The sequence below is a fragment of the Frankia sp. CcI49 genome, from assembly GCF_001983215.1.
In the GTDB taxonomy this organism is placed as follows: Bacteria; Actinomycetota; Actinomycetes; order Frankiales; family Frankiaceae; genus Parafrankia; species Parafrankia irregularis.
Window position 1 is genome coordinate 288,357 of the sequence record NZ_MOWP01000015.1, and the last position, 57,671, is coordinate 346,027.

Here is a 57,671-nt window from a genome sequence, read left to right on the forward strand (position 1 = left end):
GGACGCTGCGACTGGCCTCAGCCGCAGCGGGTGACGCCGAAGGGGACCTCACCGCCCGTTCACGATCTGGCATGCGGTGCTGTTCCTTCCGCCGCGCACCGCCGCGCGGCGGGCCGGGAAAGGCTCAATGCCAAAGAGTGAGTCCTAGTGCGTAGTTTCTGACCGGAAAGTTGTCATGCCATTTCTCGCTGTTTCCGAAGTACTGGACGATTCCAGTCCGGGACGTCCAGAAGTAGGTGCTGGGCGCGACCCGCACGTCGTTGGCGGGACCGCCTGTGTAGGCCAGGACGTCGTCGCGGCCGTCCCCATTGGCGTCACCCACGCCCGGGTACTCTGATTCGAGCGCGAAATAGTCCTGCCACTTCGTCGAGCCGGCGAATCCACTGCCCGTCGACAGTGCGACGTACACGTCGGCCGCGGAGCTGTGGGTGAAGGAAACTATGTCGTCCCGGCCGTCACCGTTGAAGTCCCCGATCGCGGGATATTCGCTGCCGGCCGCGAAACTGTCCTGCCACAGTGTTGCGGGGTCGAACCCGTAGCCGGTCGACAACGAGACGTACACGTCCGCGGCGATGCCTCGGGTGAAGACGACGAGATCGTCCATGCCGTCGCCGTTGACGTCGCCCACCTCGGGTGCCGCTTTGGTCCCGGTGGGAAATGCGCTGGCCACGGCCTGGACGGAATCGAAACCGGTTGCGGTCGACAGCGCGAACCGGATGGTGCCGGCCTCGGAGCCGGCGGTGACGAAGGCCGCGACATCGGCCAGGCCATCGCCGTTGAAGTCGCCGACCGCCGGTACGGCGGCCGGGTCGTCGACGGTCAGCAGCTGCCCGGCGGGCAGGGAGTCCAGCCAGCCGGGCGCGTCGACGAAACTGGAGCCGGTACTGAGCATGACGCGGACCGCACCAGTGTTGCTCCCCCGCATGGTGATGGTCACGAGGTCATCCCTGCCGTCTCCGTCGGCGTCGGCGACCAGCGTCACATCAGCGCCGTTGTCGCGCACCGCGTCTGCCCAGTGCTCCCGCGCACCGAAGGTCGTCAGCGAGCTCCACTGCGCCGGCAGGACGGTACTCAGCGCGACATCCGCGCCATCGGTCGTACCGCCGAAGGAAATGATGTCGTCGCGGCCGTCGCCATTGAAATCGCCACTGCGATTGGCGATACCAGGGAGATCCGTACTCGCCTCGGCGCTGTCGGCGACGGCCCAGCCGGCCGCCCACAGAACAGCGGCGACCAGCGCGACCCGGCCTGCCTGAAGCCTCATTGCCTTGTTGGACCTTTCGAGTCAGGGAGCTGTTGAAGTCCTGTCGCGCCGAGCTCTCAGGCGATTGGCTGGCTCACGTAGGCGCGGGCGACGTCGATGCCGATGATCTCGGGCCGGCCGGCGGGTTCGGGGCCCAGCGCGCGGGCCAGCGCCGGGCCGAGGGTCGTCGCGAAGAAGTCGTCCGCGTGCGCCTTCGACTCCCACAGGGCGACGACGCGCAGCCGGCCGTCGGGGCCCGCCCCGACATAGCGCGCCCGCAGGCCGGCGGGTTCCACGCCCACCTGGGCAAACACGGCGTCGGCCTGTTCGACGGTGTCGAACGGCGGGACGGCGATGGTGATCCACTGCATTTCTGGTTCCTCCCGGTTTCCTGCGGGTTCCTTTTCGCCTTCTGGCCCGGGGAGAGCCGGCGACGGGAGGAACGTTAGGCGCACGGCGCCGCCGTGACGTCCGCCGAACTACTCACCGGGCATACTCACCGCTGCACGCCGGGTGAGTTGCGGACGACCCAGGCGGCGATCTGACTGCGCGCGCGGAAGCCGAGCTTGGTGAGTATGTGCTGGACGTGGTTCTGCGCGGTGCGCTCGGAGATGACGAGCCGCCCCGCGATCTGCCGGTTGGTCAGGCCCTCGGCGACCAGCTGGGCGACCTGCATTTCCCGCGGGCTCAACGTGGCCTGCGCCGGCCGCGTCACCGCCGGCCCCTGCCCCGCTACCACCGGCCCCTGCCCCGCTACCGCCGGCCCCCGCCCCGGCGTCGCGTCAGCCGGCCCGCCTGCCTGGGGAGGCACGCCGGCGGCGGGCTCGGCGGCATCGTCCAGGCTGGCGACAAGCGCCGCGGTGCGATCGGTGTACGCGGTCATGCCCAGGGCCCGCGCGACGCGGTCGGCGTCGCGGGCGGCGGAGACGGCCAGGTCCCGGTCGCCGGGCGCGCCGCGGGCCAGCAACGCGGTCGCCAGGTGGTAGCGCGCTTCCGCCGCGAAGCCCGGCGCGCCGGCCTGGCCAGCGATCCCGGCCGCGGTGGTCAGGTCGTCGACAGCCTGGTCGAGCCGGCCGAGGGTGAGCGCGCCGCGCCCCAGGGCCAGCTCCACCGGGCCCAGGTAGGAGACCCCGCCGCCGCTGGCGTGCTCGCCACGGAACGCCGCCAGCCGGTCGAGCAGGCCGTCGAGCTCGTCGGGCCGGCGAAGCCCCGCGGTGACGAGACCGGCGACGGTGAGCACGGCGTAGACCTGGCCGGGCAGAACGAAGAACGCCGGCAGCGACCACGAGGAGGGCGGCCCGGCGAGCTCGTACGTCGCCGCGGCCGCCTCCGGCTGCCCGGCGATGAGGAACATGGCCGCCCGGGTGAGCGGGGCCATCGCCCGGAAGCGGGGCGGCGGCTCGAACGTCTGCCGCAGGACGGCCTCCGCCTCGCTGCCCGCCTCGCTGCCGGCCCCGGCGTGGAAGCCGCTGCCGACGCCGGTGCCGGTGCCGGCGCCGAGGTGACAGGCGAGCGCGTAGGTGAGCGCCATGTAGGCGCCGCTGGCCGGTGCGGGTTCGATGGCACGCATCCGGTCGAATCCGCGCCGCCCGGCCGCGAGTGCCTCGGCGTAGCGGCCCCGTGCCTGGGCGACGCACGCGGTGGCCCGGTCACGGTGCCAGGCACTGACCGGTCCGCCGACCTGCTCGACAGCCGCCCGCAGCCCGGCGAGCTCCTCGGCCGCCGCCGGAAGCTGACCGCTCTCGACCAGCGCCTCGATCCGCCACAGTTCGCCCCACATGGCCGTCCGGGCGCTGTTCGTCCGGCGGGAGAGCGCCAGCATCTCGGTGGCGAGAGCAAGCCGTTCCTCCCGGCCGGCCGGCCCTGGGCAGGCTTCCTGCCGGGCGCGCAGCGCGTCGGCGAGCGCCTGGTCGTCGCCACATCCGCGGGCGAGCGTGAGCGCCTCGGCGCTCTGGCTCGCCAACTGGTCCTGCTCACCGGCGTAGAAAGCCAGGTGGGCGCGCTGGGCCAGCAGCCGGGCGCGCAACGCCACCGTCGGGGATGTCGGATCCTCGGCGGCCGTGGCTGTGTCAGCAGTGGCTGTGTCTGCAGCGGTGGTGGTGGGGGTGGCTGTGGCTGTGCTCAGCCGGGCGAGGGCCTCCTCGCAGAGCTGGTGGGCGAGCGCGTTGACGTCCTGCCCCGGCGCCGCCTCGAGCACCAGCGCGGCGTCGGCGAGCAGATCGGGCCGTCCGGCCGTGCGTGCTGCCTCGGCCGCCCGGGCGGCGGCGTCCAGGCAGCCCGCCAGATCACCGGCCAGGTAACTGGCCCGGCCGAGCGCGACCAGGAGGTGGCAACGCTCGGTGTCGGTCGTCGAGCTCTGGCCGAAGGTGAGCGCGGCCCGGTACAGCCGTGCGCCCTCCTCGTGGGCGAGACGGCGCACCGCCTCATCGGCGGCCCGCGCCGTCCAGACGCGGGCCGCCTCGGCCTCGGCCGCGCCGTAGGGCGCGAGCTGCGCCCAGTGCCGCGCGATGTCCGCCAGGTGCTCGGCCGGATCGTCCGCGAACCGGTCCGCGAGGGCGGTGGCAACCGCGCGGTGCAGGCTGGCCGCTTCCGGGCCGGCGAGTGACGCCACGACGGCGTCCCTGGTCAGCACGTGCGCGAACTGGAACTCGCCGGCGCCGAGCCGGTCGAGCAGGCCATGCGCGACCGCCTCGTCGGCCAGCCGAAGGCACTCCTCGACGGGCTCGCCGATCACCGTGGCGACGAGCGCGATCCCGAACCGCCGGCCGGCGACGGCAGCGGCCTGCACCAGCCGGCGGCACCGCGGACCGACCCGGTCGAGCCGGGCTCCGACGGCGTCGAGCACGGTGCGTGGAGGCTGCTCCGGTCGCCAGGTGCCGTCCGCCACCGCCCGCCCGATCTCCCGGACGAACAGCGGGTTCCCGGCGGTGACCTCAAGCACCAGCCGCGCCGTCGCCGTCATCTCAGCCTCAGCCTCGGCGGTGGACTCGCCATCGGACGCGGCGACCTCCGTCCCCGAGGCCGTCATGCGCCGCAGCTGTTCGCCGACCTCCGCCAGGTCGAACCCCCGCAGGTCGAGACGCACGGCGGCCGGTGACCGCAGCAGGTCGGGCAGCACGCGGGCGATCGCGCCGGCCGGTTCGCGGTCGCGGAAGGTGGCGAGGATCAGCAGCTGCGCGTCGGCGACCTGATCGGCAAGATGGCGCAGGACGAGCAGGGAAGGCTCGTCGGCGCGGTGGATGTCGTCGAGGACCACGGTCAGCCCGCCCCGAGCCGCGACGCTGCCGATCGCGTCGGCGACGCCCTCGAACACCCGGAACCTGTCCTGCGGCGACTGCGCCTCGCCGTGCCCGAGCACATCGTCGGGATCGACGCCGAGCGACCGCAGCGCCTGGCGCCACGGCCAGAAGGCGGGGGCGCCCTCCGCCTCGGCGCAGCGACCCCACGCCACGGCGCGTCCGCCGGCCAAGGCCATCCCGGCCAGCTCACGAGCGAGGCGGGTCTTCCCGATTCCCGCCTCGCCCGCGCACAGCACCAGGCGACCGGCGCCACCGTCAGCCGACCTCAGCCATCCGCGCAGCGCCGCGATCTCCCGCCTGCGCCCGACGATCGCGTCGGGCGCAGGCAAGCCGCGGGCTGGCACCTCGCCCGCTTCGGCACGATCATCCACCGGCTCAGTGTGCACGGCGGGCAAGCGTTACGGGCTGACCCGCCACGGATCGTGGCCTACCGTCTGGTCGGAATCCGCTGGACCTCGGCGGGCTGGTTGTCGACAGCCTCGGGCCGGGCCGGCGCGGGTCTCTGGAACGCGCCGTCGGGCTGGCTACCGTGAGGCGAACTGCTCGACGTAGCAGATGCCGGTCACCGGCAGGCCCTTGTAGATCCCGGTGACGGTCGCGCTGCCCTCGTAGCGTGGCCCGGGTACGGTCAGTTCCTGGTTGTTCGTGACGGCCCTGACATTCAGGGCCGCGCTCACGCCTGGGATGGTGACCTTCCAGCGAGTGATGTAGCTGGCCTGGGTCGCTGGGCTGGTCCATTTGCTGGCGGTGTCAGGTGTGATCGTGGCTTCGGCGATGGTGTGCGTTCCGTCAGGGCGCAGGACGGTCGCCCAGGTGGCGGTCTTGCCCTTGTCGATGGTGCTCCACAGGCTGATCTTGTCCCCGTTGGGGAGTATGGGGTTCATCCAGGTCCAGGTCGCGTCGCCGGTGGAGATGTCGGGCCCCGGTCCCCATTGGCGGTCGAACCAGGACTCTCCGCTGATCTTGTCGGTGTGGCCGTTCAGCGTCAGTGTGCCGGTCGTGTCGATGGTCGGGTAGGCGTATTCGTAGTTCGGGTACTGCGGCTCGCCGAACATGGCGAAGTAGCCGGTTCCCATGTTGTAGAGCACTGGTCCGCGGGGCCGGAGGGTGACGCTGATCTGCCCCTCCGGGACCTTGGCGACCAGGTTCATCTGCGTGGAGTCACCGGTCCAGGTGATGTTCGGGGTGTGGATGTCCACGCCCGGCGCGTTGGACAGGCCGGCCTTCGGGCCGAGCGCGACGTTGGAGGCGGTGTACCAGCCGGTGGTCTCGTCCGTGACCGACACGGACGAGGCGGTCAGACCGAACTGGCCGTTCCCGACGGCCAGGTAGTGGGCAAGGAACGCGTACCGGTGGCGGCCCGCGGTCACGTGCGCGGTGAGGTACCAGGACTCGTTGAGGCGGTCGGCGCCGGGCGCCAGGGACGCGGCCGGGTCGACGAGGACCGGGAGAGCGGTCGGGTCTAAACGGGCAGTGGCAGTGCTGCCCGCGGTGGCCGTCGGCAGCGCGGATGAGGGGATCACGAACGAGGCGGCGAGGGCTGATGCGGCGATGGCGATGGTTGCGCTCACAGCGCGTCTCCGGATCACGGCGTCCTCCTGAACTTGGATTTGGATCCAGATCCAAGTCTGGTCCGATTCGTCCTGAGGTGCCTACCAAGGAGTAGGAATTCCACATGAGCCGGGGACGCAAAGGGGAGCAGACAGAGGCCGCCCTGAAGGACGCGGCTCGCCGGGTGCTGGAGCGCAAGGGGTACTTCAACACGACGATCACCGACATCACGGCCGAGGCCGGCAGGTCCCACGGCTCCTTCCACCACTACTTCGCCAGCAAGGACGAACTGCTCATCGCGCTCACCGCCGAGCACGCGGTGAACCTCTGTGGCCAGATCGACCCCGAGGAGCATGCCCAGGGTCTCCACACCTGGGTGGGCATGCGCGCGCACGTGCGGGAGTTCTGGCGGGCGTTCCGGGACCATCAGGCCGTGAGTGTGGCCATCTTCCAGGCCGCGATGATCTCCGACGACTTCGCGCGACGCTGGCGTGACGTCAACGCGCACAACATCGAAGTGCTCGCCGACCACCTCCGCGTATCGCAGGCGGCCGGGCACCTGCCGCACCTCGACCCCCGCCTCGCCGCCGCCGCGCTGGCCGCGATGTGGAGCCAGTTCTGCCTGCTGTGGAACAACCCCGCGCTGCGGCCCGTCGGAGTGTCACAGGACCCGGAGCTGGCCATCGACACCCTGGCAAGGCTCGCGCTGTCCGGCATCAGCGGTCAGCAGCCATCTGCCGAACCGTGAGCTGGACGGTGTCAACGCAGCGTGACGTCGCGGTCGGCGAAGACGAGGAGAACCAGAGCGATCAGGATGGTCGTGCCGACGACGAGGCTGACCACGGTCGGGCCAAGGGCGTACGCACTGGTGGTGAACGCGCCTTCGTCGATCTCACGGTTGACCCGGCGGTAGCGGGCGGTCGCATACCAGAGGCCGGCGCCGCCGACCCCGGCCAGGATCGCGCCCGCGGCCAGCGACGGGGCGGTCGTGACGTCGCCGAACGCGGCGAAGGCGAGACCCAGCGCCATCACGTTGACGGACGTCCGCAGCCAGGCCAGGAACGTCCGTTCGTTGGCAAGGTGGTCACGCGCGTTGGAGCCGGGCGCCGGGCGGTCTGGGGACTGGTCACGGCCACCGGGCGGGTGTGGGGGTGGCTCGTGGCCGGGCCGCTTCCGCAAGGGCGGATCGTCGGTCACCGTCGCGTTTCCTCGCTTCCGCCTTCCCGGTCGACGGCTGGCCAGTCCTGAGCAGGTCAACCATCACCCTGGGATACTTATAGTTGTTGATCGAATTCATAGAGTAGTCATCGGTCTGGTGGGTGCAAGTCCGGAGGAGCGAAATGTCCGGCCATGGGTGACGCGGCGGAGGCTCTCCTGCCGCTGGCGGTCGGAGCGGCGATCAGCCCGCTGCCGATCGTCGCGATGATCCTGCTGCTGGGCGCGCCGCGGGCACGGGCCAGTGGGCCGGCCTTCGCCGCGGGCTGGCTGGTCGGCCTGTGCGCCGTCGCCGCACTCGCCCTGGCCGTCGCGGACGGCCGCGACTACAGCGCTCACAGCGGTCCCACGACAACAGTGCGGGTGATCAAGGGCTGTCTCGGGGCGCTGTTCCTGTGGCGCGCGGCCCAGCTGTGGCGGCGTCGCCCGGACGGGCGGCACCCGGCGCCCCAGCCGACCTGGATGGCGACGATCCAGAGCTTCGGCCCGCGGCGGTCGGCGAGGCTCGGCGCGCTGGTGGCGGCTGCCAACCCGAAGAACCTGTCGTTGACCGTGACCGCCGCGGCCGTGGTCGCCCAGAGCGGGGTGTCCGGGCTGACCCAGGCCGGCGCGCTCGCGGTCTATGCGCTGCTCGGCACGGTGGGCATCCTGACACCGCTGGTCGCCTACCTCGCGCTGGGCGAACGGGCGAGGGCGCCGCTCGACGAGTGGCGGCGGTGGATGGTGGCGCACAACGGGCCGGTCATGATGGTGCTGTTCCTCCTGCTCGGCGCCCTGCTGCTCGGAAAGGCGATCGGCGGTGGCCGCTGACCGGCGGGGAGCTGCCCGTGACCGGCGGGGAGCTGCCCGCCATCGGCCGCAGCTGGCGATCTCCCTGCGCGGCTATGAGCTCCGCTCCGCTGGTGGCGTGCCGTGGCACCTGGGCCGGCAATTCATGACAAGAGCGACAAAAGGCCCGCAGAATCGCCTGATAATCCGCAAGAAGTGAGGGTTTTGGTTGTTGGGGCAGCCGAAATCCTCCTTCCTTGCTTGCCGGCAATGCCAACGACAGGTGTCGGATCAGGGGCGGATCAGGGTTCGACGATGTTGAAACCGGGGTCGCCGGGGTCGAGGACGCCGAGCAGCTGCCGCAGGGTCCGCTCGTCGCCGTCGAGTGAGAGCCCGGCGCCGCGGGCGGCGTCGAGGCGGCCCGCGGCCACCGCCGCCATCGCCGCCCGGGGCAGGGTGATCGTGAGTGAGACGTCGCCTGCCCCGCCGCGCACCGCGGTGAGGACGCCGTTGGTCAGCGTCGTGCGGAAGGACGACCCGTCCGGCCCGTCGTCGGGGAACACCCAGCGGATCGCCAGGTCGAGATGCCACGCCTCGGGCCCGTTCACCTGCACCGACAGCGCGTCGAGGAACATCTCCGGTGGCAGCTGGGCGAGCAGGTCGGGGGCGCTGGTCACGGTCGGTGTGCCGAAGTTGCCGTCCCGCAGCTCCTGCGCCCCGGAAAGGTAGCAGTTGCGCCACGTGCCGTTCTCACAGTCGAACCCGAGCTGTTCGAGCACGTCCGCGAGCAGGGCCCGGCCTTCCTCGTGGTCGGGCTCGGCGAACACGACATGGTCGAGCACCTGCGCGGCCCACCGAAGGTCGCCCTCGTCGCCGCAACGGCGCGCCTTGTCGACCACGGCGTCGGCGCCGCCCATGAACTCGACGTAGCGGCGTGCCGCCTCCGCCGGGGGATGCTGCCACAACCGGGCCGGATTCCCGTCGTACCAGCCCATGTAGCGCTGGTAGACCGCCTTGACGTTGTGGCTCACCGAGCCGTAATAGCCGTGTGCATGCCAGGCACGCCGCAGGGCTGGCGGCAGCTCGACCATCTCGGCGATCTCCGCCCCGGTCCAGCCCTTGTTGATGAGCCGGACGGTCTGGTCGTGCTGGTAGGCGTACAGGTCACGCTGCAGCCGAAGGAACTCGACGACGTTGTCCGCGCCCCAGGTCGGCCAGTGGTGCGACGCGAAGACGACGTCCACGCCCGAAGCGCCGCCGGCGCTGTCAGCGCCGGCGGTGAACATCTCGATGGCCTCGGTCAGGTAACGGGCCCAGGAACGCGGGTCGCGCACCAGCGCCCCGCGCAGCGTCAGCACGTTGTGCAGGGTGTGGGTGGCGTTCTCGGCGATGCACAGCGCCCGCCGTGCGGGGAGCAGGAAGTGCATCTCCGCCGGTGCCTCGGAGTTCGGCGCCAGCTGGAACACCATCCGCACCCCGTCGACGGTCAGCTCCTGGCCCGTCCGGGTGATGTCGACGGTGGGCGGGATGAGGCTCACCGTCCCGGTCGAGGTCGTCTGCCCCAGCCCGGCCCCGACCCCGCCCCGGGGCCCGCGGGGCAGCGCCGCGCCGTACATGTAGCCGGCCCGGCGGGCCATCGCCGTGCCCGCGTAGACGTTCTCCGCGATCGCGTGCTCCAGGAACCCCTGCGGCGCGATCACCGGCACCCGGCCGGCGTCGACGTCCGCCTCGTCGACGACGCCCTTCACCCCGCCGAAGTGGTCGGCGTGGCTGTGCGTGTAGATCACACCGGTGACCGGCCGGTCGCCGCGCTGCGACCGGTAGAGCTTCATCGCCGCCCGCGCGGTCTCCACCGACAACAGCGGATCGATGACGACGACGCCCGCGTCGCCCTCCACGAACGAGACGTTCGAGAGGTCCAGGCCCCGCACCTGGTAGATACCGGGCACGACCTCGAACAGCCCCTGGCGGGTGACCAGCGACGACTGTCGCCACAGGCTCCGGTGCACCGAGTCGGCCCCGTCACCACGCAGGAAGGACGCATAGGAGTCGTTGTCCCAGACCACCGCGCCGTGGTCGTCCTTGACGACTCCGGGGTCCAGTGTCGCGATCAGCCCCCGCTCCGCGTCGGCGAAGTCCTGCCGGTCCTCGAAGGGAAGACCCGGATCACCCATGCCGCACCTCCCAGGTCGTGCGCGCCCTGATCCTCGGTGGCGGCGCCGGGGCCGGCAACTCGACCGCCCCGGCGCCGTGGCGCTCCGGTGACCCTGGTGACCGGTGTCAGGGGCTGGTGAGGATGACGAGCTGCCGGGTGGCGCGGGTCATCGCGACATAGCGGTCGACCGCCCCCTCGATGCCGTCGCCGAACGCCGCCGGGTCGACGAGGACGACCAGGTCGAACTCGAGCCCCTTCGACAGCTCCGGTGGCAGCGACCGCACCCGTGACGTCGCCGCGAACGTGGGATCGCCGATGACGCAGGCGGTCCCTTCGGCGTGCGCGGCGAGCCACGTGTCGAGGATCGAACCCAGCTCGGACGTCGGCCCGTACACGACGGGGAGGCCGCTGCTGCGGATCGAGGTCGGCACGTTGGCGTCCGGCAGCGCCGCGCGGATGACCGGCTCGGCCGCGGCCATGACCTCCTCGGGGGTGCGGTAGTTGACGGTCAGCGACGCCAGCGTGATCCGGTCGAAGCCGGCCCGCCCGATGCGCTCCTGCCACGACTCGGTGAAGCCGTGCCGGGCCTGGGCGCGGTCCCCGACGACGGTGAAGCTGCGGGACGGGCAGCGTGCCAGCAGCATCTGCCACTGCGCGTCGGTCAGCTCCTGGGCCTCGTCCACGATGATGTGCGCGAACGGGCCGGCGAGCAGGTCCGGGTCGGCGGTCGGCAGCGCGGCGGAGTCGACGAGGGTGTCCCGGAGGTCCTGCCCGCGCAGCATCGTCATCGCACCCTCACCGTCGTCGTCGGCCGCGAGCAGGTTGTCGATGACCCTGGTCATGCGTTCCTGTTCGGCCGCGGTCGCGGCGGACTGCCGGCGCCGGCGGCGGGCTTCGGCCGGGTCACCGAGGCGGCGGCGGGCCGCGTCGAGGAACGGCAGGTCGGCGACGGTCCAGGCGCCCGTCCGCGGGCGCTGGAGCCGGCGGACCTCGTCCAGGCTCAGCCACGGTGCGCATCTGCGCAGGTAGGCGGGTACCGACCACAGGTCCGCGACCAGGTCGGCCGCCTCAAGCAGCGGCCAGGCGTTGTTCAGGGCCGTGAGCAGCTCCCGGTTGCGCAGCAGCGACCGGCGGACCAGCCCGGCGGTGGCCTCGCCGCGGTCGCCGCCGTCGGCGTCCATGCCGGCGGCGTCGATGTGCTTGTCCAGCAGGATCGTGAGCAGCTCCGCCAGGACCCGGTCACGTGCCTCGTTGTGCGGGGTGCCGGGCTCCGGCGCGTCGAAGGCCTCGGCCCAGTCGTCGGGGCCGAGCCACAGCTCCGACCAGCCGGTCGTGATCGTCATGCCCTTGGTGGGGGGCTCCTCGTAGAACCGGACGGCCGCCTCGATCGCCCCCACCAGGTCCGCCGACGACTTCAGCCGGGCCACCTCCGGGTCGGCCTCGGCCACCGCCGCCGCGCCTTCGGTGACCAGGTCGCGCACGGTGCAGGTCTGCACGCCCTCCTCGCCGAGGCTCGGCAGGACGTCCGCGACGTAGGCCAGGTACGGCTGGTGCGGGCCGACCACCAGCACACCACCCCGGCGGGCACCGACCCGGGCGTCGGAGTAGAGCAGATAGGCGGTGCGGTGCAGCGCGACGACGGTCTTGCCGGTGCCCGGGCCGCCGTCGACGACCAGCGCGCCGTCGGACCCGGCCCGGATGATGGCGTCCTGGTCGGCCTGGATGGTGCCGAGCACGTCACGCATGCGGGACGTCCGGCTGCTGCCGAGGCTGGCGATGAACGCGGACTGGTCGTCGAGCGCCGCGTGCCCGTCGAAGACGTCGTCGGTGAAGATCTCGTCCCAGTAGTCGCTGATCCGGCCGCGGGTCCAGCGGTAGCGGCGGCGGCTGGTCAGGCCCATCGGGTTCGCATGGGTCGCGCCGAAGAACGGCTCGGCCGCGGGGGAGCGCCAGTCGAGCAGCAGCCGGCGCCCCGCGTCGTCGGTGAGGCCGAGCCGCCCGACGTACAGGGGTTCGGGCTCGTCCGGGTGGACCATGCGGCCGAGGCACAGGTCCAGACCGAAGCGGCGCAGGGCGCGCAGGCGGGTGCTCAGCCGGTAGATCTCGATGTCCCGATCCATCGCAGCCTGGCCGAGACCACCGGGAGCCAGCCGCTCGGCGTCGAGCCGGCGGACCAGGTCGGCGATCGACTGCTCCAGGTTCGCCGCGACGGCGGCCAGATGCCGCTCGTCGTCGGCGATCAGCTCCGGCGCGGCCTTGCCGGCGAGATGGTCGGGAAGACCGAACGCGCTCGTCGTCACCGGATTCACGCGAGCGGCTCCGAACCGAGGTGGATGCCCACCCCGCGTGGCTCGTTCGTCGACAGCGACACGTGCATATCGCGACCCTCGTTTCCGCAGTTCCGGCTTCGGTCCGCGATTCTGCGGTACAACCTGGGTCTTGCGGCAAGCCCCCCGGCATGCTATAGCTTAAAAATGGCAGCAGGATGCTGCGCCGGCCCGAATCTCCGCCGGCCCGGATCTCCGCCGCCCCAACGCATCTGCTCGGCATTGCTGCCGCCCCGTCGACCCACGTTCGCTGGCCGGGTGTGCCCGCTGGCCGCTACGGAGCGCCGCGGCGGCCGGCGCGGGCGGCGAACGAGTCCAGTGCGCTGAGGACCTCGGAGGCCTGCCACATGCGGTTGCGGGTGAAGCCGGTGAACTCGGTGATGATCCCGGCCTCGGCCAGCGGCGCGATCACCCGCTGGGCGTTCTGCCGGGTGACACCCAGCTCGGCCGCCACCGCCTGGGCGTCGACGACGGGCTGGCGCAGAAGCAGGTCCGCGAGCTGCCACGCCCGGGCGTCGCGCCGGATCCTCAGCCGGTTCTCCCAGCCGGCGCGGATCGCCCGCAGCTCGCTCGCCAGCTGGCGCCCGTTCGTGATCGCGGTGACCGACGCCGTCGCGAACCTTTCGACGATCGGGGCCACGTCGCCGTCACGGTAGGCGTCGAGGGCGTCGAAGTAGGCCGCGGTGTCGGTGAGCAGGCCGGCCGAGACCGGCACCGTGACGTTGCGGGTCAGGCCATGGCGACGCAGCATCGCGTGGACGAGCGCGCGGCCGGTTCGGCCGTTCCCGTCGGGGAACGGGTGGATCGTCTCGAACTGGGCGTGCGCGACGGCCGCCTGGCTCAGGACCGGAACATCGGCCCTGTTCGCGAAGCGCAGGAGATCCGCCATCAGGGCCGGGACGTGGCAGTGGTGCGGGGGAATGAACGACGCCCCATGGGGCCCGTAGGAGTCGCCGCCGATCCAGACCTGCTCCTCGCGCCACCGGCCGCCGATGCCCGGCGCGTGGCCCGCCATCAGCGCGGCGTGCATCGCGAGGACGGCGGATTCGTCCAGGCGGTCGGCGAGGTCGAGGGCCGCCCGCATCGCGGCGACGTTGCCGACGATCTCGGCCGCGTTGCGTTTCTCGGTGCTGCCGAGCTCGGCGAGGGCGATCGCCTTGGCTCCCGAGGTGAGGTTCTCGATCCTGGAGGATGAGGCGGACTCGGAGCGGAGCAGCACGGAGGCGAATGGCGCGACCTCCGCGCCGAGTTCCGCGTCGAAGCGGGCGATCTCGGCCGAGGCGTCGTCCGCCAGCGACGCCACGTGGACGGGTGGCGACGGAGCCCGGTCGGCGATCATCGGCACGACGGCGGCCCGATACGGACCCTGATGGCGTGCGCGCATCCGGGTGGAGACCAGATCATCCGGGATCTTCGAGGCCCAGTCGTGCTCCTCCCAGCCCAGGGCCGGCCAGCCGGTGCCCGCGCCCGCGCGCGTGCCGGCCTGGGCATCTCCGGCCCGCTGGCCGCCCGATAGACCTGAAACCATGGTCGAATCTTAGCTTCAGTAATGCTGTAACTGAAACTATGGGGCGGGTGCGGGCTCGGATCCGTCGGTGGCATGCGGCCAGGCGGTGCCCGCCTTCGGACGTCCTTCCGGCTCAGCCAGAGGTGAAGCGGGTGGTGGCCGTCGACGCTCGCGCAGTTGTGATCATGAAATTAGCACATGGTTGACCATGGAAATAGCACGTAGATCATCGGTGATTTAGCGCCCGGTGGCCCGGTGGCCCGGTGGCCCGGTGAGCTGGTGGGCTGGCGGTTCGGCTTGGCGAGTCGCAAGAATGAAGGATTTTTGTCGTTCCAACGACCGAAATCCGTCACTCTTGCGGGTTACCAGGCGGACCTACGCCCCTTTCACGGTAAATCGTGGTGCTGCGCGGCGATGCGGCATCTCGATGGGTGGCCGTGGCTCTTCGAACCGCGGCCTTGGGCCGCCGCCGGAGGCCGGTGCCCGGCTCAGCTGGTGGCGGCGTGGGTGGTGCCGATCAGAGCGAGTGCCCCGGTGCCGCTGTCGTGGACGTCGACCTCGCCGATGCCGCCGTGCACGGCGGCACGGGCGACAGCAGGCCCGACCCGCACCGGCCGCAGGTAGCGGACGTGCATGTGCGCCAGCGGCCGGTTGTCGGGGTCGGCGGAGCGCGCGGCCTCCTCGACGGTCGCCGTGAGCAGGCCGCCCTGGATCGCCTTCGTGCCGTTGACCACGTAGGGGGCCACGGGCATCACGGCCTCGCCCGGCGCAGTGCGCTCACAGCCGACCCGCCGCGCGAACGGCTCGTCCAGCGGTGCCTGCCCGGCCTGGTACCTGGCCAGCGCCTTCGCGATGCTGGGCATCGTCTTCGTCGGGTCGGGTGCCGCCATGAACGTGCCGTGGCCGAAACCGACCCGTGCCCCCGCCGCCGTGGTGATGTCCATCCGGGCGACGACAACCGACGACCCGGCGCGGGCGATGCGCGCAGCGGTGCGCAGTGAGGTGGCGCCGTCGATCCCGGCGAACAGGTGGACGTCCAGTTCGAGGGTGACCACCAGCCGCGGTTCGAGGGCCTGGATGGCGAGCATGCCGAGCTGGGTGTCGACCCAGGTGGCCGCGATCGAGATCATCGGCCGGCGGCTGCCGGACGCCCACATCGTCGGAAGCACCTCGACGGTGCCGGGCAGCTCGCCCTCCACGATCTGGCCCAGGCCGAGCCCGACCTCGGCGAAGGCCGGAAGTCGTCTGCGTGTCTCCTGTGGACTGGTCACGCGTCCGAATATGGCACGGGTGGCCAGTTCCGTGTCGCTCGCGGTGACCGTCATCGCCAGCCGGGGTGCGGGGAGCGCAGCACGGCGCGCAGCCCGGGGGAGAGGTACCGGACTAATTCATCGGCGGGCATGCTCGCGATGGGTTCGAGCCGGAGGACGTAGCGGCTGAAAATGATGCCGGCCACCTGCGCGCTGAACGCGGCTGCCCGTTGGGGGGCATCGGCGCCGCCCAGGTACTCGGCCACCCGACCGATGATCTCGCGCTCCAGTACCTCCCGGAACAGCCGGGCGAACTCTGGCTCCTGCATCAGCGCCACCGCCATGACCTCCAGCTGGCCGCCGAGGTCGGGCTCGTCCCAGGTGGTGAGGATCGTGCGCAGCACCCGCTCCGGCATGGTGGCCCGGTCACCCCGCAGTGCGCTGGACAGCAGTTCGGGCGGGTTGGCGACCAGGCCGAGCGCCGCACCGAACAGGCCCTTCTTGGAGTCGAAGAAGTAGCTGATCAGGGCGACGTCCACGCCGGCCTCGGCGGCGATCGAACGCAGTGAGACCGAGCGATATCCCTGGTCGAGGAAACGGCGGCGGGCGACCTCGAGGATCGCGGCGCGGGTGTCCGGGCTGCCGGGCCGTCGGCCGCGGCTGCCCGCGACGGGTTTATTCATCACCGTTGAAATCATGGGACGCGGTACCGCAGGTTGGCAACGTCAGAATCTCCCCACCGGAGGTCACGATGACCATCCCCACGGCGGCCCAGGAGCCGCCGACCGGCCCGCAGAACGGCCCCGTCGGCCCCGTCGGTACCAGCGGCGCAACCGGCGCAACCGGCACCGTCGGCACCGGCGTTCGCAGCGGCGCCGCCGGAGCCACCAGCCACGCCGCCGGAGCCACCAGCCGCGCCACCCTCCCAGTGATCATGCTCGCGCTCGCCACCGTCGTCGCCGCCGTCGCGTCGCTGAACGTGGCGCTCCCGTCGATCGCGCGCGACACCCATGCCACCCAGACCCAGCTGTCCTGGATCATCGATGCCTACGCCCTGCCATTCGCTGCTCTGCTGCTGCTCGGCGGGGCCGTCGGCGACCGGTACGGACGCCGCCGAGCCCTGATCGCCGGCCTCGCGATCTTCGGCGCCGGCTCGGTGGCGGCGCTGGCGGTGAGCACTCCCGGCTGGCTGATCGCCCTGCGCGCGGTGCTCGGCGCCGGCGCCGCCCTGGTGATGCCGGCGACCCTGTCGACCATCACCGCGACCTTCCCCGCGGACCAGCGTCCGCGCGCCGTCGGAGCCTGGACGGGCGTCGCCGGGGCGAGCGCCCTGCTGGGAGTGCTCACCTCCGGCCTGCTCCTCGAGTTCTGGTCGTGGCGTTCCGTCTTCGGGCTGAACGTCGCGCTCGCCGTGGTCGCCCTGGCCGCGACGCTGCGGGTGATCCCCGAGTCGGCCGACCCGTCCGCCCCGCGGCTGGATCTGTTCGGCGCGCTGCTGACCGTGGTCGGCCTCGGCGTCACGGTCTACTCGGTGATCGAGGCGCCGACCGAGGGATGGACCAGCCCCCGGACGCTCGGCGGCATCGCGGGTGGGCTCGCGGTGCTGGCCGGGTTCGTGGCCTGGGAGCTTCGGGCCCGCACTCCGCTTCTCGACCCGCGCCTGTTCGGTCATCGCGCCTTCGCCGCCGGGACGCTGTCGATCACCGTGCAGTTCTTCGGCTTCTTCGGTTTCATCTTCCTGGTCCTGCAGTATCTGCAGCTCGTCCGGGGCGACAGCGCGCTGCGCGCGGCCCTGAGCCTGCTGCCGATGTCCCTGGCGATCATGTCCGGTGCCCGCGGGATGGCGCCCCGGCTGGTTCCCCGGGTGGGCGCGCGCCCGGTGATCATTCTCGGGCTCGTCCTGGTCACCACCGGTCTGCTGGTGATCTCGCGGCTGGACGGCACGAGCGCCTACTGGTCGCTGCTCGCCGGCCTGCTGCCGCTCGGCGCCGGTATGGGCCTGGCCATGACCCCCGCGACGACCGCGATCACCGAGGCGCTGCCGGCCGCGAAGCAGGGCGTCGGCTCGGCGGTGAACGATTTGGCCCGTGAGCTGGGCGGCGCGCTCGGCATCGCCGTGCTCGGCAGCGTCATGCAGTCGACCTACCGGGACCAGCTGCAGCCGGCCGGTCTGCCGGATCAGGTCGTCGAACAGGCCCGCTCCTCGCTGGCGGTCGCCTCCCGGCTGGCACCCGAGGTGGCGCGCCAGGCGCAGAGCGCGTTCGTCGACGGCATGCAGCTCGCGCTGACCTGCGCGGCCGTTGCGGCCGCTGTCGCCGCCCTCGCCGTGGCGGCCCTGCTGCGCCGCGACGGGGCCGTGGCCGCCATCCCGCACCCGGCGTCTTCTGTCCCAGCCTCGGCGTCACCGAAGTCCCCGGAGGCCGAGTCGTTCGCAATGAAGAGTTGAGCATTTCTGGTAGTTGGCGGGCATGGCACCGCACCCGGCCGGGCACCGCACCCGGCCGGGCAGACCGACCTCGGTCTCAGGCGACGGGCGACTCGAACACGATCAGCTCCGTGCCGGCGATCTCCTCGCCGTCGTCCGGCGCGGTGAACAGGCGCAGCGTGTTACCCGTCCGCTCCAGGGCGACGGGGTTGCGGGTGACGACATGGCCGGCCGAGGAGAACCTCGAGAACGGGACCTCGTGCAGGATCGCGTTGTCCGACAGGTCGCGCAGCGCGATCCCGCCCAGCTCGTAGCTGCCGCCGGTGGCGGTCGCGAGGCCGGTGACCCCGCCGCAGATCTGCTTGCCGGCCCCGGCGTAGTCGCAGTCCTGGTAGTCGAGCATGTGGTCCTCGTTCGCCTGCCGGGTCAGCTGGCGGCCGTTCGCCGACCAGGCGTACAGGGTGCGCGAGCCCCAGCTGACGCCGTGCACGATGCCGGTCTCCCGGTCCCGGACGACCCCGCCGACGTGGTCGTTCACCCGGAACGCCTCGGCGACCCGGTACGTCCGCGGGTCGAGGCGGTAGACGATCGCCTTGCTGTTCGGCCGGTACTCGGCGACCGGGACCCACACCGACGTCCCGTCGAAGTCGATGCCGCCGGGGTGGTAGACCGTGCCCTCGCCGAGGGTCACGTCCTTGAGCAGGGTGCCCTGCCGGTCCAGGACGAGTACATGCCCGACGCCCCGACCCGGCGTCCGGTCGTAGCCGTCGACGGGCGCCGGGTAGCGCACCGGAGCCTCCAGGATCTCGACGGTCGACAGGAAGATCTTGTCGCCGACGAGCGCCAGGCCCTGCGGATGGTAGGTCGGGAAGCGCAGCGAGATCTTCTGCACCTGCGTCCAGGACGTCGACCGCGTGGTGGCGGCGAACGCGACCGTGGCCGGATCGTCGCGCCGCGGCTGCTTCGCCGTCGCCGACGACGTGCTCACCACGGCACCGGCGACGGCCACCGAGGCGATCGTCGCGGCGGCACGGACGAGCCAGGAACGTTTCATGCGGATCCTCCCAGACAGGTGCACAGCCGGTTCGCGTCACCGAGCCTGCACACCTGGCCTGGCCGGACGGTTACCAGTCGGTGGCGGACGGACGTCCGGAAGAGGGAGTGTCCGCGGGCCGTAGGGGGGTGGCGGGAACGTTCGGCGGGGCGGCGAACATCGCGGCGATGTCCGCGGCGTACTTGGCCGCTATCTGGGCGCGGCGCAGCTTCGCGGTCGGCGTGAGCTCGTCGGAGTCCGGCAGCCATTCGGCCGCCAGCACGCGGAATCGGCGGACCTTCTCCGGCCGGACCAGGGTTTCGTTCGCCGCGCCGATCTGCCGGGCCAGCTCTGCGAGCAGGTCCGGATGCGCGGCCAGGTCGGCCAGGTCGGCCAGCTCGACCGGCGTGGCCGGCCGAACCGGCTCGGCCGGGTCGTGGCCCACGACGCCCTGCCCGGTGGCCCAGCGCTCGGTGGCCCACTGCTCGGTGGCCTGCGCGTCCAGGATGACCAGCGCCCCCGGGCCCGGCTGGCCGTCGCCGACGACGCAGACCTGCCCGACGAGCGGCTGCGCGGCGAGCGCCATCTCGACGGCGACCGGTGAGACGTTCTCCCCGCCGGCCGTGATGAGAAGCTCCTTCTTGCGCCCCCGCAGGACGACGTAGCCATCGTCGAGGGAGGCGAGGTCGCCGGTGCGGACCCAGCCATCCCGATCGACCGTGGCGCTGGTCAGCGCGGGGTCGTCGAGGTAGCCACGGAACGCTGCCCCGGAGCGGAACAGCAGCTCACCGTCGTCGTCGAGGCGTACTTCGACACCCGGCATGGGCCGGCCGACGGTGCCGGGCCGGTACGCGAACGGGTCGACGGTGAGCATGCCGGTCGACTCGGACAGGCCATAGCCTTCGAACATCGGCACGCCCAGGCCGATCCAGCTGGCCAGCAGCGACGGGTTCGCCGGCGCGGCGCCGATCGCGCCCGTCCAGAGGTCACCGAGGCCGAGGCGGGCACGCAGCTCCCGGGCGGCCGGTCGCAGTCGGGCATGCTCGCCGGCCAGCTCGCCGGGGATCGCCTCGCCCGCGAACCCGAGCAGCGCGACCCGCTGGCCGAGCTCCAGCGCGCGCCGGTACCGGTCCGCCAGCGCCGGGTCCCCGAGGGAGCCGACCCAGGCCCGCAGCTCGCCCAGGAACCGCTCCCACAGGTAGGGCGGGGCGAAGAACAGCTGTGGCGGCCGGTCCGGGAGCACCGAGGCGACGTCGGCCGGGTTGGGGCAGACGACATCCTCCAGCCCGGCGTAGACGTGGCAGTACTGGGCGTAGAAGCGGGTGGCGATGTGGGCGAGCGGCAGGTAGCTGATCCAGCGGGCACCGGTCAGGTCTCGGTCGAGCCGGCGGCGGTAGCTCTCGCACTGCCACAGCACCGCCCGCTGGTCGAGCAGTACGCCTTTGGGGAGCCCGGTCGTGCCGGAGGTGTAGATGACGGTGGCGAGATCCTCGGGCCGGGCCAGCGCCGCCCGCCCGGCGAGGTTCACCGGCTCGGCTTCGAGTAGGTCCGTCCAGCTCAGCACGCCATCGGGCAGCACACCGTCACGCGGCATACCGTCACGCGGCACGCTGTCACGCAGCACGCCACCGGGTGGCGGGCCTTCGGTCGGCGTGCCGCTGGCCGGCGTGCCGCCGCCCAGGTCACCGGCCGGGTCGCCGGTGCCGGGGCGCAGCACGATGACGTGCCGCAGCCCCGGTAACGCATGGCGGACGGCCAGGACCCTGTCGAGGAGCACACGATCCGCCACGACGACGACGCTCGCGCCCGCGTGCGCGACGAGGTGGCGGATCCGCTCGGGCGGCGACGAGTTGTAGATCGAGATCGGGCATCCGCCGAGCAGGAGCACGGCCGAGTCCAGCACGTGGAACTCGGGGCCCGGGTGGGTCAGGAGCACCGCCCGGTCACCGCGGCGGAACCCGAGCCGTTCCAGCGCTCCCGCGATCCGGGCGACCTGCGCGCCGTACTCCCGCCACGACCAGGCGCGCCAGGTGTCCCCGTCCCGCCAGTGCACGCTGGCCTCGTCGGGCCGAGTCCGGCACTGCCGCGCGAGTAGTCCGGGCACGGTGAGCCCGGCGACCGCGGCCTGGATGTCCGCCGCCTCGGCCGCCGTCTGAGCCCCTGTCTCCGCTGACCCGGCTGCCATCGTCGACCTGTCCGACCTGTCCTCCGCCGCCGACCTGTTCAACGTCGTGGCTACGAGTCCGCCGGGAAGACCCGGGGGCCGGGGCGGAAGGTGATCGGCACCGACAGCGGTGCCCGGTTGAAGGTCGAGTGGTAGTGGACGTCCGCGCCTGGCTGCAGCCGGATGTCATGCAGCCGGCGGACGATCTCCTCGTACGCGATGCGCAGGTTCATCCGGGCGAGGTTGGAGCCGGCGCAGCGGTGCGGCCCGGCGCCGAACGCGATGTGCCGGTTCTGTTCCCGGGTGACGTCGAACTCGTCGGGGTTGGTGAACTCGCCCTCGTCCCGGTTGGCGGACGCCCAGTAGATGAGCACCTGCTCACCTGCCTTGATCTGCCTGCCGCCGAGCTCGGTGTCGTTCCTGGCGGTACGGCCGATGCAGATGAAGGACCCGTCGAGGCGCAGGAGCTCCTCCATCGCCTTGGGGATCAGCTCCGGCTGCTCGCGCAGCAGGGCCGGGATCTCCGGGTGCGCGCAGAAGCGCAGCAGCGAGGCGCCGAGCACGCCCGCGGTCGTCTCCAGGCCGCCGAGAATGAGCAGGTGGATGGTGCCGATCGCCTCCTCGAGGGTGATCGGCCGGCCCTCGATCTCCGCGTTCATCACCGCGTCCACGACGTCGTCGCGCGGGCCGGACCGCCGCCGTTCCTCGAGGAAGTCCTTGATCCAGAGGGCCAGCTTTCCGTGCGACTCGCGGGATTCCGGCAGGTGCGGTGACGAGGCGAGCGTCGCCAGCCGGTTGACCTCCTCGAGGTCCTCGGCGGGTGCGTGCAGGGCCAGGTCGAAGAAGGCCATGCCGGGCAGCGGCCGGGCGAAGGCCTCCATGAACTCGCATTCACCGGCCTCGATGAATCCGTCGATGAGGCGGTTCACGAGATCGCGGGTCGCTGATTCCCAGGCGGCGACGGTCGCCGGGCGGAAGTGAATGTTGATCAGTTTCTTGAAGGTGCGCTGCAGCGGCGGGTCGATCGTGACCGGGAGGACCTTTCGCTGCTCACCCTGACGTGGCACCGTGATGCCCAGCTCGGAGCTGAAGGTCTGCCAGTCCTGGGCGACCTTCAGAACGTCCTCGTAGGCGCTCGCGACCCAGAATCCTCCGTGCTGATCGCTGTGGGCGACCGGGCACTTTGAGCGAGCCAGCGCTAACGCGGGATGCAGGTCGCGGGCGAGCTCGGGGGAGAGGTGATCGAAATGCTGTTCGACCCACTCCGCGTCAATGGCCCCCGTGGTGGGGGTCGTCGTATCGGTCATTTCCTTGGCTCCTGTGCGCCCGATTGGTCGGTTCGCTCAGGATAACAATAAGTTAGTGTTCGTTTATCTTTTGGTGCCCTGAGCTGGGCAGATCTGTGCTGGGGGTGCCGGGTGGGCGGCCGGGTCACTGCTCGTTCCAGGTGTCCCAGCCGCCCAATCCGTCGACGAGTCGTCAGATCCGGTAGAGCTTGGCGGCGTTTCCGCCCATGACCTTCTCCTGCGTCTCCGGGCGCAGGGTCAGAATCTTCTCGCTGACCAGACCGATGGGGTCCGGGTGCAGGCAGGTCGGGTGCGGGAAGTCCGTCTCGAACATGATGGTGTCCTCGCCGACCTGGTCGATGAGGTGCTGCAGGTCGCCGCGGCCGGTCTCGAACCAGAACGTGGCGTACCAGTTGTCGCGGAAGTACTCCGAGGGCAGCTTGTTCAGCTTCTCCGCGTGCTTGGGAGCGTTCTCCGCAAGCTCGTAGTCCATCGCCTCGAGCATGAACGGGATCCAGCCGATGCCGCTCTCGACGGAGACCATCTTCAGGTCGGGGTGCCGGTCGAACATGCCGGAGTAGGCGCTGTTGAGCAGCACCCGGGAGTTGTTCTGGAACAGCGAGGCGCCGCCGATGGCGGGTTTCACGTAGTTGTCCTGGCTGGGCCAGTAGGTGGTGCCGAAGTACGACAGCGAGGTCTGGCTGGCGCCGATGTGGAAGTGCACCGGCAGCTTCAGCCCGGCGCAGACCTCCCAGAACGGGTCCCAGTCGGGGTGGCCGAGATCGGGGGAGCCGGAGTCCTGCGGGTCGGCGGTCATGTTGACCCCGCGGTAGCCCAGCGCGGCGCAGCGCTCGGCCTCGCGGACGCAGGCCGCGATGTCCCATGCCGGCATGATCGGCATGGGGAGCAGCCGGTTGCCGGACTCGGCCTGCACCTCGGCCATCGCGTCGTTGTACAGCTCGACGCACAGCCGGAGAAGTACCTCGTCCTTGACCGAGTTGCGCAGGTTCTGGCCGCCGATGCCGATGGCGTTCGGGTAGAGGACCTGGGCCTGGATGCCGAGCTCGTCCATCAGGGCCAGGCGCGTCTTCGGGTCCCAAGCAGCCGGGTGGACGTCCTTGATGCCCCACGAGCCGCCCTGCGAGTCGCGGAACGCGTGCTTCTTCCCGTCGTGGTCGACGGTGCCGCCCGAGCCTGCCTTGCCGAAGGTCTTGCCCTCGATGACCCACATGTCCATGCCGTCGATCTTCTCGACGTGGGGGACCCGGTCCTCGTACCCCTTCGGCGCGCGCTCGGTGAACAGGTCGTGGCGTTCGGTCATGTGGGCGTCGGCGTCCACCACGCGTAGACCAGCCAGTCCCGCCATTCAGGGCCTCCTTGGGTCGGTGCGGCCGTTGCCGCGCTCACGCGAACATGAGTGTACGTTCACTCTGTACCGCTGGCAATCTACAATTTTGGATACTTAATTGACGTTTGCTACCCGTGGTGGTCACGATGGTCAGGTGGTTGTCCCAGCCGCGCTGCGGCGCACCAGAACAAGCGCCGCGGTCGTCGAGTACGTGCAGCGGGAGATCTTCGCGGGCAGTCTGCGGCACGGCGACCGGATCGACGTCGAACGGATCGGCACGGCGCTCGGGGTGAGCCCCACCCCGGTCCGCGAGGCACTCGTGCTGCTCGAGCGGGACGGGCTGATCGCCACCCGGATGCACCGGGTGGCGATCGTGGCGCACTTCGACGCCGGCACGCTGCGCGCGGACTTCCACGTCCTGGGCGTGCTGAGCGGGGTCGCGGCGGCGCGGGTCGCGAAGGACCGCGACCCGCGGGTGCTCGCCCGGCTCCAGGACCTCCTCCAGGCGCTGGCTGACAGTGCATCTGTCGACAGTGCGTCCGCTGGCGGTACGTCTGCCGACGGTGCGTCTGCCGACGGTGCGTCAGCCGACGGACGGGCCGACGCAGCGGTGACCGGCACCCGTACGAAGGATCTCGTCGCCGAGATCGTCCAGCTGCAGCATGATGCGGGTGCGACCCCACGCCTGCTCGCCGAGCTACAGGGCGTAGGCGGCTTCCTCGCCTGGGCCGCGCGGGAGAGCGACCGGCGCACACCCGAGGACGTCGTCGAGGCTCAGCGGCGCGTCGTCGACGCCATCGTCGCCGGTCACTCTCAGGCGGCGGCGCGGGCCCGCCTCGCCGACGCCCGCGCGGCGGCCGAGGAGGTCATCGGCGAGCTGATCCGCCGTGGCGTGCTGCGCGCGGACGGGACGAACGCCGCTGGCTGAGACCGGGCCACCCGCCGCACGGCCGCCCACCGGGGACCTTGTACCGCCGCGCAGCGTCAACAAATCCCATTAAGAGGGGCAAAAGGGGCGCAGAGTCACCTGGCAATCCGCAAGAAGTGAGGATTTTGGTCGTCGCGACGACCAAAATCCTCACTTCTTGTTCGGTAGCAACGCCAGCCGAGGTGGCGGGGCCCGGATTCGCCCAGCTACCAGATGCGGACCCGCTCGTCCGGGTCGAGCCACAGGCCGTCGCCGGGGGCGGTGCCGAAGACCTCGTGGAACTCGTCGAGGTTGCGCACGATGTTGGCCCGCAGCTCCGGCGGGCTGTGCGGGTCGGTGGCGAGGTACTGGCGCTCGAGCTCGAGGCGGCGCTTGGTGCGCCACACATAGGCCCAGTTCATGAACAGCCGCCGCCGGTCGTCCCGGGACGCCTCGCCGCCGGTGGCGATGATGTACGCGGTGTGCGCGATGGTCAGGCCACCGAGGTCACCGATGTTCTCACCCACGGTGAGCGCACCGTTCACCTTCTCCCCGGGGAGGTTGCGCGGCTCGAGCGCGTTGTACTGCTCGACCAGCGTCTTGGACTTCACCTCGAAGGCGGCCTTGTCGGCCGGGGTCCACCAGTCGTTGAGGTTGCCGGCGCCGTCGTACTGCGCCCCCTGGTCGTCGAAGCCGTGGCCGACCTCGTGCCCGATGACCGCGCCGATGCCGCCGTAGTTCTCGGCCGGGTGGGCGTCCGGGCTGAAGAACGGCTTCTGCAGGATGCCGGCCGGGAAGCAGATCTCGTTGGTGCCCGGGTTGTAGTAGGCGTTGACCGTCTGCGGGAGCATGAACCACTCGTCCCGGTCGACCGGCGAGCCGATCTTGGCGAGCTCCCGGTCCGTCTCGAACGCGGCGGCGGCCTGCGCGTTGCCGACCAGGTCGTCCCGGCGCACCTGCAGGGCCGAGTAGTCCCGGAACCGGTCGGGGTAGCCGATCTTCGGCCGGAACGTCTCGAGCTTCTCGTAGGCGCGCCGCTTGGTCTCCTCGGTCATCCAGTCCAGCCGGGAGATCGACTCACGGTAGGCCGCGAGCAGGTTCGCGACGAGGTTGTCCATCTGGGCCTTGGCCTGCGGCGGGAAATGGCGGGCGACGTACTCCCGGCCGACGGCCTCACCGATCGCCGTCTCGACGAACGACACCCCGCGCTTCCAACGCGCCCGCGGCTCGGGCGCGCCGCTGAGAGTGCGGCCGTAGAAGTCGAAGTTCGTCTGGACGAACGGCTCGGAAAGATACGGTGCGGCCGCGCGCAGCACCCGGCTCGCCAGCCACTCGCGCCAGACCTCGACCGGAGTGTCGCTCAGCACGATCGACAGGTGCTCGAAGAACGACGGCTGCCGCACGCACGCCTCGGCGAGTGTGGCGTGCGGGCCGGTCAGCTGACCGCCCAGCGCGGTGACGTAGGCGTCCCAGTCGAAGGTGGGGCACAGCGCCGCCAGCTCGGCGGTGGTCATGAGGTTGTACGTCTTCTGGACGTCGCGGGTCTCGGCCCGCTCCCAGTGGCCCTTCGCGAGCAGGGTCTCCAGGGCGAGGATCCGCTGCGCGGCCTCCTCGTGGTCGGGCAGCTGCGCGAGCTCGAACATGCGGGCCAGGTAGGCGGCGTACTTCTCGCGGATCTCGGCGAACCGGTCGTCGCGGTAGTACGACTCGTCGGGCAGGCCGAGGCCGCCCTGCCGCAGATGGAACAGGTAACGGTCCGAGTTGCGGTCGTCGGTGTCGACATAGGAGCCGAACAGCCCGTTGCCGCCGATCCGCTCGAAGCCGCCGAGGAAGGCGGCGAGGCCCTGGACGTCACGCAGCGCCCCGGCGGCGTCCAGCAGCGGACGTACCGGGTCGAGGCCGAGCGCCTGGACCGCGTCGAAGTCCAGGAAGGAGTTGTAGAGGTCGGCGATCTTCCGCGTCTCCTCGCCCTGGGCGGCGGGGTCCTGGGCGGCGAGGTCGGCGATGATGTCGCGGACCTGCTGTTCGGCGGCGTCGGCGAGCTGTACGAACGGGCCCCAGCTCGAACGGTCCGAAGGGATCTCCGCCTCGACGAGCCATCTGCCGTTCACATGGCCGAAGAGGTCGTCCTGCGGTCGGACGTCGAGGTCCATGCCCTCAAGGGCGTCGTCGAGGATGCTCACAACAACGAAGTCTGGCGCCCAACCCGGGTTCAGGGAAGGAGCCCACGGCGAATCCGTTCTGGGTGAACATCGGTCCGCCGGTCCGCCGACGGCGCTGATCAGTGACCCTGATCAGGGGCTGATCGCGCTGCCACACAGATCCGGCTCGACCACCAGGAACCCGTTGCCGGCCGCGTTGGCCTGCACGAAGGAGTAGCACGTGGTCGGCCGGAGCGCGTCGGTGCGGAAGCTGATCGGGCTGATCAGGCCGCCGGCGTCGTAGCTGTTCACCGCGCGCAGCCGCCCGATGAAGCCCTGGCGGTTCGGGCAGGCCCCGGCCAGGCGCAGGCCCTCCAGGTAGATGTCGGTGGCGATGTAGGCGAGTACCGAGGCGTCGTTCTCGGGATGGGTGACCTGCGGTGCGTACCGCGTCATCGCGTCGAGGTAGGCCTCGGTCGCCGGGCCGCCGAGCTCCAACGGCCGGTAAACCAGCGGCATGGTGATTCCCGCCGCCTGCGCCCCGAAGTTCTGCAGCAGCTCCCGGCCGTAGCCGTTGGTCGAAAGAACCACCTTCGGCGCGCGACCGGCCTGCCGCAGCAGGTTGAGGACGCCGATGAGATTCTCCGGGGAAATGAGGCTGATAATCGTGTCGGCCTTTGCCGAGACGACTCTTTTGGCAACCGCGGTCGGCGTGTCCACACCCGAGGTGAAGTTGACGATGTCGACCACGCGTACGCCGGCGGCCTTCATACTGGCCTCGTATTTCTGCCCGGTCTCGGTCATGCCCGCCGACAGTGCGGGCTGCAGGATCACCGCACGGGTACCGCCCTGGGAACTCACAAAGCGTCCCTGTGTGTCGACGGCCGCGCCGGTCACATAGGTGAAGGCGAACATGTTCGGCATCGTCGACCAGACCGGCTCGTTGGCCAGCCCGGTCACGGGAACTCCCTGGCCGGCCAGGTAGGCCGCGCTCGCCGAGGCCGCCACCGACAGCTCGACCAGCCCGAAGACCTGCTGGCGCTCGACGAGCTCGCGGGCACCGAGATCGTTTCCGGTTGCCGAGCCCTTGTCGTCGCGCCACTGGTAGACGACCTTGCGGCCGTTCACGCCCCCGGCCGCGTTCACCGCGCCGAGGCGGGCCTCGACCCCGGCCAGCGAGTTCGTGAAGCCTTCCGCGGCCGGCCCCGAGTCCGGGACCAGTACGCCGAGGCTGATCTGGTCGTCGGTCACACCGGGCGCGGTGCAGCCGACGGCCGCGCTTGCCTCGGGCGACGTGCATCCGGCGAGCAGGCTCGCCGTGCCGAGGATGACCGCGGAGAGTGCAGCGCACAGCGTCCGACGGCGGGAGAGCATCAGGCCCCCTGGCTGGTGGTCTCGAAAGAAAAGTGGGATCGGGTCGTGTCGCCGTACGTCAGGCGCGCCGTAAACCTGGCATCCCGATCACCTGTGAGCTCTCCCCCTGGAGTGGAGTTCGCGGCTGTGATCCATCCACCGAACTCCGCAGGCTGAACACTTTCGCGGCAACAATACCAAGATCGACTACCCCGGTGAGCGCGGGTTGCCGTCGTTGGGAAATGTGTTCTCGCCATGGTTTCGAGCTGTCGATTTCGTCGACGGAAATTTTCCTTCGATTCACCGTCGAGYCACCTGGCGGAGCTACCCCCGGGCCGCCCGGCGGTGGGGGTGCGCTATCCGCCGGGCCGCGGTATCTCACCGTGGGGCCTCGGGGGCCCGTTACCCGCGGGTGGCTGACTCCAAACCGCCGAGCCGACGGAGATGAGTGATCATCGCCGGCTTCGGTGGTGATGTCAATGTCGCTGTCCCGACATTGTCGCTGCCGGGTCGGCGGGGCCGCGGTTCAATGCCGGTTCCAATGGCGGGCTGGCAGCTCGGACGAATGTTCCGGAGCGCGATTCGTTTCACGTCGACCCGGCCATGTGCCGGCTTCGCCCGCGGTCCTTGGAGTCGGATCTCCTTCGGGGTGGTCAGCGGCGCCCGAAATGTGCGATCATGTGGCAAAGTGTGGAGACGGGGGCGAGCTCTGCGTGCGTAATTACCGATTTCTGGCGGCGAATGAGCAGGCAATTGTCCGGATTAGACTGCACTGGGTGGTTCTAGCTCGGGTGGTACTCGAGACGGTCGCGGTCCTCGTGGGCGTCGTGGCACTCAACATCTACGCGGCGGCCCATGGCCGGGGCGGCGGCATCCTGATCACGCTGTTGTGGTGGGGTGCGCTCGCCGCGGTCCTGCGGTTGCTGTGGCGCATGCTCACCTGGTACTGCACGATCCTGCTTGTCACGAACTCGCGGTTTGTCAAGGTGTCCGGGATCATTTCCCTCAAGGTGCAGAGCATTCCGATGTCGAAGATCACGGACCTCTCCTACACCCTCGATCCCAACGGCCGGGTGCTCGGCTATGGCACGTTCGCCCTGGAGACCGAGGGCGACCACAAGAGCGAGCTGGAGAAGCTTGAGTACGTGCCCCAGCCCGACCAGTTCTACCTGCTGTTCTGCAACAGCATTTTCGGGGGCGCACCGGAGCCCACCACCGGCGACTAGCCGCGGTCGATCAGCCGCGGCAGGCGTCGGCGGCGGGCTCCGGAGGGTTATTCGGAGCGCGGGCTATTCGGAGCGCAGGGCCGTCGCGGTCCTGCTTCCCGCCGCCCACCCGGCGGGTGCCAGTGCTCCCGCGACGGCGATGACGAGGCCGCCGGCGAGCAGGCCCAGCTGTTCCGGCAGGCGCAGGACGTCGAGATAGCGGGCCGGGACGCTGGTGCCGCCGGTGGCACCCATCCTGGGCACGACGAAGTGGTGCAGGGCGATCCCGGTGGGTACGCCGACGAACCCGGCCAGCAGCCCGATGCCGGCGACCGAGGTCACGATCACCACCATGGTCTGGCGCGGCGTCATGCCCAGCGCCTTGAGGATGCCGAAGTCCCGCACCCGGCGTCGGACGTCCAGCACGACCGTGTCGAGGACGCCGAGCACCGCCACGGCGGCGATCATCAGGGTCAGCATCGTGATCAGGGATTTCATGATGATGATCGTGCTGCCGGGCGCGGGTTCGTTCGTCTGGCCCATCGCGCCGGCGGCCTCGAGGTCCGGCCGCAGCCGCGCCAGGTACTGCACGGCGTCCGTGCCGGGCCTGAGATCGACGTCGAACCTGCTCGGGGCCAGGCCGAGCCCGAGGCTCGGGAGCGAGCCCATGTCGGTCCTCAGATCGATGGTGTCGGCATGAAGGTCGAAGAACTCGCCGACGATCCGCAGCGTGACCGTGCGCCCGCCGCCGTCGAGGGTGACCGTTCCTCCGACCTCGGTGTTCGCCGCGCGCAGGAACCGGGTGTCGACGACGGCCTCGCCGGGTCCGCCGAACCACCTGCCGGAGATCATCGGAAGGCTCGCCCAGGAGGCGTCGCCGTCGTAGGCGGTGACCTGAAGCGGGCCGGCGATCGCCGGCGCGGACAGTTCGGTCTCGGCGGTTCCGTAGAAGCGCTCCGTGCCCGGCGCGGCGGAGATCGCCGCTGCCGCCGCCCGTGGGTCCGGCTCCTGCGCCGGACCGCCGCCGTTGACCGGGCCGCCGCCGACCGGGCTGCCGCCGCCCGCCCCGCCGGCCGGGCCCGCCTGGTTCCCCGGCTTCCCGCGGGTCTCGACGGCCGCGACGCCGTCACCCGCGGCCAGCATGCCCCCCATGTCGATCAGGACGTCGCCGCGGCCATCCGCGCCGTTGTCCTCGGTGAGCCTGGTGAGCGTGGCGCCGAGGCCGACGGCGAACGTCGCTCCGACCACACCGAGGCACACCGCGGCCGCGAGCACCGCCGAGCGGGCGGGGTGCGCGAACGGGGCCGCGAGTCCGAGGGCGATCGGGCGGGGCAGCGGAAGCCGGCCGGTCAACCGCTGCGCCAGCTGGCCGCGGCCGGCACGCGGCGCCCGGCCGACCGCGATCGCGTCCATCGCGCGCAGCCGGCCCGCCCGCGCCGAGGCGAGCAGCGCGGCGAGGCCGACGAGGAGGAGGACCCAGCCGGCGACGGCGATGTCGACCCAGGGCGCAATGGTCTGCGCCCCCACCTGGTAGGCCGAAGCCTGCTGGTGGAGGATCGGGACCGCCGCGAGGTTGCCCAGCAGCAGTCCGAGTCCCGTGCCGACCGCGCTCGGTACCAGAGCCTGGCCGACGTAGGCCCGCACGACCTGGACGGGCGTGAAGCCGAGTGCCTTGAGCACTCCGATCCGCCAGGTCGAGGCGCCCACCGCCCCGCTGACCACGATGCCGATGATCAGTGCGGACATCGCGAGCGCCAGCAGCCCGAAGGCGGCGACGAACGGGACGTAGACCGTGGTGTCCGCAAGCGCGCTCCTGCGGACGGGCAGATAGGACTGCGAGCCGGTCATCGTGCCGGCCGGCAGCGCCGCGCTGATCGCGTCCCGCCCGGCCTGGACCTCGGCTTCGGTGGCGGCCGCGGTGAGCCGGTAGAGCATCTGGTATCCCGCCGACTCCGGTGCCTGCGCCAGGGCCGTGAGCTGATCCGGCGTGACCCAGCCGGACGCGCTGTGCGTCATGGATCGGCCCCGGCCGACAACCGTGAGATCCGGAGCGCCCGGCAGATCGGCGAACGTGAGCTTCAGTCCGGTCAACGGCGGCAGCGAGGCCCCGGCGTCGAGCACGATCTCACCCGGCCCGGTCGGCCAACGGCCGTCGACCAGGATCACCTTGTCGACCTGGCCGGTCGCGTCCGCCGCCGAGCGGCCGACCAACGTCAGCAGCGGCAGCTGTCCGTCCGGAATGTTCAGGCTGCCGCCGTCGGGCAGGGTGACCGCGGTGGGGCGGGTGGACAGCGTGCGGAACGGCCCGGCCGCGGCCGCGACGCCTGGAAGAGAACGGGTCGCGGCCAGCGTGTCGGTATGGACGGCACCGGCGTCGAACCGCGCGGTCAGGTGCGCCCCGGCCTGCCGGGCGAACGCGCGGTCGAAGGGCGCCCGGGAAGCGACGAGCAGGCCTGCCGCGAGGACTGACGCGCTCACGGCGGTGACCACGGTCAGCACCATCACCGCGGTCTGCACCCGCCGGCGCGCCACCCCGGAGCGCACCACCCGCCCGACGGCCGCCATCAGGCGCCCACCGCGGCGTCGCGCACTGCGGTGTCGCGCACTGCGGTGTCGCGCACTGCGGTGTCGCGTACCGTGGCACCGCCCACCGCGGCGTCGCGCACGATCGCGCCGTCCACCAGCTCGATGACACGGGTCGCGGTCGCCTCGGCGAGCCGGACGTCGTGCGTGACGAGCACGACGGTCAGCCCTTCCCGGTTGAGCTCGGCGAGCAGCGCCGTCACCTCCTCGCCCGCGGCGGTGTCGAGCGCCCCGGTCGGCTCGTCCGCGAGCAGCAGCGCCGGGCGGTTGACCAGCGCGCGGGCGACCGCGACCCGCTGCCGCTGCCCACCGGACAACCGGCCGGGGTAGGCCGCCGCGTACCGGTCGATGCGCAGGTGGCGGAGCAGGCCCACGGCACGATCCCGGGCCTGCGCGCGGGGCACCCCGGCGAGCTGGGCCGGCAGCAGGACGTTGTCCAGCACGGTGAGGTCGTCGAGCAGGTTGAAGAACTGGAAGACCATGCCGACGCGGCCACGGCGGAACTTCGCCGACGCCGTCTCACTCATCTGGTCGACCCGGCGTCCGTCCACTGTGACGGCGCCCGAACTCGGCCGGTCGAGCCCGGCGATCAGGTTGAGCAGGGTTGACTTGCCGCTGCCCGACGGGCCGAGGACGGCGAGCGCCTCGCCGGGGCTCACCCGCAGCGACAGGCTGGCGAGCGCGGGCGCTCCGGAGTCGTACTTCTTGGTCACCTCCCGCAGCTCGATCACCGGTGGTGCTCCTGCGGCGGGCTCCTCGGTGAGGGGCTCGGTGCTGGTCACGGACGGGGTTCCTCCTCGGTTACAGAGCCGGCGCATCGGGCCGCGGGGCGGCCGGTGGCGCCCGCAGTCGCGTCAACGTGGTCGGGTCAACGCGGACGGTAGGCCCGGAGCGCGACTCGGCACGTCGCCCGCGGGGGCGAGGTCTGCTACCGCTTCCGACTGATCGACCGGCAGGTCATCCTGGGGATGTACGCCGTCGATGTAGCCGGCTGACCGCTGAGGTTGATGTGCCGGCTGTTCCGCCTTGCGACACTGGTCCGGTGACGCGCCCCAGCCTCGGTGACCGCTGGCGGCGGCTCAGGCCCCGCGTCGACGGCCCGGCCGGCGGGCTGTCGGCCTGGGCCTGGGCGGCCGACGTGATCCTGGCAGTGGTGCTCGCGGCGGCGACGATGATCGCGACCTGGCAGTCGTCCGGTGATTTCAGCGTCCGGGTGCCCGTGTCGACCGGCGCCGGCGAGCACTCGCAGGCGCAGGGCCAGCGGAACCCGGTGGAACCGTCTGACCCGGTCGAACAACCAGAACAGCGCGGACAACCAGAACAGCGCGGACAGCCGGAACGGCCAGAACAGCCGGAACGTCCGGACCCACCGGACCCACCGGACCCACCGGACCCGCTGGTCCGGCAGGGCTGGCCGGGGATCGCGCCGGTGGGGCCGTTCGAGTACGCCCAGCAGGTACCCGGGCGTGCCCCGGTCTGGCAGCTCGTCCTCGCCGGGCTGAGCGCGTTGCCGCTGCTCGCCCGCAGGTGGCGTCCACTCGCCGCCTACGCGGCGGTGCTCGTCCCGGCGCTGCTGGTCCACGTGCGTGCCACCGGCGACGACACGACCGTGTTCACCTTCATCTCGGTCCTCATCGCGGCCTACAGCGCGGCGATGTACAGCCCGCACCGACGAGCCGCGGTCGCGTGCGTCCTGGTCGGCGCGGCGGTGGTCGCCGTGCGCCACGAGCACAACGTGCCGGAGATCTCCTCCGCCTACCTGCCGTTCCTGCTGCTGATCCCGATCGGGCTGGCGGCTAACGCCATCCACGGGCAGACGCAGCGGATCCGGCGCCTCGAGGCCGAGCAGGCCACGGCGAGCCGGCGCGCGGTCGACCAGGAGCGGGCCCGGATCGCCCGGGAGCTGCACGACGTGGTCACGCACAACGTCAGCGTGATGGTCATCCAGGCCGGGGCCGCCCGCAAGGTGCTCGACCTCGCCCCCGACCGGGCTCGCGAGGCGCTGCTCTCGGTGGAGGCGGGTGGGCGGGCCGCGATGTCGGAGCTGCGGCACGTGATGGGCCTGCTGACGATGACGATGCCGCTGGCGGAGACGACGGCGGAGACGACCGCGGCGGCGGCGATGGCGGAACCGGCGGATCGGGCCGAGGCCGGGCTGGAGCCGCAGCCGGGTCTCGGCCAGCTCGGCGGGCTCGTCGCCCGGGTCGGTGACGCCGGCGTCGCGGTCGAGGTGCGCACCGAAGGGACGCCGTCGGCGCTGTCCACCGGGGCGGACCTGACGGCCTACCGGGTGGTGCAGGAGGCCATGACGAACACCATGAAGCATGCCGCCGGGGCACGCATCCAGGTTCGCCTCGGGTACGAGCCCGACCGGCTCCGGATCGACGTCACCGACTCGGGTGGCACGCCCACCGCGGCGGCGTCCGCCGGCAGCGGTGCGGGGCTGATCGGCCTGCGGGAGCGGCTCGCCGTGTACGGCGGCACGCTGGAGGCCGGGGAGCGGCCCACCGGTGGGTACCGTGTCACCGCCGTCATCCCGGTGCCCGCGCCGTGACACCCTCGTCAGGTATGAGGTCGGTGTTTGTCAGGACGGAAGCGGCACCGTGACCGGCGCGGCAGAGGCAGCGGCAGGGGTAGGGGTAGCGGCAGCCGCAGAGGCAGCGTCGCCGCCGCTGCGGGTGGTGATCGTCGACGATCAGGCGCTGGTGCGCGCCGGTTTCGGGATGATCCTGGCCGCCGACGGAATCGAGGTCGTCGCCGAGGCTGCCAACGGCGTCCAGGCGGTGGAGGCGGTGCGACGGACCTGCCCGGACGTCGTGCTCATGGACATCCGCATGCCCGAGATGGACGGGCTGGAGGCCACCCGGCGCATCCTCGGCGGTGCCGCGGCGACCGGCGCGCCTCGGGTGATCATCCTGACGACGTTCGACCTCGACCGGTACGTCTACGCGGCGCTGGCCGCCGGCGCCAGCGGATTCCTGCTCAAGGACGTCAGCCCGGAGCAGCTTGTCGGGGCGGTGCGACTGGTCCGGCTCGGGGACGCGCTGCTGGCGCCGGCGATCACCCGGCGCCTCGTCGAACGGTTCGCCCGCGCCGACCGCGGCACCGCCCTGCACCGTGACCTCTCCACCCTGACCCCGCGGGAGCTCGAGGTGCTCCAGCTGCTGGCATCCGGTCTGAGCAACGCGGAGCTCGCGGCGCGACTGAGCCTGAGCGAGGCGACGGTGAAGACCCACGTCGCGCGGATCATGGCCAAGCTCGGGCTTCGGGACCGCGCGCAGGCGGTTGTCGTCGCCTACGAGACCGGGCTGGTCACGCCGGGCGCCGGAGTCGGTGGCGAGCTGGGCTGAGCCGCGGCGCGTTGCGATCAGCGGGCCGCGGCGATCCGGCTGCGCGGGCCGCGGCGAGCTGGGATGAGCGGGCCGCGGTGGGTACGGCGTAGCCTCCAACCGTGGCCCTGATCCTTTCGTTTCGGCTGGTAGCCGTGCAGGCGTTGCCCACTCTGGTGCCGGCGGGCGGGTGGCGGTGACCGCGCAGCGGCCCGAGTTCGCGGACCTGCTGTCGCTGGAGACCATCGATCGCGACATCTTCCGTGGCTCATGCCATGACGGCGCACCGATGCGCGCCTTCGGCGGGCAGGTCGCGGCGCAGGCCCAGATCGCCGCGGGCCGGACGGTGGAGCCCGACCGGTGGATGCACTCCCTGCACGGCTATTTCCTGCGGCCGGGGCGCACCGATGCGCCGATCCTGTACCTCGTCGAACGCATCCGGGACGGCCGGTCGTTCTCCACCCGCCGCGTGAGCGCGGTCCAGAACGGCGAGACCATCTTCTCGATGTCGGCGTCGTTCCAACGGCCGCGTGACACCGCCGAGGAGCACCAGCTGAAGGCACCGGACGTCCCGTTGCCGGAGACGCTGCGCCGCTGGTGGGGGCCGATCGACGAGGCCCCCGAGTACCGGCCGTTCCTGCTGATCGACGTCCGTTCGATCCCGAGCGGCGCCGAGGGCGCCGCGCACCGGCCGGCGTTCGATCCCGCGCTCACGGCTGCCGACGGGATGCCGCGCCAGAACGTCTGGGTACGGGTCGACCAGCCGCTGCCGGACGACCCGCTGCTGCATGCCTGCGCGCTGACCTACCTGTCCGACCTGACCCTGGCGAGCACCGCGAGCCTGCCCTACGGCGCCGGGCCGGGCCGCCTCGACGTGGTCTCCCTCGACCACGCGATGTGGTTCCACCGGCCCTTCCGCGCCGACGACTGGCTGCTGTTCGCGCAGGACAGCCCCAGTGTCGGCGGCGCGCGCGGGCTTTCCCGGGGCACCTTCTTCACCCGGGACGGCCAGCTCGTCGCCTCCGCCATCCAGGAAGCCGGCCTGCTCCGACGCTGACCGGGCGGCCGCTGGCCGGGCTGTCGCTGACCGTGCGGCCGGCGTCGGGTGGCCGCCGATCGGGCGGTGGCGGCGGCGCGAGGCCCGATCAGCTCACGGAGCAGGCGCGGCGGCCTGCTCTGGCGCGGCGGCCTGGTCCTGGTGGATCCACCACTGCAGCGCCGCCGCGGTGCGCAGAACGTCGGGGTGGCCGGCGCCGAGGAGCCGGCAGCGGTCGGCCCAGACGTTCTCGCCGATCGTGCGGGCCTCCTGGTAGCGGCCGAGCCGGCCCAGGTAGACGGCGAGGTTGAAGGCCGCGGCGAGGGTGTCGGCGTGGTCGGGGCCGAGCGTGCCGCGCCGCAGCCTGAGGGTTTCCTCGCCGAGATCGCGGGCGTGCTCGTGCTCGTCGAGGGCGCTCAGCACGACCGCGAGGTTGAAGGCCGTGGTGAGGGTCCCGGCATCGGCGGGGCCGAGGATGGCGCGGCGCCGGGCGAAGGTGTCCAGGTAGAGGTCGCGGGCACCGCGATGGTCGCCGAGCGCGGCGAGGTCGGCGGCGAGGTTGTGGGCCGTGGCGAGGGTGTCGCGATGGTCGGGTCCGAGGACGCGCAGGCGCCGGGCGAGCGTGTCCTCGTCGAGGGTGCGGGCGGCCTCGTGGTCGCCGACGTCGCTCAGCTCGCTGGCGTCGCTGTGCGCCGCGGCGAGGACTTCCGGATGGTCGTCGTGCCGGGTCCGCTGCTGGCTGGTGCGGGTGCCGCCGGGCTGGCTGGTGCGGGTGCCCCCGGGTTGGCTGGTGCGGGGGCCGCGGGGCTCGGGGTGCCGTCGCGGCCCGCCGTGCGTGACGATGGTCCGCTGGCCGGCGGTGTCCGTGGCCGTTCCGCCGGGGACGCCGGATCCGGCGGTGGCCCGGACGGCGTCGTCGAGGTGCAGCGGGTGCCCGACACGGGTGAGCCAGCCCGGGCCGAAGGCCTCGGCTCCGGCCCGGGCGAGGGCCAGGGAGAACTCGGCGGCGCTGGCGTAGCGGTCGGCCGGGGACCTCGCCAGCGTCCGCATGATCACCGTGGCGACGGGGGCGGGCACGTCGTCCAGCGGCGGTGGGGGGTCCTTGCGCTTCTGATAGCGCAGCAGGCCCCACTCCTTTGACCCGTCGTAGGGGGCGCGGCCCGCGAGCGCCTGGTAGAGCACGGTGGCCAGCGCGTACAGGTCGGTCGCCGGGCTCAGTCGGTCGCCGTTGAACTGCTCGGGCGCCATGTACGCCGGGGTGCCGGCGAGCCCGCTGGCCGCGGCGCCCGATCCGTCGAAGAGCTTCGCGATCCCGAAGTCGCCGACCTTCGGCGTTCCGTCCGCGGCGAACAGGATGTTGTCGGGCTTGATGTCGCGGTGCAGCAGGCCCTGGGCCTGGCCGCCCGGCCGGTGGATGTAGGCCAGCGCCGCGGCCACCGCGAGGCCGACCGCGCAGACCTGCGTCGGCCCGAAGCCGACCTGTCGCTGGGTCAGCGTGCCGCCGGGCAGCAGCTCCATCACCACGAGGCACAGGTCGTCGGTCCGCCTCGCGTCGTGGACCCGCACCACATGAGGATGGTCGAGCTGACCGAGCAGCTTGGCCTCGTCGGTGGTGTTGCCGCGCAGGGTCTTGGCCGGCAGCACCTTGACCGCCACCGGCCGGTCCATCTCGCGGTGCTGCGCGGCCAGCACGGCCCCGAACGTTCCCGAGCCGAGATGCTCACCGAGGACGTAGTCCGGCAGCGCTCGGGCGACCTGCTCCCGGTCGTAGATCACCGCACACCACCGTGACCGCGCCGCCGCCCGGCCCGCCGCGCTGCCCACCGGCCCGTCGGCCACATGATCGTTCCTCCGTCGTCACACTGGCGATCCGCGATCTCCAGCCAGGGATATGCCAGACGTACCACGGGTCCCGGAGGGGAACACCGCCGACTGCGCGGATCACCGAAATCTTCGCAGGCTCTCCTGGCCGTTGTCAGGACGGCATCCAGCGGACAGATGTCTGCGAACACGGCCTATTTCGGTGGCGGTGCGGACCAGACGCATCGCGGAGAATATATTCCCGGATTGTGGCCAGTTCTGTGCAGCGCGTGGCACTCGCCGGGGCGGCGGCCAGCCCTGTGGTCTCCCGGTGGAGCCGAGCCGACACACCGATCCGGCTCCGCGGAACCGCCCTTTTCGTCGTCGGCTGGCTGCTCGTCGCCGGGACCGCGATGATCTTCGCGGCGTCCGTGCGCGGCGACGCGCTGGCCGACGCCAGGAACCGGGCCGGTGAGGTCGTCATCGAGGCCCAGCTCGTCCGCAGCAAGGTGTCGAGCGCCGACGCGGCCGCGGCCGCGTCGGTGTTCGCGCACGTGGCGCAGACGGACCCCGTTCACGACACGCCAGAGGAGAAACGGGCCGCGTACGGCACCGCGGCCGACCGTTCCACGACCAACGGTGACATCACGGCGGCCGCGGCTGGAGTGGTTGAGATGCGGCAGCTCGGTGTCGAGGGCTGCCCCACCGGCGGCCCGTCGGTCAGGGGGGAGTGCGCCGACACCCTGCTGAAAACGCTGGGCGAGCTGATCCCACAGTACGTAGGCCTGGTGAACACCGCCCAGGCCTACGTACGGACGGGAAGCTCGACCGCGGAGGCGTATCTCCGCAGGGCCTCCGACCTGGCTCGGCAGGAGATCATCCCGCGGGTCGACAGCCTGATCGGGATCGCGGGGAACGAGGTCGACGCGGACTTCCGCACCGCGACCGACGGCCGTGTCGACCTGCTTCTCGTCGTGTTGGTCGCCGGCGGCGGGACGGTGCTGCTTGGGCTGCAGGTCTATTACTCCCGACGCAGCCGCCGGGTTTTCGAGATCCGGCTGGTAGCCGCGACCGGGTGTGTGCTGGCGGCGGCCAGCCTGTTCGGTGCCAGTGCTCTGCTCCAGGAATCCAGGGCGAGCAGCAGTGTGAACGAAGGGTACGTCCCGATGACGACACTGTCGCAGGCACGGGTCTTCGCCTCGCAGGCCCGCGCCGACGAGAATCTGGCGGTGCTGTCGCTGGGCGTCAACGATGATTCCGAAGACGACTGGGACAACTCGCTCGCCGACCTCAGCGAGGCCATGACCGTCGAGGAGTTGCCGGCGGAGACCGTCAGCCAGATCAGGAGCAACATCGCGCGCTGGCAGCGGAATCATGATGAGGTCACCAGAGCTCTCTCCGGAACCGGCACGGAGTTCCTGAGAGCGGCGCGGCTGACCGTCGGCGAGGGCGCGACGGCCTTCGCGGATCTCGACAACAGTTTCGAGACCGCGGTCAGCGCCAGCACCGGGAGATTCCAGGCGCATATGGCTGCCGCCAAATCGCCGGTGCCGACGGCCCTGGGCTGGGCCGCCGGCTGCATGCTGTTCCTCGCGGCGATCCTCGTCCACATGGGGATGCGGCACCGCCTGCAGACCTACCGGTTCCAGCGGTGAACACCACTGGCGCTCCGACCCCTGCCCCGGCTCCACCCCGGGGCCGATGGGCACGTGGTGGCGGTCGCTCCCGCCGTCGGTGGGTGTCCGCGCTGGTGGTCGTCGTGGCCGCCGCCGTGCTCGGTGCCTGCGGGACGACCGGTGCGAGATTCCCGGCGGCGATTGAGCCACGGCCCGCCGCCACCACCACCAGGACAGCCGATATCACGGTTACGGGCACGGGCACGGGCACGGGCAGCGGCGGATCCGGCGCGGCGAAACCCTGCGCGGACGGGCACCCCGTTCGCTGGAGCCCGGCTCCGCCGGCGTCGATGCCCTCGCCCGGAGCCTTCCGCCCCGGCTCGATCATGGACGATATCTGGCGAAAGGGCGACCTGACCGTCGCGATCGTCACCGACGCTCCGCCCGCGGGCTCGATGAACTGGACGGAGCCCACGCTGGAGGGCTTCGACGTCGACATCGCCGGCGCCATTGCCACCGCCCTGTTCGGTAGCGGGGGAAAAAGCAAGATCCGGTTCCGCGCGGTGACGACGAAGGACCGTGCCGGGCTCCTGGCGGACCCGAACTCAGGCGTGGATATCGTCGTCGCGACCTACACGATCACCTGCGAACGGAAGGAAAAGGAGAACATCCTGTTCTCCGGGGTGTACTTCGAGTCGCGCTTCGCCCTGCTGGTTCCCGCGAAGGCTGGCTTCACGACGCTTCGCGACTTCGCGGGCTACACGGTCTGCTCGACCGAGGGCGCGACCTCTGTGCAGAAGCTCGAGGACGCGGCCCGCAGTGCGTTGGCCCCGGGCGACCCGCCGCTGACAATCACCCTGCGCCCCCGCGCCGCCGACTGCCTCGTCGCGGTGCAGCAGGGCGAGGCGGACGGGGTCGCGACCGACGACATCATCCTCGCCGGAATGAAGGCACGGGACCAGTATGTGGATCTGCCCCCCGGCGGCGTCACCGCCGCGGGCGACGACCTGGCCGAGCCTTACGGCGTCGCGCTGCATCGCAGCCATCTCGATGACCGGAACGCGAACAAGTTGCGCGATGAGGAGTTCGTCCGGTTCGTCAACGGCGTCCTGCGGGACATGATGACCAGCGGGGCGTGGACGGCGAGCTACCAGACCTGGTTGAAGCCCACGGAAGAGATCGTCACCCCGCTGGCCCAGAACCCCGCCTGGCCGGAGGGGTGACCTTCCCGCCTGTGCGTGGCCGTCAGTCGACGGGTGTTCAGCCGATGGGTACGGTCCAGCGCGAACGCAGCTCGTTGATGTTGAGGTTGTGCGCGCTCACGTCCTCGCGGATCCGCACCCTGCCGGCGGCGGCGTCGATGACGGTGAGCAGCCCACGTTCCAGCTGCTCGATCCTCTTCTGCTCGCCCGCCTCGTACGCGAGCTGGACCGCGCGGCCGAGGTGCTCGGCGGCCAGCGCCAGGTCGTGCTCGCTGTACGCGGCGACTCCGCGGCGAACGGCCTCGCCGTACCCCACCAGCCCCGCGTACCTGGCAACCTCCCGGTTCACCACCGAGTAGCTGGCGGCGTCCTCGGTCCACAGCGCGAAGATCTCGCCACTGGTGTCCGTGGCCGTGTTCGTGGCCGTGGCGCTCGTACCGCCGGACCTCGGCCCGACGTGGACGATCGTGACGCATCCGGCCAGGCTTGCGTCGCCGCCGCCGTCGTCATCGCCCGGGTCCTGCAGGCCGCCGATGCCGATCTGGTAGTCCCGCTGCTCGTTGCCCCAGTCGCCGATGGGGAAGTCGAACGTCTGGGGGTCGTCGGGATCCGGCACCCCGGTCAGGGCCTGGATGGTCGGTGCGACCTGCTTGACGTACCGGATGTGGGCGCCGAGGGGAACCCAGACCTGCAGCCGTACCGCGCTGGCCGCCCGGTCCGCCGCCGCCGTGACCAGGTCGCGGAAGTCGCGCTGCAGGTCGCCGCCGGTGGGCGTGTCCAGGGACGTGCCCTGGAGCCGATCGGAGATCAACAGCAGGTCCTCGGCCTTCCAGTCGACTCCGATGCCCCGGCAGTCGCAGCGGAAATGACCTTCGCTGTGGCTGACCGTCGCCTCGAGCTCCTCCCGGGGGGACTCGTTGTAGCCGTCGGTGAGCAGGACCGCCTGCCGGATCGTCGCTTCCGGGTGCTGGTCGAACACCTCCCGGGCCCGGGTCAGCCAGGTGTCCATCGCCGTCCCGCCCTGGGACCTGAGCCGGCGGATGGCCGACCTCGCCGCCTCGCGGGTCTCCGGGTCGGCCCTGGCCAGGCCGGTGGGCGGGAAGACGGCCTCGGCCTGGTGATTGCCCGCGATGACGGCGAAGAGGGTGCCGGCGGGGAGGGCCTCGACCGCCGCCCGGGCCGCCGCCTTCGCGGCGATCTGCCGGTCGGGCACGGCTCCCATGGAGCTCGAGACGTCGATGATCAGCACGATGGCCCGCTGCCCTGGGATGGCCGCGGCCCCGTCCGTGCGGGCCCGCACGGTCACGATGGCGTCGATCTCGGTCTCACCCGACGGCAGGAACTGGTTCTGGGCGACGGCGACCTCGAAGGTGATCAAGTTGGTCCTTCCTTGCGTGCAGGTCTGCGCACCGCGCAGGTCTCAGTACCAGGTCCAGCGGCGGATCCGGTTCGCCTCGTCGACGAGCCGAACCCGGGTGCGGCGGTCCTCGGTGTGGCTGGCCAGCTCCAGCAGCGTCTTCTCCACCGCCAGGCGCAGACTGTCCGGATCACAGGGGTGGCCGAGAACGGTGCCCGTCGCCGGGAGGGCGCCCGCGGCCAGCAGGGCACTCGCGACTCGGAAGATCCTCAGCCGCAGGCCGAGCCGCCGGGGCGCGGTCATCTCCCGCTCGCCGTTGCGGAGCAGCCGGCAGGCCCGGTCCAGGCGTTCCTCCGCCAGCTCCATCGACCGGTCGCGTGGGGTCGAGGTGTCCAGCTCGGCGGTGAGCGAGGTGACGAGTGACTCGACCATGCGGGCGCGGGCCTCGGGATGGAAACGCGACGTCTCCGGCACCCGGGCGTACGCGGCGATCCGGTCGGTGGGCTTCGACCGGCAGCGGGCCAGCCCGAAGGCGGCACCGATCGCCGACCGATCCGCGACGGAGACGACGTCGTAGTACTCGGCCGCGCGGTCGTGGTCGCCGGCACGTTCGTAGGTGACGGCCAGCGCCAGCCGGGGCGCGAGCTCCCCGGGAACAGCGGAGAAGACCCGGTCGAACGGTTCCGCGGCGTCCGCGGGCTTCCCCTCGGCGAGGGCCACCAGACCTCGGTACCAGTCCACCCGCCAGCCGGCCGGCCGCGACGGGTCGTTCAGGCCGCCCCGGGCGCCACCGTCCCGGGCGACCTCCTCGAGCAGGTCGCGGGCCTTGCCCGGCCGACCGGCGTCGAGCTCGAAACGCACCCGCCGCAGCTGTACCTCCGCCGTCATCGGCGTGAGCTCCGCCAGCATCCGGGCGATGGTGGACGGATCACCGTCGGCCGGGATCGCGGCGAGCGCCGCGGCGGCCGGGTCATCCGGATCGACCTGCGGGCTGGGGAGGATGGCGTCCGGTGGGGGGTCGTCATCCTCGCCGGTCAGGTAGGGCATCGGGGTGAACCGGCGGCTCAGCGGCGGCGGCAGGGCGCGATCGATCTTCCGCCGGGAGCCCTGCCTGGCGAGGATCTCGTGGGTGACGCCGAGCACCTCGTGCTCCAGCTCGGCGATGTCGGTGAACCGGGCGGCCGGATCCTGCTCGGTGGCTCGCAGCAGCAGCCGGTGCAGCGACTCGTGGTCGCGGAACACCTGGTGCTCGTCGCGGGCCGGGAGGCTGTGCCGATGCTCGCCGGTCAGGCCCCAGCCCGTGCCGAGGAGAAGAACGGCGAGGGTCCGCCCGACGGCGTAGATGTCCGAGGCGACCGACGGGTACGCCCGCGGCGCGGAACCGGTGCCGCCCGAGGCGTGTGCGTCGTCGATCTCGGGTGCGCGGAAGCCCGGCGTGCTCAGATAGGGCGAGACCAGGTCGTCGGCCCGGCGTGCTCCGCCCAGGTCGATCAGCGTGATGGCGTCCGACCTGACCATGACGTTCTCGGGTTTCAGGTCGCAGTAGACCAGGCCGCGTTCATGCAGGTAGCGCAGCGCGGGTAACAGCTGCTGCACGTGACGTGTCGCGTCGGCCGGGTCCAGCCGGCCGTTCTGGTCCCGTCGCATTTTCTCCAGGGAATCGCCGCGGACGTAGTCCATCACGATGTATTCCGCGCCGTTGTGCGTGACGAAATCGCGGATACGGACGATGTCGGGGTGCTCCACGGCGGTGAGGAACACGCGCTCGCGTTCCGCGGCTATTCGCGCCTGGGTGTCCCCGGTGTCGAGCAGGCCCTTGAGGACCACCCAGATACCGGACCGCTCGTCCTTCGCCGCGTAGATCCAGCCCTGGCCGCCGCGGGCCATCCGGCCGAGGATCCGATAACGGCCCTCCACGAGGTCGTCGGTGCGCAGCGCCAGTGTCGTCGGAGCCGGGGAAAGGGGATGCCCGCAGCCGGGGCAGCGGCCGTCGGCGACCGCGGCGGCGCCGAGACTGTGGCCGCATCCCTCGCATCGCCAGTCATCCGGCGGAACCCGTTCGTCCGAGATGACCGGCGGTGGGCCGGAGGCCGAGTCGTTCGCCACCGACGGCGGCCGGGTCCGGTCGATCGGGGCTTCCCACCGATCGTGGGGCGGTGGCCGGTCGCCTCTGGTTTCGCGCTGCCGCTCCGGCGGGTGCCCGCAGACGGTGCAACGCCCACGCGGCCCGATGATCCCCTTGCCGTTGCAGCGCGGCCGGACGCAGGCGACGCCGGATGGCTCGTTGCTCATGGCCGAGGTCCCCCGGACATCGCCAACCCCCGAAATCGTTTCGACCTGGTGCGGAGAGTCATAGCAGAGGAGGTCCTTCCTGAACCACCCAGGGCGYGGCGGCTCGCGCGGTGTCAGGCGCGGGTGGGGCGTTCGCTGCCCTCCGGGCTCGGCGGGGCCGGCGGATCCCAGCTGTGGCGGACGGTCACCCTGGTCCAGGAACCGAGGAAGAACTGGTCACCGTCGCGCAGCCAGACGGACTCCTCCCGGCCCAGCCTCGGGTGGCCGGGCTGCAGCCGGATGCCGTTGAGAGAGCCGAGGTCATGCAGCAGGTACCGCCCGTCGTACTGGAGGTCGAGCTGTGCGTGGGACGCCGACATGCCCGGGTCCGGCGGGGGCTTCACGAGATCGACCCCCTGGGTGCGAAAACGCGATGACGGGCGCGAGCCCAGCACGACGACCGCGGCCCGCAGCGGCGCGATGTGGATCGGTGGCGGGGGAGTGGGAAAGACCGGATCCTGCCTGAGCGAGTCGTAGTACCCGCGATCGGCCTCGATGTGCAGCTCCCAGCGCCTTCTGCGGAAAGGAACCAGCCGGGGCGGCTGCGGCGGGCGCGGGGGCCGGGGCGGGTTGCCGGTGGCGAACTCGAACCGGCAGCCGAGGCAGAACGGCTCCTCCTGCTGGCGCGTGGTGCCGCAGACCGGGCAGCGCGGATGGCGCAGTGTCGCGGGCGCGTCGGGCATCAGCGCGCCCCGGGACCGGCGGGCGCATCCGGTGCGTCCGGGCCGTGCCGGTTCACGGCCGCGACGTACTCCGCGACCAGCCGGGCAGCCGGGCCCAGGTCGACCGGTGGCCGACCCAGTGCCTCCTGCGCCGCGGCATGCAGCCGGAACAGCTCCGGTTCCTCGGCGACGCCGAGCTGGCCCGCCTTGACCTGGAAGCCCTCCAGGCGGTGGCGCAGCTCGCTCATGAGCGCGGTCGACTCCCGGATGACCCTGTCGTTGGTGTCGACCATGGTCTGCACGATCTCGCGAGTGCTCTCGGCCCGCAGCCGCCAGGCGGCGATGCCGGCGGCGACGTCCCTCTCGTCGCGGCCGGCCTCTCGCGCGGCCCGCAGGTCATCCAGCCAGGGCCGCAGGCCGGACGGGCCGTCGAGGCACTCGGTGTCGGCGAGCTCGACCAGACCGGGTGCGGCGACGAACTGGCCCTCGGCCTGTGCCGCGAGCGCGGAACCGCTGCGCGCGAGATACTCGATGTCGGCCATTGTCCTGGTGAGCGCGCCCAGGTCGTCAGCGCCCAGGTCGTCGGCGGGCAGCTCGTCGCCGGTGCGTCCATGGAACATCGACAATCCCCCCGTCTCCGCCCGCGATTGCTTTGTGTGGAAAGCCGTTTTCGGTATCACGGCGTACCCCGCGCTGACGTCCGGATCATACTTTGGGTGAACTGCCCCCGGGCGCGCCTCCTGTGGAGCGATGTGGGCGCACCGTGTACATAGTGGTGCGTCGGCGGCGGTTATCGCGGCATCTTGGGTGGCTGGTGTGCTGTGTGCTGCGGGTGGCGAGACGATCGGGAACGGAACTGGAACCGGCACGGACACGACGGCGAGACGATCGGCGACGGACGGAGTCATCATGCGTATCGGTATCACCCTCACGGATTCCCGCGGACCGGGCGCGCTCACGCGGCTGCGCGACGAGCTCGCCGACGCGGCGGCGAACGGTATGCAGTCCGCGTGGTTGTCGAACATCTTCGGGCTGGACGCACTGACCGCCCTGGCGGTCGCCGGCAGCCAGGTACCCGGCATCGAGGTCGGCACGGCGGTCGTGCCGACGTTCCCGCGCCATCCGGTGGCGCTCGCGCAGCAGACGCTGACCACGGCACTCGCGGTGGGCGGGCGACTCACCCTGGGCATCGGGCTGTCGCACCGGATCGTCATCGAGGACATGCTCGGCTACAGCTTCGACCGCCCGCTGCGGCACCTCTCCGACTATCTGGACGCGCTGCTGCCGCTGCTCGACGGCGAGCCGGTCGACGTCAGGCGCGAGACGGTACGGGCCGTCGCCGGCCTCACCACGCCCCGGGTGGGCCGGGTACCGGTGCTGGTCGCGGCACTCGGGCCGAAGATGCTGCGGCTGGCCGGCGCCCGGGTCGACGGCACCGTGCTGTGGATGACCGGCGTGTCCACGGTGCGTGACCACATCGTGCCGACGCTGCAGACGGCCGCGTCCGAGGCCGGGCGGCCACCGGCCCGGGTCGTGGCGATGCTGCCGGTGGCTGTCACCGACGACACCGAAGCCGCGCGGGAGCGGGCCGCCCGTGAGTTCAAGGTGTACGGAACGCTGCCGTCCTACCGGGCCATGCTCGACCGTGAGGGGGTCACCGGCCCGGCGGACATCGCGCTGATCGGTGACGAGAAGTCGGTGCGCGCCCGGATCGAGGAGTTCGGCGATGCCGGCGTCACCGACTTCGTCGCCGCCGCGTTCTCCGGCCCGGACGCCGCCCGCACCCGTGCCCTGTTGGGCGAGCTGGCCAGCTCCCAGTCCTGACCAGCTCCGAGTCCTGACCAGCTCCGAGTTCTGACCACCGAGCCGAAACGGCTCAGTGCAGGATGACGGTCTTCCCGTCGCTGAGGATGATGCGGTTCTCGGTGTGCCAGCGCACGGCGCGGGCCAGCGCCCGGGTCTCCGCCTCGCGGCCACGGGCGGCGAGCTGGTCCGGGTCGAGGGTGTGGTCGACCCGGATGAGCTCCTGCTCGATGATCGGGCCCTCGTCGAGGTCCTCGGTCACGTAGTGGGCGGTCGCGCCGATGAACTTCACCCCGCGGGCGTAGGCCTGGTGGTAGGGCTTCGCGCCCTTGAAGCTCGGCAGCATCGAATGGTGGATGTTGATCGCCCGGCCGGCGAGGTGCCCGCACAGGCGCGGGGAGAGGATCTGCATGTAGCGGGCCAGCACGACCAGGTCGACCTGCTCGGCGCGGACGAGGTCGAGCAGGTCGGCCTCCGCCTCGGCCCTGGTGGCGGGCGTGACCGGGAGGTGCCGGAACGGGGCGTCGAAATGGCGGGCGATGCCGCCGAGATCGGGGTGGTTGGACACGACCGCGACGACGTCGAGGTTCAGCTCGCCGATCGACGTCCGGAACAGCAGGTCGTTGAGGCAGTGCGCGAACCTGCTGACCATGATGACCGTGCGGGTGCGATGCGCGGTGTCGGCCAGCCGCCAGGTCATCCCGAACCGGGCGCCCAGCGGTGCGATCCGTGCCCGCAGCTCGTCGAGGTCGAGCCGGGAACCGTCGATGTGGGCGAACTCGACCCGCAGGTAGAAGGTGCGGGTGGCGGCGCTGCCGAACTGGTGGCTCGCCACGATCGTGCACTTCTCGTGCAGCAGCAGCTCGGCGACGGCGTGCACGATGCCCGGCGTGTCCGGGCAGGACAGCAGCAGCACCCCGTGCTGGGCGCCGGCGGGCGCGGTCACGAGGCCCCCGGATCCGGCGCCGGCCGTGGCTGCCGTGGCTCCAGCCGGACGACCAGGGATTTCGAGGTGGGGGTGTTGCTGCGCCGCGCGGTGCTGTCCAGGGGGACCAGGACGTTGGTCTCGGGGAAGTAGGCGGCGACGCAGCCGCGGGCGGTGGGGTAGGCGACGAGGCGGAAGTCCTCGGCGCGGCGTTCGACGCCGTCCGCCCAGACACTGACGATGTCCACCCGGCCTCCGTCGGACAGCCCGGCGGCGGTGAGGTCGTCGGCGTGGACGAAGACGACCCGCCGGCCCTGGCGAACCCCGCGGTAGCGGTCGTCGAGCCCGTAGATGGTGGTGTTGTACTGGTCGTGCGAGCGGATCGTCTGCAGCAGCAGGTGACCGGGCGGTGGGCGCAGCACCTCCAGCGCGTTCACCGTCAGCACCGCACGCCCGGACGGCGTCGGGAAACGCCGGCCGTCCCGCGGCGGGTGGGGCAGCCGGAACCCGCCGGGCTCGGCCACCCGCCGCTCGTAGTCGGCGAACCCGGGGATCACGGYCGCGATGTGGCCACGGATGCGTCGGTAGTCGGCGGCCAGGCCGGCCCAGTCCACCGGCGTGGTGGGCCCGAGGGTGGCGGCGGCGAGCCCACAGACGATCGCGACCTCGGAACGCAGCGCCGGCCCGGCCGGCATGAGCGTGCCGCGGGAGGCGTGCACCTCGCCCATGGAGTCCTCGACCGTGACGAACTGCGGGCCGGCCGGTTGGACGTCCAGCTCGGTGCGGCCGAGCGTGGGCAGGATGAGGGCCTGCTCGCCGGTGACCACATGGGACCGGTTGAGCTTGGTGGAGATCTGCACGGTGAGCCGGCAGCCGCGCAGCGCCGCCTCGCTGACGGCGGTGTCGGGCGCGGCGGCCACGAAGTTGCCGCCCATCCCGACGAAGACCCCGACCCGGCCGTCGCGCATCGCGCGGATCGTGTCGACGACGTCGTAGCCGTGCCGGCGGGGCGGGGTGAACGCGAACTCGGTGCCCAGCGCGTCGAGGAAGGCGTCCGGCATCTTCTCCCAGATGCCCATGGTGCGGTCGCCCTGCACGTTGCTGTGCCCGCGCACCGGGCACACCCCGGCGCCGGGCCGGCCGATGTTGCCGCGCAGCAGCAGGAAGTTGACGACCTCGCGGATGGTGGCGACCGAGTTCGCGTGCTGGGTCAGGCCCATCGCCCAGCACACGACGATCCTGTCGGCGGCCAGCACCCGGCGGGTCAGCTCGTCGATCTCGGCGTCGGTCAGACCCGTGGCCGCCCGCACCTCGTCGTCGGACAGGGTGCGCAGGTGCGCCGCGAAGGCCTCGAAACCGGTGGTGTGCTCGCGGAGGAAGTCGTGGTCGAGCACGGTGCCCGGGTTCGCGTCCTCCGCGTCCAGCAGGCGGCGGGACACCGCCTGGAACAGGGCCAGGTCGCCGTTCAGCCGGATCTGCAGGAACTGGTCGGCGAGGGTGGTGCCCCGGCCGAGGACGCCGGTGGGCCGCTGCGGGTTGCGGAAGCGCAGCAGCGACGGCTCCGGCAGCGGGTTCACCGCGACGATGCTGCCGCCGTTCCGTTTGACCTTCTCCAGCGAGGTCAGCATCCGCGGATGGTTCGTCCCGGGGTTCTGCCCGACGACGAGCACCAGGTCGGCGCTTTCCAGGTCGTCGAGGGTGACGCTGCCCTTCCCGATCCCGATCGTCTCGACGAGGGCGGCCCCGGACGACTCGTGGCACATGTTCGAGCAGTCCGGCAGGTTGTTCGTCCCGAACGCGCGGACGAACAGCTGGTAGGCGAACGCGGCCTCGTTGCTGGTCCGACCGGAGGTGTAGAAGGCGGCCTCGTCCGGGCTCGTCAGCCCGGTCAGCTCGGCGGCGATGATCCCGAACGCCTCGTCCCAGCCGATCGGCTGGTAGTGGTCGCTACCGGCCGGCCGGAACATCGGCTCGGTCAGCCGGCCCTGCTGGCCCAGCCAGTAACCCGACCGGCCGGCGAGATCCGCCAGCGAGTGGGTGGCGAAGAACTCCGGCGTCAGCCGCCGCAGCGTCGCCTCCTCGGCCACCGCCTTCGCGCCGTTCTCGCAGAACTCGGCCAGGTGGCGGTGCTCGTGGTCCGGGTCCGGCCAGGCGCAGCCCGGGCAGTCGAAGCCGGACGTCTGGTTGAGCAGCCGCAGCGTGGTCACCGTCCGCCGGACGCCCATCTGGCTCCAGGCCTGCCCCAGCGCGTGGGAGACCGCGGGCAGCCCCGCGGCCGAGGCCGCCGGGCCACGTACGGACAGCTGCTCGTCGCCCGGATCCGCACTCACCGGTCCGCGTGCCACGGTGGCCCACCTCCACAAGGTCTTCGGAGCGGGACCGAACCCGGCCCGGCTGATACCCGTCGCTTGGCGAGCCGTGACATCGTACGAGACCCGCGCGCGCGGACCCGGGTGCCGCGAGGCGCACCGAACGTATTCATTGCTGACCGGTTCCGGTCCGCGCTGGCCCTTGCGCGAGGCGCGGTGCCCAGATCTGGACACTGCGGGTTGGATGAAATGCGCGCTCTGTGGGTGGGTGSGTGCCCTGCGACGTGACGTGGTGCGGCGTGGTGCGGCGCGGCGCGGCGTGGTGCGGCGTGGTGCGGTGCGGTGCGGTGCGGCGTGGTGTGGCGTGGTGCGGTGCGGCCGTCGGACGGTGGCGTTGCTACTGGGCGATGGCGGTGCCGGAGGGGCCGGCCTGGCCGGTCATGTTGCCCTTGATCGGGACGACCCGGTACTCGATCCTCAGCCCGGCCGGCAGGGTGCCGGTCGTCCACGTGTTCGTCCCGGGCTTCGCGGCCAGCGCGTACGGCAGCCGGTAGAACGTCTGCTCACCGTAGGAGAGCACCCGCTGCTCGACGAGGTAGGCGGTCGCGCCGGGCGTCGCCGCCCAGGTCAGCGTGTGCTGGCCGGGTTTCCCGACGGCGGTGACCGCGCGGCCGGTGCCGGGCCACGGCACGGTGCCGTACAACGGGCCGAACGTCGTGCCGATCCCGAGCTGTGCCAGGGCGTTCGCGACCGCGCTGGCGATCACGAAGTCGCCGGTCGGGTTCGGATGCGACCCGTCCCAGGTGTGCTGGTAGGGGTTCCAGGCGGCGTAGTCCCGCGCGACGACCACCTTGGACGTCGAGGTCTGCCAGTTGCCGACCTGCTGGTCGAGCAGGGTGTTGTAGGCGGTGGCCTGGGCCTGCAGGTCGCGCCCGCCGACGTAGTCGGAGCGGTCGAGGACCTGGGCGACGACGACGTCGATGTCGGGGTTGACCCGGCGCGCGTTGTTGATCAGTGCCAGCATGTCGTCGGCGGCCTGCTGCGGGGTCGAGAAGTAGGTGAGGTCGTTCGCGCCGAGTGCCACGATGAGCACGTCGGCGGGGGTCGCGCGCAGCAGGCCCTCGACGGCGTCGCGCTCGGTCCGGGTGGCGTCGCCCCAGACGGCGTGGTGGTCGCGGTCGAACCAGGCGTCGACGTAGTCGTTCGAGCCGGCCGTGTTGGCGGTGTTGTCCCAGACGTCGATACGGTCCCCGACGAAGTTGACGGCGCCGGGCGCGCTGAGGTTCAGGTGCTGGGCGAGCCGGTAACGCCAGGTGTAGTCCCCGGCGGTCTGGTGGGTGATCGAGTCACCCAGGATCATCACCCGGGTCTGCGCGGCGGCCACGGCCGCCGGGCTGGTCACAACCGTTCCGGCCAGCGTCACGGTGCCGGTGAGCACGATCGTCGTGCCGGCCACCCCGGCCGCCCTGCGGATCGGCTGCCGCAACCGCGCGCCGGGGCTGGGCTGGACGCGGCGGTGTCTGCCCACGCTCGTCTCACCGCCTTTCGCCGAATCGGGAGGGACGTCGCTGATCCTGGCACTGAGGCGCCTTCGCCGGCCGGCCGTCGGGCATCCGGCGGGCGGCAACACCTTCGGGTTCACCCGAAGGTGCCAGTCGGCCGCGCGGCGTGCACTGTCCCGGCTCGGTGTGGGCTGGCCGTCCGGCCCAGGCAGGTGACCCTGCGCGGCGCGTGACCGAATGCCGCGCAACTCGGCAAATAATCCGATTTGCCGAGTTTGGTCGCCCATGCTTCGGGTTTCCTGCCCGGCGATCCGGCGATCCGGCGATCCGGCGATCGGCGACGGGGTTTCCGTGGGCATGTTTGCCGAGGGTGACGGTCCGGGTGCGCGCGCCGGTGTGGTCCCGTTTGTTTCTGATAGTCGATTCGGTGATTCGGTAATCAGTAAAATCCGGCGTTCCGGGGTGCGTGGAGAACTGGGCTCGGTCTGCTGAATGCTGCCGAGTGCGCGACTTCGGCGTGCCCGAATCGAGAGGAAACTCACGTTGCCGCAGATCCTGCCGCCCCCACAGATCCCGCCGTCGTCACAGGTCCGACCAGCGTCCGGGAGGCTACCAGTTCAAAACGACAACCTTAGATTAACAGACTCGCCATCAATGCGCGGCGATTCGTCCATGCGAAATGGATCGCGAGCCGGCGCCGGCGCCGCGACACGGCGGCGGCGTGGCGGGGGACCTGTGCGTGCCCTGGCCGGCCGGTGCGCCGTGGCGGTCACCCTGCCGCTGCTTCTCGCGACGACGTCCGCCTGTTCGGGGAGCAGCGGTGCACCGGCCGCCGAGAGCTGCGTCGCTCCGGGAGTCACCGCGGACCAGGTGAAGATCGGCTTCGTCTACCCCGACACGGGCACGGATGCCGGTGCGTTCTCCGCGGCGCGCGGCGGGGTGGAGGCGCGGGTCGGTCTGGCCAACGAACAGGGTGGCATCAACGGCCGCGAAGTCAGCTACGAATGGCGCGACGACCAGATGTCGACGGAGACGAACCGCCGTGTCGTCGGCGAGCTCGTCGAGGATGTCAGTATCGCGGGGCTCGTCGCGACCAGCTTCACGATGAGCGGCTCCGCGGCCTATCTGGCCGAGCGGGGCGTCCCGGTGACAGGTGCGGGCACCGAGCCGGTCTGGTCCCAGTACGAGAACATGTTCGTGTTCGCCAACATGAGTGGTTCCGTCGACACCTGGGGGCGGTACCTCAGAAACAACGGGGGCACCCGGGCGCTGATCGTCATCCCGGAGAACGTCGCGTCGACGGCCATCTATGCCGATCGGATTTCGCTCGGCCTACGGGCGGCCGGTGTCGTTCCGGCGGGCATCGTGCAGTTCGCCGAGGCCTCACAGAGCCCGCAACGGGTCGCCGAGGCCTTCGCCGCCACCGACGCCGACGTGCTTGTCAGCATCATCGACCCGCCGGTTCTCGCCGGCATTCTCAACGCCCTGCGCAATGCCGGCGCGACGCTGCGGGCGACGCTCTCCGTCCCCGGCTACAACGCGAACCTGCTCGGCCGGTACGGTCCCGCGCTGGCCGGGGTGTCGATCATGAGCTATGTGACGCCGCTGGAGCTGGGTGGGCCCGCCGCGGAGCAGTACGCGGCCGCGATCGCCCACCACGCCCCGCAGGTGGGGAACCCGGAACAGGAGTTCACGATCCGTTCCTACATCGAGACGGACATGCTGCTGCGCGCGGTGGCGGCCGCGGGGGAGTGCCCCGACCGGGAGAGTGTGATCAGGGCGCTCGACGGAATGCGCGACTACGACGCGGGCGGGCTGATCCGGCCGACGGACGTCAGCGGTCGCCGCAGCCAACCGCAGAACTGTCTGGCCTTCGTCCGCGTCAACGACGCCGGTAGCTCGTTTGACGTGGTGGACCGCAAACTCTGCGGGAACGTGCTGCCAGCCCGGTGAGATACGACCCCTGCAAGCCCGCCACCTGACCGGACGCGAAACCCCGGCCCCGGCCTTCGGAGACAACACGAAGGCCGGGGCCGGGCTGTGTCAGCCATGCTCGACGACGCCGGCGCGCGGGCGCGGGGCCGGGTGGCCACCCCAGCGGGGCAGCCACCAGTTCGCCCTGCCCAGCAATGTCATGATCGCGGGGACCAGGATCATGCGGACGATCGTCGCGTCGAGCACGATCGCCGTCGCCAGCCCGAGGCCCAGCATCCGCACCAACGGCGACGGGTCGGCGACGAAACCCAGGAACACCACCGTCATGATCAGAGCGGCCGAGGTGATCACGCGCCCGGTGCCGGCCAGGCCCCGGGCGACTGACTCGACGTTGTCGCCGCTGGCGTCGTACTCCTCGCGGATCCGGGAGAGGAGGAACACCTCGTAGTCGACGGACAGGCCGAAGAGCACCGCGAAGAAGATCGTCGGCAGTGGAGAGGCGATCTGGTAGGTCTCCTCCAGGCCGAACACGCTCCCGAACCACCCCCACTGGAACACGGCGACGACGACGCCGTACGCGCCACCGATCGACAGCAGGTTCAACGCGGCGGCCTTCAGCGGCACCGCGATGGAGCGGAACATCACCATCAGCAGAAGGAACGACGCCGCCAGAATCGCCGCGATGAAGATCGGAAGGGTGTCGCTCAGCTGCCGGTCGAGGTCGTCGGTCATCGCGGTCAGGCCCGCGACCGCGACGTTGCCCGGGACGAGACCACGGACGCGGGCGAGTGTCTCCGAGGTCGCGTCGTCCGCGGGTGCAGTGGTGGGCAGCATCGACAGCACCGCCGTGTCGCCGTCGGGTGAGAACCGGGGATCACCGACCTCCGCGATGCCGGGGTCGGCTTCGACCCGATCGGACAGCACGGTGAGGGCGTCACGATCCACACCTGGGCTGCGCAGGTCGGCCACCAGCAGTAACGGCGCGTTGACGCCCGGACCGAAGCCTTCGGCGAGCAGATCGTAGGCCCGGCGGGCGGAACTGCTGCTGGGCGAGTCATCACCTGCGTCCGGGAAGCCCGTCTGCAGGCGCAGTGCGGGGGCGGCCAGCACGAGCAGCACGGTTACCGAGAGGATCAGATACGGCCACGGCCGGCGGGCGACCCGGTGAGCGAAGCGCCACCACACGGTGCTCTCAGGCGGCGAGTGGAGGCGGCGGCCCGGGACTCGGCCCGCGTCGACGCGGTCACCGAGCAACGAAAGCATCGCTGGCAGCAGGGTCAGCGCACTCGCTACCGCGCAAACCACCACCAGAGCGGTGCTCAGACCGACCGAGGTCAGGAAGCCCAGACCGGTCAGCGCGAGGGCCGCCATCGCGGCGACTACCGTCCCACCGGCCAGCACGACGGCGTTGCCCGAGGTCGCCATCGCCGCGGAGAGCGCGGCGGCGTTGTCCTGGCCGGCGCCACGGTTCTCCCGATAGCGGGCCACGATGAACAGGGCGTAGTCGATGCCGACGCCAAGACCGATCATCGCGCCGATCGTCGGTGCCGCGGAGGAGACCTCCAGGACGTTCGCCAGCAGCAGCACGCTCCCCAGCCCCACGGCCACTGTGATCAGCGCGAGCGCGACCGGGATCAGCGCGGCCACGATCGTGCCGAAGGCCAGGAGCAGGACCACCAGCGCGGCCAGCAGGCCGATCGCCTCCGCACCTGACGTAGCCGCCTCACCGTTGATGAACGCGGCGTCGCCGCCCAGCTCTGTCACGACACCCGCGTCACGCGCCGGCCGCATGGCGCCGCTTATCGCGGTGAGTGCTCCTGGACCGAGATCGGTCGCCGGCACATCGAACGTGATCTGGGCGTAGCCGATCCGGCCGTCCGGTGAGGTGGTACCGGCGGCGAACGGGCTGGCCACCGCGGCGACATGATCCACCTCCGCGATCCGCGCGACGGCGGCGGTGACGGCCGCACGGTGGTGGTCGAGTCGTTGGCCCGCCGGCACGGCGAACACTGCCTGCGCGCTGCCATCGGCGGCGTCGGGAAAGCGCTGCTCCAGCAGATCCGTCGCCTTCTCGCTCTGGCTGCCGGGGGCGACGAAGTCGTCGACGAACGACCCTCCGACCGTGCTGGCCAGGGCGAGGGCGAGGACGGCGGCGAATACCCAGGCCGCGACCGTGCGTCGAGGCCTGCGTGCGCTCGCTGCTGCGATGTGGCGGGTGAGCCGATTCATGGCTACCTCTCCTGCGAGATTCGGCGTGGTTCGGCCGGTGGCTCTGAGGGGCGGGACCGGCCGGGACCGCCCGGCGGCGGTGCCATGTGTGCGGACGGTGGGCCGGGCCGGCACGGCCCTCGACCCGAGCGCCGTGCGGGCTCAACTGTGCTGGCTGTGCCCCGAAGCTGTCGCCCGCCTGGGAGCGGATTCGGAAACCCGCCGGGAGAAGGATTGCGTCGGGTGGATTCCGAGCCGTTCTCCGTCTGGCGGGGGAGAACCGTCCCCGCCGGAAGGCCGGAGACCGCACTGTCGCACTGGCATACCGTGAGCCCATGCCCACCGACGAAGCCGCGACCAGTCGCGGTTCACCTCGCTGAGAACCAGATGGAAAGCCGTGCGATGCCGATTACCCCGACGCCGCATGAGGACGTCCCGCGGAGGTTCCGCGGGCCCTTCGCCCGCTGGCCGCGCGCCGCCGACACCGTGCTCGTCCTCGCGCTCTACTTCATGGCCGCTTTCATGGCCGACGGGCCCGGAGACGCGATAACGATCCGCCCGCTCGGCGATGTCCCGATCCTCGTCCTGCTGGTCTGCGCGGTGGCCAGTCCGGCCCTGTTCTGGCGCCGGCGCGCGCCGCTGCGTGTGCTCGGCCTGACGTTGGTCTGCTGGGCCGCGCTGGTCGGCAGCGACACCCAGCTGGGCTGCGTGTCGATCATCGCGCTGTACGCCGCGGGGCGGTACAGCTCGGCGGACTGGCAGGGCGCTGTCGGAGTTGTCGTCGCGACCGGCCTGGTCGGTCTCGATGGCCTCGACGATCCGGGCCCGTGGTGGCAGGAGCCCGCGTTCGGCGGCCTCTTCATGGCCGGGGCGTGGTATGCAGGGCGCCGCATCCAGCTGCGCCGTGCCCGCACCGTCGAGCGCCGCCGCGAGCACACGGCGGAGAGCCGGCGGATCGTCATGGAGGAGCGGGCCCGCATCGCGCGGGAGCTCCACGACGTCGTCGCCCATCGGGTGAGCCTCATGACCGTGCAGGCGAGCGGAGCCCGGGCCGTCGCGGCGCAGGACCCACAGGCCGCGCTGCACGCGATGACGGCGGTTGAGGAGGCGGGGCGCCAGGCCCTCGACGAGCTTCGCCACCTTCTCGGCGTGCTGCGTCCCGAGGCAGGCCATGACGGCCTGGGCCCCCAACCCAGCCTCGCGGAGCTCCCCCGGCTGATCGAGCAGCTCCGCGGGGCCGGTGTGGTCGTGCAACTGGCGATGGACCTGCCGTCAGCGGAGATCTCCGCCCGGACGGATCTGTTCGCCTACCGCATCATCCAGGAGGCGCTGACCAACGTCCTCAAGCACGCCGGCCCTGGAACCCAGGCTGAGGTGAGTCTGCGTACCGGGCACAACGGCATGGTCATCGAGGTCCGCGATGATGGTCGCGGCAGCACCGTTGCCGCCAGGCCGGACGCCGATGGTGGGCATTCGGGAGGCCACGGCATCGTCGGGATGCGGGAGCGGGCTCTGCTGCTGGGCGGGAGCCTGGACGCAGGACCTCGTGTGGGAGGCGGGTTCCAGGTCGCTGCCCACCTGCCTTTCGGAGGGAAACCGGGTTGACTGTTCGTGTTCTCATCGTCGACGACCAGGCCCTGGTCCGTGGCGGCCTGGCCATGGTGCTGCGGATCCACAGCGACATCGACGTCGTCGCCGAGGCAGGCAACGGGCTGGAGGCGATGGAGGCCGCCCGGGAGCATCGTCCCGACGTGATTCTCATGGACATCCGGATGCCGGAGATGGATGGCCTGGAAGCCACGTCGAGAATTCTCGCCGAGGCCGACTGGGGCGTGCGGGTACTGATTCTCACCACCTTCGATCCGGACGAGTACGTCTATGAGGCGCTCCGCGCCG

General features: G+C 71.5%; 41 protein-coding genes (1 of these 41 only partly in view). 14 read left to right on the plus strand and 27 right to left on the minus strand.

Going from position 1 to position 57,671, the window contains the following annotated elements; all coding sequences use genetic code 11:
- Window positions 1-124 precede the first annotated feature (124 nt).
- The 4 genes from CcI49_RS14550 to CcI49_RS14565 all read right to left on the minus strand — a co-directional run bounded on the left by CcI49_RS14550 (window position 125) and on the right by CcI49_RS14565 (window position 6,113).
- The gene (locus CcI49_RS14550; RefSeq protein WP_076827136.1) at window positions 125-1,264 is read right to left on the minus strand and encodes a VCBS repeat-containing protein; all 1,140 of its coding nucleotides are present in this window, start codon (window positions 1,262-1,264) and stop codon (window positions 125-127) included.
- A 56-nt stretch (window positions 1,265-1,320) separates the two neighbouring features.
- Window positions 1,321-1,614: a hypothetical protein gene (locus CcI49_RS14555; RefSeq protein WP_076827138.1), complete on the minus strand. Its 294-nt coding sequence runs from the start codon at window positions 1,612-1,614 to the stop codon at window positions 1,321-1,323.
- Between the two features lie 125 nt (window positions 1,615-1,739).
- Window positions 1,740-4,871 carry an AAA family ATPase gene (locus CcI49_RS14560; protein ID WP_241840062.1) on the minus strand — a complete coding sequence of 1,044 codons (3,132 nt, stop codon included), beginning with the start codon at window positions 4,869-4,871 and terminating at the stop codon, window positions 1,740-1,742.
- A gap of 195 nt (window positions 4,872-5,066) precedes the next feature.
- Window positions 5,067-6,113, minus strand: a complete 1,047-nt coding sequence (locus CcI49_RS14565) for a lipocalin-like domain-containing protein (RefSeq protein ID WP_116437402.1) — start codon at window positions 6,111-6,113, stop codon at window positions 5,067-5,069.
- Between the two features lie 104 nt (window positions 6,114-6,217).
- Here CcI49_RS14565 and CcI49_RS14570 point away from each other — a divergent pair, with 104 nt between their 5' ends.
- Window positions 6,218-6,841: a TetR/AcrR family transcriptional regulator gene (locus CcI49_RS14570; protein ID WP_076827142.1), complete on the plus strand. Its 624-nt coding sequence runs from the start codon at window positions 6,218-6,220 to the stop codon at window positions 6,839-6,841.
- Window positions 6,842-6,852: 11 nt separating this feature from the next.
- Here the strand turns inward: CcI49_RS14570 and CcI49_RS14575 are convergent, their stop codons facing one another.
- Window positions 6,853-7,290, minus strand: coding sequence for a DUF202 domain-containing protein (locus tag CcI49_RS14575; protein ID WP_158230769.1), 438 nt, complete (start codon window positions 7,288-7,290; stop codon window positions 6,853-6,855).
- A gap of 153 nt (window positions 7,291-7,443) precedes the next feature.
- Here CcI49_RS14575 and CcI49_RS14580 point away from each other — a divergent pair, with 153 nt between their 5' ends.
- Window positions 7,444-8,118, plus strand: a complete 675-nt coding sequence (locus CcI49_RS14580; RefSeq protein ID WP_076827145.1) for a GAP family protein — start codon at window positions 7,444-7,446, stop codon at window positions 8,116-8,118.
- A 260-nt stretch (window positions 8,119-8,378) separates the two neighbouring features.
- On the opposite strand, the gene CcI49_RS14585 is transcribed toward CcI49_RS14580, so the two are convergent.
- The 5 genes from CcI49_RS14585 to CcI49_RS14605 all read right to left on the minus strand — a co-directional run bounded on the left by CcI49_RS14585 (window position 8,379) and on the right by CcI49_RS14605 (window position 15,998).
- Window positions 8,379-10,250, minus strand: coding sequence for an alkyl sulfatase dimerization domain-containing protein (locus CcI49_RS14585; RefSeq protein WP_076827147.1), 1,872 nt, complete (start codon window positions 10,248-10,250; stop codon window positions 8,379-8,381).
- A 106-nt stretch (window positions 10,251-10,356) separates the two neighbouring features.
- Window positions 10,357-12,540 (minus strand): RNA polymerase recycling motor ATPase HelR, encoded by a 2,184-nt coding sequence (helR, locus tag CcI49_RS14590; protein WP_076827149.1) that lies wholly within the window; start codon window positions 12,538-12,540, stop codon window positions 10,357-10,359.
- 292 nt (window positions 12,541-12,832) lie between these two features.
- Window positions 12,833-14,086 (minus strand): Fic family protein, encoded by a 1,254-nt coding sequence (locus CcI49_RS14595; protein WP_116437404.1) that lies wholly within the window; start codon window positions 14,084-14,086, stop codon window positions 12,833-12,835.
- 467 nt (window positions 14,087-14,553) lie between these two features.
- Entirely contained in the window at window positions 14,554-15,336 is a 783-nt protein-coding gene (locus CcI49_RS14600; RefSeq protein ID WP_241840063.1) for a hypothetical protein, read from the minus strand.
- 50 nt (window positions 15,337-15,386) lie between these two features.
- Window positions 15,387-15,998: a TetR family transcriptional regulator gene (locus tag CcI49_RS14605; RefSeq protein ID WP_241840064.1), complete on the minus strand. Its 612-nt coding sequence runs from the start codon at window positions 15,996-15,998 to the stop codon at window positions 15,387-15,389.
- Between the two features lie 68 nt (window positions 15,999-16,066).
- Here CcI49_RS14605 and CcI49_RS14610 point away from each other — a divergent pair, with 68 nt between their 5' ends.
- Window positions 16,067-17,761 carry an MFS transporter gene (locus tag CcI49_RS14610; RefSeq protein ID WP_241840065.1) on the plus strand — a complete coding sequence of 565 codons (1,695 nt, stop codon included), beginning with the start codon at window positions 16,067-16,069 and terminating at the stop codon, window positions 17,759-17,761.
- Window positions 17,762-17,837: 76 nt separating this feature from the next.
- Here the strand turns inward: CcI49_RS14610 and CcI49_RS14615 are convergent, their stop codons facing one another.
- The 4 genes from CcI49_RS14615 to CcI49_RS14630 all read right to left on the minus strand — a co-directional run bounded on the left by CcI49_RS14615 (window position 17,838) and on the right by CcI49_RS14630 (window position 23,589).
- On the minus strand, window positions 17,838-18,794 hold the full coding sequence (locus CcI49_RS14615) for a DUF6454 family protein (protein ID WP_076827153.1): 957 nt from the start codon (window positions 18,792-18,794) through the stop codon (window positions 17,838-17,840).
- 70 nt (window positions 18,795-18,864) lie between these two features.
- Window positions 18,865-20,958, minus strand: a complete 2,094-nt coding sequence (locus CcI49_RS14620; RefSeq protein WP_076827155.1) for an AMP-binding protein — start codon at window positions 20,956-20,958, stop codon at window positions 18,865-18,867.
- Between the two features lie 50 nt (window positions 20,959-21,008).
- Window positions 21,009-22,244 (minus strand): cytochrome P450, encoded by a 1,236-nt coding sequence (locus tag CcI49_RS14625; RefSeq protein WP_054569366.1) that lies wholly within the window; start codon window positions 22,242-22,244, stop codon window positions 21,009-21,011.
- Between the two features lie 172 nt (window positions 22,245-22,416).
- Window positions 22,417-23,589, minus strand: a complete 1,173-nt coding sequence (locus CcI49_RS14630) for an amidohydrolase family protein (protein ID WP_076827157.1) — start codon at window positions 23,587-23,589, stop codon at window positions 22,417-22,419.
- A gap of 136 nt (window positions 23,590-23,725) precedes the next feature.
- Between CcI49_RS14630 and CcI49_RS14635 the strand changes: the two genes are divergently transcribed.
- Entirely contained in the window at window positions 23,726-24,499 is a 774-nt protein-coding gene (locus tag CcI49_RS14635; RefSeq protein WP_076827159.1) for a GntR family transcriptional regulator, read from the plus strand.
- A 206-nt stretch (window positions 24,500-24,705) separates the two neighbouring features.
- On the opposite strand, the gene CcI49_RS14640 is transcribed toward CcI49_RS14635, so the two are convergent.
- Together CcI49_RS14640 and CcI49_RS14645 are read right to left on the minus strand one after the other, a co-directional pair.
- Complete coding sequence (locus CcI49_RS14640) at window positions 24,706-26,661, minus strand: M13-type metalloendopeptidase (protein WP_054569363.1); 1,956 nt, start codon at window positions 26,659-26,661, stop codon at window positions 24,706-24,708.
- 111 nt (window positions 26,662-26,772) lie between these two features.
- Window positions 26,773-27,993, minus strand: a complete 1,221-nt coding sequence (locus tag CcI49_RS14645; RefSeq protein WP_054569362.1) for an ABC transporter substrate-binding protein — start codon at window positions 27,991-27,993, stop codon at window positions 26,773-26,775.
- Window positions 27,994-28,763: 770 nt separating this feature from the next.
- Here CcI49_RS14645 and CcI49_RS14650 point away from each other — a divergent pair.
- A complete protein-coding gene (locus CcI49_RS14650; RefSeq protein ID WP_232295383.1) occupies window positions 28,764-29,198 on the plus strand; it encodes a PH domain-containing protein in 435 nt (144 codons plus the stop codon).
- Between the two features lie 63 nt (window positions 29,199-29,261).
- On the opposite strand, the gene CcI49_RS14655 is transcribed toward CcI49_RS14650, so the two are convergent.
- Both CcI49_RS14655 and CcI49_RS14660 read right to left on the minus strand, forming a co-directional pair.
- Window positions 29,262-31,742 (minus strand): ABC transporter permease, encoded by a 2,481-nt coding sequence (locus CcI49_RS14655; protein ID WP_076827161.1) that lies wholly within the window; start codon window positions 31,740-31,742, stop codon window positions 29,262-29,264.
- Window positions 31,742-32,542: an ABC transporter ATP-binding protein gene (locus CcI49_RS14660; RefSeq protein ID WP_076827163.1), complete on the minus strand. Its 801-nt coding sequence runs from the start codon at window positions 32,540-32,542 to the stop codon at window positions 31,742-31,744. The genes CcI49_RS14655 and CcI49_RS14660 overlap by 1 nt, the downstream gene beginning before the upstream one ends.
- Before the next feature lie 260 nt (window positions 32,543-32,802).
- On the opposite strand from CcI49_RS14660, the gene CcI49_RS14665 reads away from it, so the two are divergent.
- The 3 genes from CcI49_RS14665 (at window position 32,803) to CcI49_RS14675 (ending at window position 36,146) form a co-directional block, all read left to right on the plus strand.
- The gene (locus tag CcI49_RS14665) at window positions 32,803-34,314 is read left to right on the plus strand and encodes a histidine kinase (RefSeq protein WP_241840066.1); all 1,512 of its coding nucleotides are present in this window, start codon (window positions 32,803-32,805) and stop codon (window positions 34,312-34,314) included.
- Between the two features lie 124 nt (window positions 34,315-34,438).
- Window positions 34,439-35,110, plus strand: coding sequence for a response regulator transcription factor (locus tag CcI49_RS14670; protein WP_054569359.1), 672 nt, complete (start codon window positions 34,439-34,441; stop codon window positions 35,108-35,110).
- 175 nt (window positions 35,111-35,285) lie between these two features.
- Window positions 35,286-36,146: an acyl-CoA thioesterase II gene (locus CcI49_RS14675; protein WP_083473689.1), complete on the plus strand. Its 861-nt coding sequence runs from the start codon at window positions 35,286-35,288 to the stop codon at window positions 36,144-36,146.
- 93 nt (window positions 36,147-36,239) lie between these two features.
- Here CcI49_RS14675 and CcI49_RS44140 read toward each other — a convergent pair whose 3' ends face one another.
- Entirely contained in the window at window positions 36,240-37,964 is a 1,725-nt protein-coding gene (locus CcI49_RS44140) for a tetratricopeptide repeat protein (protein WP_076827165.1), read from the minus strand.
- Between the two features lie 242 nt (window positions 37,965-38,206).
- Between CcI49_RS44140 and CcI49_RS14685 the strand changes: the two genes are divergently transcribed.
- On the plus strand, window positions 38,207-39,580 hold the full coding sequence (locus tag CcI49_RS14685; RefSeq protein WP_054569356.1) for a hypothetical protein: 1,374 nt from the start codon (window positions 38,207-38,209) through the stop codon (window positions 39,578-39,580).
- A gap of 83 nt (window positions 39,581-39,663) precedes the next feature.
- Entirely contained in the window at window positions 39,664-40,764 is a 1,101-nt protein-coding gene (locus CcI49_RS14690; RefSeq protein WP_054569355.1) for a transporter substrate-binding domain-containing protein, read from the plus strand.
- 37 nt (window positions 40,765-40,801) lie between these two features.
- Here the strand turns inward: CcI49_RS14690 and CcI49_RS14695 are convergent, their stop codons facing one another.
- The 4 genes from CcI49_RS14695 to CcI49_RS14710 all read right to left on the minus strand — a co-directional run bounded on the left by CcI49_RS14695 (window position 40,802) and on the right by CcI49_RS14710 (window position 45,713).
- Window positions 40,802-42,121 (minus strand): VWA domain-containing protein, encoded by a 1,320-nt coding sequence (locus tag CcI49_RS14695; RefSeq protein WP_054569354.1) that lies wholly within the window; start codon window positions 42,119-42,121, stop codon window positions 40,802-40,804.
- A gap of 42 nt (window positions 42,122-42,163) precedes the next feature.
- A complete protein-coding gene (locus CcI49_RS14700) occupies window positions 42,164-44,392 on the minus strand; it encodes a serine/threonine protein kinase (protein ID WP_054569353.1) in 2,229 nt (742 codons plus the stop codon).
- Between the two features lie 113 nt (window positions 44,393-44,505).
- The gene (locus CcI49_RS14705; RefSeq protein WP_054569352.1) at window positions 44,506-45,114 is read right to left on the minus strand and encodes an FHA domain-containing protein; all 609 of its coding nucleotides are present in this window, start codon (window positions 45,112-45,114) and stop codon (window positions 44,506-44,508) included.
- Entirely contained in the window at window positions 45,114-45,713 is a 600-nt protein-coding gene (locus CcI49_RS14710) for a hypothetical protein (RefSeq protein ID WP_054569351.1), read from the minus strand. Before CcI49_RS14710 ends, CcI49_RS14705 begins: the two co-directional genes overlap by 1 nt.
- 289 nt (window positions 45,714-46,002) lie before the next feature.
- Here CcI49_RS14710 and CcI49_RS14715 point away from each other — a divergent pair, with 289 nt between their 5' ends.
- Window positions 46,003-46,917, plus strand: coding sequence for a TIGR03564 family F420-dependent LLM class oxidoreductase (locus CcI49_RS14715; RefSeq protein WP_076827383.1), 915 nt, complete (start codon window positions 46,003-46,005; stop codon window positions 46,915-46,917).
- Window positions 46,918-46,969: 52 nt separating this feature from the next.
- Here the strand turns inward: CcI49_RS14715 and purU are convergent, their stop codons facing one another.
- From purU to CcI49_RS14730, 3 genes are all read right to left on the minus strand, one after another.
- Window positions 46,970-47,842, minus strand: coding sequence for a formyltetrahydrofolate deformylase (purU, locus tag CcI49_RS14720; protein WP_054569349.1), 873 nt, complete (start codon window positions 47,840-47,842; stop codon window positions 46,970-46,972).
- A complete protein-coding gene (locus tag CcI49_RS14725) occupies window positions 47,839-50,166 on the minus strand; it encodes an FdhF/YdeP family oxidoreductase (protein ID WP_076827167.1) in 2,328 nt (775 codons plus the stop codon). Before CcI49_RS14725 ends, purU begins: the two co-directional genes overlap by 4 nt.
- Window positions 50,167-50,527: 361 nt before the next feature.
- The gene (locus CcI49_RS14730; RefSeq protein WP_076827169.1) at window positions 50,528-51,658 is read right to left on the minus strand and encodes an SGNH/GDSL hydrolase family protein; all 1,131 of its coding nucleotides are present in this window, start codon (window positions 51,656-51,658) and stop codon (window positions 50,528-50,530) included.
- A 736-nt stretch (window positions 51,659-52,394) separates the two neighbouring features.
- On the opposite strand from CcI49_RS14730, the gene CcI49_RS14740 reads away from it, so the two are divergent.
- Window positions 52,395-53,585, plus strand: coding sequence for an ABC transporter substrate-binding protein (locus CcI49_RS14740; protein ID WP_241840067.1), 1,191 nt, complete (start codon window positions 52,395-52,397; stop codon window positions 53,583-53,585).
- A 90-nt stretch (window positions 53,586-53,675) separates the two neighbouring features.
- Here CcI49_RS14740 and CcI49_RS14745 read toward each other — a convergent pair whose 3' ends face one another.
- The gene (locus CcI49_RS14745; protein WP_076827176.1) at window positions 53,676-55,796 is read right to left on the minus strand and encodes an MMPL family transporter; all 2,121 of its coding nucleotides are present in this window, start codon (window positions 55,794-55,796) and stop codon (window positions 53,676-53,678) included.
- 381 nt (window positions 55,797-56,177) lie between these two features.
- On the opposite strand from CcI49_RS14745, the gene CcI49_RS14750 reads away from it, so the two are divergent.
- Window positions 56,178-57,380 carry a sensor histidine kinase gene (locus tag CcI49_RS14750; RefSeq protein WP_241840068.1) on the plus strand — a complete coding sequence of 401 codons (1,203 nt, stop codon included), beginning with the start codon at window positions 56,178-56,180 and terminating at the stop codon, window positions 57,378-57,380.
- Window positions 57,377-57,671, plus strand: the 5' portion of a protein-coding gene (locus CcI49_RS14755) for a response regulator transcription factor (RefSeq protein WP_054569343.1). 383 nt of this gene lie beyond the right edge of the window; the window shows 295 of its 678 coding nt (coding positions 1-295); its start codon is at window positions 57,377-57,379; its stop codon lies beyond the right edge, outside the window. Before CcI49_RS14750 ends, CcI49_RS14755 begins: the two co-directional genes overlap by 4 nt.

Excerpts from the sequence above, each read along its gene's own strand:
- CcI49_RS14570 (WP_076827142.1), top strand. The coding sequence starts at position 6,218 with ATGAGCCGGGGACGCAAAGGGGAGCAGACAGAGGCCGCCCTGAAGGAC.
- CcI49_RS14595 (WP_116437404.1), bottom strand. The coding sequence starts at position 14,086 with ATGGTTTCAGGTCTATCGGGCGGCCAGCGGGCCGGAGATGCCCAGGCC.
- CcI49_RS14710 (WP_054569351.1), bottom strand. The coding sequence starts at position 45,713 with ATGTTCCATGGACGCACCGGCGACGAGCTGCCCGCCGACGACCTGGGC.
- CcI49_RS14745 (WP_076827176.1), bottom strand. The coding sequence starts at position 55,796 with ATGAATCGGCTCACCCGCCACATCGCAGCAGCGAGCGCACGCAGGCCT.
- CcI49_RS14630 (WP_076827157.1), bottom strand. The coding sequence starts at position 23,589 with ATGGCGGGACTGGCTGGTCTACGCGTGGTGGACGCCGACGCCCACATG.
- CcI49_RS14550 (WP_076827136.1), bottom strand. The coding sequence starts at position 1,264 with ATGAGGCTTCAGGCAGGCCGGGTCGCGCTGGTCGCCGCTGTTCTGTGG.
- CcI49_RS14625 (WP_054569366.1), bottom strand. The coding sequence starts at position 22,244 with ATGACCGATACGACGACCCCCACCACGGGGGCCATTGACGCGGAGTGG.
- CcI49_RS14715 (WP_076827383.1), top strand. The coding sequence starts at position 46,003 with ATGCGTATCGGTATCACCCTCACGGATTCCCGCGGACCGGGCGCGCTC.
- CcI49_RS14580 (WP_076827145.1), top strand. The coding sequence starts at position 7,444 with ATGGGTGACGCGGCGGAGGCTCTCCTGCCGCTGGCGGTCGGAGCGGCG.
- CcI49_RS14645 (WP_054569362.1), bottom strand. The coding sequence starts at position 27,993 with ATGCTCTCCCGCCGTCGGACGCTGTGCGCTGCACTCTCCGCGGTCATC.
- CcI49_RS14705 (WP_054569352.1), bottom strand. The coding sequence starts at position 45,114 with ATGCCCGACGCGCCCGCGACACTGCGCCATCCGCGCTGCCCGGTCTGC.
- CcI49_RS14555 (WP_076827138.1), bottom strand. The coding sequence starts at position 1,614 with ATGCAGTGGATCACCATCGCCGTCCCGCCGTTCGACACCGTCGAACAG.
- CcI49_RS14610 (WP_241840065.1), top strand. The coding sequence starts at position 16,067 with ATGACCATCCCCACGGCGGCCCAGGAGCCGCCGACCGGCCCGCAGAAC.
- CcI49_RS14655 (WP_076827161.1), bottom strand. The coding sequence starts at position 31,742 with ATGGCGGCCGTCGGGCGGGTGGTGCGCTCCGGGGTGGCGCGCCGGCGG.
- CcI49_RS14700 (WP_054569353.1), bottom strand. The coding sequence starts at position 44,392 with ATGAGCAACGAGCCATCCGGCGTCGCCTGCGTCCGGCCGCGCTGCAAC.
- CcI49_RS14605 (WP_241840064.1), bottom strand. The coding sequence starts at position 15,998 with ATGAATAAACCCGTCGCGGGCAGCCGCGGCCGACGGCCCGGCAGCCCG.
- CcI49_RS14620 (WP_076827155.1), bottom strand. The coding sequence starts at position 20,958 with ATGGCAGCCGGGTCAGCGGAGACAGGGGCTCAGACGGCGGCCGAGGCG.
- CcI49_RS14750 (WP_241840068.1), top strand. The coding sequence starts at position 56,178 with ATGCCGATTACCCCGACGCCGCATGAGGACGTCCCGCGGAGGTTCCGC.
- CcI49_RS14585 (WP_076827147.1), bottom strand. The coding sequence starts at position 10,250 with ATGGGTGATCCGGGTCTTCCCTTCGAGGACCGGCAGGACTTCGCCGAC.
- CcI49_RS14615 (WP_076827153.1), bottom strand. The coding sequence starts at position 18,794 with ATGAAACGTTCCTGGCTCGTCCGTGCCGCCGCGACGATCGCCTCGGTG.